The 56,240-nt window shown below is 61.3% G+C and carries 54 protein-coding genes and 2 pseudogenes (1 of these 56 running past the window's edge); 11 read left to right on the forward strand and 45 right to left on the reverse strand.

Translation table 11 applies throughout. The features are described 5' to 3' along the window. A partial coding sequence (locus tag QQK25_RS07745; protein ID WP_284187425.1) for a hypothetical protein occupies window positions 1–303 on the reverse strand: 303 nt, incomplete at its 3' end. A 126-nt stretch (window positions 304–429) separates the two neighbouring features. Between QQK25_RS07745 and QQK25_RS07750 the strand changes: the two genes are divergently transcribed. Continuing rightward, window positions 430–1,383: a VTT domain-containing protein gene (locus QQK25_RS07750; RefSeq protein WP_306664080.1), complete on the forward strand. Its 954-nt coding sequence runs from the start codon at window positions 430–432 to the stop codon at window positions 1,381–1,383. Here QQK25_RS07750 and QQK25_RS07755 read toward each other — a convergent pair. From QQK25_RS07755 to QQK25_RS07775, 5 genes are all read right to left on the reverse strand, one after another. Further along, window positions 1,380–2,258, reverse strand: a complete 879-nt coding sequence (locus QQK25_RS07755; RefSeq protein WP_284187426.1) for a pirin family protein — start codon at window positions 2,256–2,258, stop codon at window positions 1,380–1,382. The genes QQK25_RS07750 and QQK25_RS07755 overlap by 4 nt on opposite strands. A gap of 15 nt (window positions 2,259–2,273) precedes the next feature. Beyond that, the gene (locus tag QQK25_RS07760) at window positions 2,274–2,681 is read right to left on the reverse strand and encodes an OsmC family protein (RefSeq protein ID WP_284187427.1); all 408 of its coding nucleotides are present in this window, start codon (window positions 2,679–2,681) and stop codon (window positions 2,274–2,276) included. A gap of 72 nt (window positions 2,682–2,753) precedes the next feature. After that, window positions 2,754–3,395: a trimeric intracellular cation channel family protein gene (locus QQK25_RS07765; protein ID WP_284187428.1), complete on the reverse strand. Its 642-nt coding sequence runs from the start codon at window positions 3,393–3,395 to the stop codon at window positions 2,754–2,756. A 9-nt stretch (window positions 3,396–3,404) separates the two neighbouring features. Next, entirely contained in the window at window positions 3,405–4,892 is a 1,488-nt protein-coding gene (locus QQK25_RS07770) for a CHASE domain-containing protein (RefSeq protein ID WP_284187429.1), read from the reverse strand. Beyond that, window positions 4,889–5,710, reverse strand: a complete 822-nt coding sequence (locus QQK25_RS07775) for a substrate-binding periplasmic protein (protein ID WP_284187430.1) — start codon at window positions 5,708–5,710, stop codon at window positions 4,889–4,891. The genes QQK25_RS07770 and QQK25_RS07775 overlap by 4 nt, the downstream gene beginning before the upstream one ends. A 153-nt stretch (window positions 5,711–5,863) precedes the next feature. Here QQK25_RS07775 and QQK25_RS07780 point away from each other — a divergent pair, with 153 nt between their 5' ends. Both QQK25_RS07780 and QQK25_RS07785 read left to right on the forward strand, forming a co-directional pair. Beyond that, window positions 5,864–6,568 carry an AzlC family ABC transporter permease gene (locus QQK25_RS07780; RefSeq protein ID WP_284187431.1) on the forward strand — a complete coding sequence of 235 codons (705 nt, stop codon included), beginning with the start codon at window positions 5,864–5,866 and terminating at the stop codon, window positions 6,566–6,568. Then, window positions 6,565–6,888: an AzlD domain-containing protein gene (locus QQK25_RS07785; RefSeq protein ID WP_284187432.1), complete on the forward strand. Its 324-nt coding sequence runs from the start codon at window positions 6,565–6,567 to the stop codon at window positions 6,886–6,888. Before QQK25_RS07780 ends, QQK25_RS07785 begins: the two co-directional genes overlap by 4 nt. Before the next feature lie 6 nt (window positions 6,889–6,894). Here QQK25_RS07785 and lgt read toward each other — a convergent pair whose 3' ends face one another. The 4 genes from lgt to uvrA form a co-directional block, all read right to left on the reverse strand. Further along, on the reverse strand, window positions 6,895–7,680 hold the full coding sequence (lgt, locus tag QQK25_RS07790; protein WP_284187433.1) for a prolipoprotein diacylglyceryl transferase: 786 nt from the start codon (window positions 7,678–7,680) through the stop codon (window positions 6,895–6,897). A 77-nt stretch (window positions 7,681–7,757) separates the two neighbouring features. Continuing rightward, entirely contained in the window at window positions 7,758–8,432 is a 675-nt protein-coding gene (locus tag QQK25_RS07795) for a YceH family protein (RefSeq protein WP_284187434.1), read from the reverse strand. 81 nt (window positions 8,433–8,513) lie between these two features. After that, complete coding sequence (locus tag QQK25_RS07800; RefSeq protein WP_284187435.1) at window positions 8,514–9,422, reverse strand: DUF1186 domain-containing protein; 909 nt, start codon at window positions 9,420–9,422, stop codon at window positions 8,514–8,516. A gap of 9 nt (window positions 9,423–9,431) precedes the next feature. Next, a complete protein-coding gene (gene uvrA / locus QQK25_RS07805) occupies window positions 9,432–12,257 on the reverse strand; it encodes an excinuclease ABC subunit UvrA (protein WP_284187436.1) in 2,826 nt (941 codons plus the stop codon). A 90-nt stretch (window positions 12,258–12,347) separates the two neighbouring features. Between uvrA and QQK25_RS07810 the strand changes: the two genes are divergently transcribed. After that, on the forward strand, window positions 12,348–13,523 hold the full coding sequence (locus QQK25_RS07810; RefSeq protein WP_284187481.1) for an MFS transporter: 1,176 nt from the start codon (window positions 12,348–12,350) through the stop codon (window positions 13,521–13,523). 360 nt (window positions 13,524–13,883) lie between these two features. Here the strand turns inward: QQK25_RS07810 and QQK25_RS07815 are convergent, their stop codons facing one another. From QQK25_RS07815 to QQK25_RS07855, 9 genes are all read right to left on the reverse strand, one after another. Beyond that, on the reverse strand, window positions 13,884–14,327 hold the full coding sequence (locus QQK25_RS07815; RefSeq protein ID WP_368736549.1) for a Mov34/MPN/PAD-1 family protein: 444 nt from the start codon (window positions 14,325–14,327) through the stop codon (window positions 13,884–13,886). Between the two features lie 68 nt (window positions 14,328–14,395). Then, a complete protein-coding gene (locus QQK25_RS07820) occupies window positions 14,396–16,075 on the reverse strand; it encodes a ThiF family adenylyltransferase (RefSeq protein WP_284187438.1) in 1,680 nt (559 codons plus the stop codon). A gap of 9 nt (window positions 16,076–16,084) precedes the next feature. Then, window positions 16,085–17,368: a nucleotidyltransferase domain-containing protein gene (locus QQK25_RS07825; RefSeq protein ID WP_284187439.1), complete on the reverse strand. Its 1,284-nt coding sequence runs from the start codon at window positions 17,366–17,368 to the stop codon at window positions 16,085–16,087. A 13-nt stretch (window positions 17,369–17,381) separates the two neighbouring features. Continuing rightward, window positions 17,382–18,980 (reverse strand): SAVED domain-containing protein, encoded by a 1,599-nt coding sequence (locus QQK25_RS07830; RefSeq protein WP_284187440.1) that lies wholly within the window; start codon window positions 18,978–18,980, stop codon window positions 17,382–17,384. Between the two features lie 162 nt (window positions 18,981–19,142). Beyond that, window positions 19,143–19,424, reverse strand: coding sequence for a hypothetical protein (locus QQK25_RS07835; protein ID WP_284187441.1), 282 nt, complete (start codon window positions 19,422–19,424; stop codon window positions 19,143–19,145). Between the two features lie 12 nt (window positions 19,425–19,436). After that, on the reverse strand, window positions 19,437–19,796 hold the full coding sequence (locus QQK25_RS07840; RefSeq protein WP_284187442.1) for a metal-dependent hydrolase: 360 nt from the start codon (window positions 19,794–19,796) through the stop codon (window positions 19,437–19,439). After that, a complete protein-coding gene (locus tag QQK25_RS07845) occupies window positions 19,793–19,972 on the reverse strand; it encodes a hypothetical protein (RefSeq protein WP_284187443.1) in 180 nt (59 codons plus the stop codon). The genes QQK25_RS07840 and QQK25_RS07845 overlap by 4 nt, the downstream gene beginning before the upstream one ends. A gap of 17 nt (window positions 19,973–19,989) precedes the next feature. After that, window positions 19,990–20,268 (reverse strand): hypothetical protein, encoded by a 279-nt coding sequence (locus QQK25_RS07850; RefSeq protein WP_284187444.1) that lies wholly within the window; start codon window positions 20,266–20,268, stop codon window positions 19,990–19,992. A gap of 71 nt (window positions 20,269–20,339) precedes the next feature. Continuing rightward, window positions 20,340–21,332, reverse strand: coding sequence for a helix-turn-helix transcriptional regulator (locus QQK25_RS07855; RefSeq protein WP_284187445.1), 993 nt, complete (start codon window positions 21,330–21,332; stop codon window positions 20,340–20,342). 286 nt (window positions 21,333–21,618) lie between these two features. Here QQK25_RS07855 and QQK25_RS07860 point away from each other — a divergent pair, with 286 nt between their 5' ends. Next, window positions 21,619–23,829: a KAP family P-loop NTPase fold protein gene (locus tag QQK25_RS07860; protein WP_284187446.1), complete on the forward strand. Its 2,211-nt coding sequence runs from the start codon at window positions 21,619–21,621 to the stop codon at window positions 23,827–23,829. Window positions 23,830–24,235: 406 nt separating this feature from the next. Here the strand turns inward: QQK25_RS07860 and QQK25_RS07865 are convergent, their stop codons facing one another. From QQK25_RS07865 to QQK25_RS07940, 17 genes and pseudogenes are all read right to left on the reverse strand, one after another. Then, complete coding sequence (locus QQK25_RS07865; protein WP_284187447.1) at window positions 24,236–26,194, reverse strand: TnsD family Tn7-like transposition protein; 1,959 nt, start codon at window positions 26,192–26,194, stop codon at window positions 24,236–24,238. Then, entirely contained in the window at window positions 26,191–27,615 is a 1,425-nt protein-coding gene (locus QQK25_RS07870) for a TniB family NTP-binding protein (protein WP_284187448.1), read from the reverse strand. The genes QQK25_RS07865 and QQK25_RS07870 overlap by 4 nt, the downstream gene beginning before the upstream one ends. Continuing rightward, window positions 27,596–29,800 carry a TnsB C-terminal domain-containing protein gene (locus QQK25_RS07875; RefSeq protein ID WP_284187449.1) on the reverse strand — a complete coding sequence of 735 codons (2,205 nt, stop codon included), beginning with the start codon at window positions 29,798–29,800 and terminating at the stop codon, window positions 27,596–27,598. Before QQK25_RS07875 ends, QQK25_RS07870 begins: the two co-directional genes overlap by 20 nt. Beyond that, window positions 29,788–30,558 (reverse strand): TnsA endonuclease N-terminal domain-containing protein, encoded by a 771-nt coding sequence (locus QQK25_RS07880; protein ID WP_284187450.1) that lies wholly within the window; start codon window positions 30,556–30,558, stop codon window positions 29,788–29,790. The genes QQK25_RS07875 and QQK25_RS07880 overlap by 13 nt, the downstream gene beginning before the upstream one ends. A 97-nt stretch (window positions 30,559–30,655) precedes the next feature. Next, a pseudogene (locus tag QQK25_RS23605) lies at window positions 30,656–30,847 on the reverse strand (TSUP family transporter); the annotation flags it as partial. 108 nt (window positions 30,848–30,955) lie between these two features. Continuing rightward, window positions 30,956–31,918 carry a DMT family transporter gene (locus QQK25_RS07885; RefSeq protein ID WP_284187451.1) on the reverse strand — a complete coding sequence of 321 codons (963 nt, stop codon included), beginning with the start codon at window positions 31,916–31,918 and terminating at the stop codon, window positions 30,956–30,958. A gap of 401 nt (window positions 31,919–32,319) precedes the next feature. Then, window positions 32,320–32,826 carry a MarR family winged helix-turn-helix transcriptional regulator gene (locus QQK25_RS07890; RefSeq protein WP_284187452.1) on the reverse strand — a complete coding sequence of 169 codons (507 nt, stop codon included), beginning with the start codon at window positions 32,824–32,826 and terminating at the stop codon, window positions 32,320–32,322. Between the two features lie 30 nt (window positions 32,827–32,856). Further along, window positions 32,857–34,053 carry a Gfo/Idh/MocA family oxidoreductase gene (locus tag QQK25_RS07895; protein WP_284187453.1) on the reverse strand — a complete coding sequence of 399 codons (1,197 nt, stop codon included), beginning with the start codon at window positions 34,051–34,053 and terminating at the stop codon, window positions 32,857–32,859. Continuing rightward, window positions 34,050–35,021 (reverse strand): PDR/VanB family oxidoreductase, encoded by a 972-nt coding sequence (locus QQK25_RS07900; RefSeq protein WP_284187454.1) that lies wholly within the window; start codon window positions 35,019–35,021, stop codon window positions 34,050–34,052. The genes QQK25_RS07895 and QQK25_RS07900 overlap by 4 nt, the downstream gene beginning before the upstream one ends. Then, window positions 35,018–35,893 (reverse strand): carboxylating nicotinate-nucleotide diphosphorylase, encoded by an 876-nt coding sequence (gene nadC / locus QQK25_RS07905; protein ID WP_284187455.1) that lies wholly within the window; start codon window positions 35,891–35,893, stop codon window positions 35,018–35,020. Before nadC ends, QQK25_RS07900 begins: the two co-directional genes overlap by 4 nt. A 64-nt stretch (window positions 35,894–35,957) precedes the next feature. Continuing rightward, window positions 35,958–36,947, reverse strand: a complete 990-nt coding sequence (locus QQK25_RS07910) for a substrate-binding domain-containing protein (protein WP_284187456.1) — start codon at window positions 36,945–36,947, stop codon at window positions 35,958–35,960. 22 nt (window positions 36,948–36,969) lie between these two features. Next, entirely contained in the window at window positions 36,970–38,292 is a 1,323-nt protein-coding gene (locus QQK25_RS07915; RefSeq protein WP_284187457.1) for a Rieske 2Fe-2S domain-containing protein, read from the reverse strand. A 161-nt stretch (window positions 38,293–38,453) separates the two neighbouring features. After that, window positions 38,454–39,032, reverse strand: a complete 579-nt coding sequence (locus QQK25_RS07920; protein WP_284187458.1) for a hemerythrin domain-containing protein — start codon at window positions 39,030–39,032, stop codon at window positions 38,454–38,456. Then, on the reverse strand, window positions 39,029–39,853 hold the full coding sequence (locus QQK25_RS07925) for an ABC transporter ATP-binding protein (RefSeq protein WP_284187459.1): 825 nt from the start codon (window positions 39,851–39,853) through the stop codon (window positions 39,029–39,031). Before QQK25_RS07925 ends, QQK25_RS07920 begins: the two co-directional genes overlap by 4 nt. After that, window positions 39,847–40,626 (reverse strand): ABC transporter ATP-binding protein, encoded by a 780-nt coding sequence (locus tag QQK25_RS07930; RefSeq protein WP_284187460.1) that lies wholly within the window; start codon window positions 40,624–40,626, stop codon window positions 39,847–39,849. The genes QQK25_RS07925 and QQK25_RS07930 overlap by 7 nt, the downstream gene beginning before the upstream one ends. After that, entirely contained in the window at window positions 40,623–42,524 is a 1,902-nt protein-coding gene (locus tag QQK25_RS07935) for an ABC transporter permease (RefSeq protein ID WP_284187461.1), read from the reverse strand. The genes QQK25_RS07930 and QQK25_RS07935 overlap by 4 nt, the downstream gene beginning before the upstream one ends. A 15-nt stretch (window positions 42,525–42,539) precedes the next feature. After that, window positions 42,540–43,709 (reverse strand): ABC transporter substrate-binding protein, encoded by a 1,170-nt coding sequence (locus QQK25_RS07940; protein ID WP_284187462.1) that lies wholly within the window; start codon window positions 43,707–43,709, stop codon window positions 42,540–42,542. Between the two features lie 309 nt (window positions 43,710–44,018). Here QQK25_RS07940 and QQK25_RS07945 point away from each other — a divergent pair, with 309 nt between their 5' ends. Further along, a complete protein-coding gene (locus QQK25_RS07945) occupies window positions 44,019–44,498 on the forward strand; it encodes a bacteriohemerythrin (RefSeq protein WP_284187463.1) in 480 nt (159 codons plus the stop codon). A gap of 19 nt (window positions 44,499–44,517) precedes the next feature. On the opposite strand, the gene QQK25_RS07950 is transcribed toward QQK25_RS07945, so the two are convergent. From QQK25_RS07950 to QQK25_RS07990, 9 genes are read right to left on the reverse strand one after another with little or no spacing between them, the layout of a single operon-like run. After that, window positions 44,518–45,774 (reverse strand): MFS transporter, encoded by a 1,257-nt coding sequence (locus QQK25_RS07950; RefSeq protein ID WP_284187464.1) that lies wholly within the window; start codon window positions 45,772–45,774, stop codon window positions 44,518–44,520. Window positions 45,775–45,801: 27 nt separating this feature from the next. Next, complete coding sequence (locus QQK25_RS07955; protein ID WP_284187465.1) at window positions 45,802–46,818, reverse strand: aldo/keto reductase; 1,017 nt, start codon at window positions 46,816–46,818, stop codon at window positions 45,802–45,804. A gap of 10 nt (window positions 46,819–46,828) precedes the next feature. Further along, window positions 46,829–47,785: a Gfo/Idh/MocA family oxidoreductase gene (locus tag QQK25_RS07960; RefSeq protein ID WP_284187466.1), complete on the reverse strand. Its 957-nt coding sequence runs from the start codon at window positions 47,783–47,785 to the stop codon at window positions 46,829–46,831. After that, complete coding sequence (locus QQK25_RS07965) at window positions 47,782–48,639, reverse strand: class III extradiol dioxygenase subunit beta (protein ID WP_284187467.1); 858 nt, start codon at window positions 48,637–48,639, stop codon at window positions 47,782–47,784. Before QQK25_RS07965 ends, QQK25_RS07960 begins: the two co-directional genes overlap by 4 nt. Further along, entirely contained in the window at window positions 48,639–49,082 is a 444-nt protein-coding gene (gene ligA / locus QQK25_RS07970; RefSeq protein WP_284187468.1) for a protocatechuate 4,5-dioxygenase subunit alpha, read from the reverse strand. Before ligA ends, QQK25_RS07965 begins: the two co-directional genes overlap by 1 nt. A gap of 3 nt (window positions 49,083–49,085) precedes the next feature. Next, complete coding sequence (locus QQK25_RS07975) at window positions 49,086–50,000, reverse strand: amidohydrolase family protein (RefSeq protein WP_284187469.1); 915 nt, start codon at window positions 49,998–50,000, stop codon at window positions 49,086–49,088. A 30-nt stretch (window positions 50,001–50,030) separates the two neighbouring features. Beyond that, complete coding sequence (gene ligK / locus QQK25_RS07980) at window positions 50,031–50,720, reverse strand: 4-carboxy-4-hydroxy-2-oxoadipate aldolase/oxaloacetate decarboxylase (RefSeq protein WP_284187470.1); 690 nt, start codon at window positions 50,718–50,720, stop codon at window positions 50,031–50,033. Window positions 50,721–50,737: 17 nt separating this feature from the next. After that, on the reverse strand, window positions 50,738–51,763 hold the full coding sequence (locus QQK25_RS07985) for an amidohydrolase family protein (protein WP_284187471.1): 1,026 nt from the start codon (window positions 51,761–51,763) through the stop codon (window positions 50,738–50,740). Continuing rightward, entirely contained in the window at window positions 51,760–52,485 is a 726-nt protein-coding gene (locus QQK25_RS07990) for a substrate-binding domain-containing protein (protein ID WP_284187472.1), read from the reverse strand. The genes QQK25_RS07985 and QQK25_RS07990 overlap by 4 nt, the downstream gene beginning before the upstream one ends. A gap of 114 nt (window positions 52,486–52,599) precedes the next feature. Here QQK25_RS07990 and QQK25_RS07995 point away from each other — a divergent pair, with 114 nt between their 5' ends. The 5 genes and pseudogenes from QQK25_RS07995 to QQK25_RS08015 form a co-directional block, all read left to right on the forward strand. Beyond that, window positions 52,600–53,499 carry a LysR substrate-binding domain-containing protein gene (locus QQK25_RS07995; protein ID WP_284187473.1) on the forward strand — a complete coding sequence of 300 codons (900 nt, stop codon included), beginning with the start codon at window positions 52,600–52,602 and terminating at the stop codon, window positions 53,497–53,499. Between the two features lie 92 nt (window positions 53,500–53,591). After that, window positions 53,592–53,990 (forward strand): annotated as a pseudogene (locus QQK25_RS08000) (transposase); the annotation flags it as partial. A gap of 77 nt (window positions 53,991–54,067) precedes the next feature. Further along, on the forward strand, window positions 54,068–54,454 hold the full coding sequence (locus QQK25_RS08005) for a hypothetical protein (RefSeq protein WP_284187482.1): 387 nt from the start codon (window positions 54,068–54,070) through the stop codon (window positions 54,452–54,454). A gap of 793 nt (window positions 54,455–55,247) precedes the next feature. Further along, window positions 55,248–55,790 carry a single-stranded DNA-binding protein gene (ssb, locus tag QQK25_RS08010; RefSeq protein ID WP_153161959.1) on the forward strand — a complete coding sequence of 181 codons (543 nt, stop codon included), beginning with the start codon at window positions 55,248–55,250 and terminating at the stop codon, window positions 55,788–55,790. A 442-nt stretch (window positions 55,791–56,232) separates the two neighbouring features. Beyond that, a protein-coding gene (locus QQK25_RS08015) for a response regulator (RefSeq protein ID WP_153161960.1) crosses the window boundary here: on the forward strand, window positions 56,233–56,240 show its start. 616 nt of this gene lie beyond the right edge of the window; 8 of the gene's 624 nt are visible here — the first part of the coding sequence; the start codon lies at window positions 56,233–56,235; its stop codon lies off the right edge, out of view.

A 56,240-nucleotide genomic window follows, 5' to 3' on the forward strand; every position in this document is an offset into this window, starting at 1 on the left:
GCAACCGCAGGCAGCGGCTGTTTCTGTTTCTTCCTTGGCATAACCATTCCTTTCCGGGACTACGTTATGCCTCAAACACAAAAATTCGGACAGGCTCTCAGGTTGGAGATGAACACGTTCACCTTCGGGTTGATCCGGTTCAAGTCGGCGTGGAACTGCTTCATCTTTGACCTGAACCGGCCCCGCTAAAAGTTGAACCCGTTCAAGTCCGGGGGAGACGCGTTCTGCCTTGGGTTGAACTGCTTCATCTTCGACTTGAACGGGTTCAAGTGCGGGTTGAACCTGTTCAGGTTTACGTTCCACAGGTTCAAGTCTGGCGTGAACCTGCTCCGCCCGGCCGCGAACTGCTTCCCCCCACCCGTGAGCGGGTTCCGCCTTCACCCCAGCCAGCCCCGGGGCGCGGGTTTTCCGTAGCTGCGGCGGGTAGCCGTGGCGTGCGATGCTTGGGCCATGGACATCGCCCAGCTTCGCCAGACCCTCGAACACGATGCGGTCGCCCTCGTCTTCATGAACGTGCTGCTCCAGCAGATCGGCCTGCCGGTGCCGGCGGTGCCGACGCTGCTGGTGGCCGGCAGCCTGGCGGCCAGCCCGTGGGCGCTGGGCAGGGTGCTGGCGGCGGCGATCGTGGCGTCGGTGATCGCCGATGCGATCTGGTATGCGGCGGGGCGGCGCTTTGGCTACCGGGTGCTGGCCGGGCTGTGCCGGTTGTCGATCAATCCGGCCTCGTGCGTGAGCCAGACGGAGGCGCGCTTCGTGCGCTGGGGCCTGTCGTCGCTGGTGGTGGCGAAGTTCGTGCCGGGTTTTTCGACCGTCGCGCCGCCGATTGCCGGGGCGCTGCGCATGGCGCGCACGGGCTTCCTGCTGGCGGCGGCGGTGGGCGCGGGGCTGTGGGCTGGGCTCGCGCTGGGTGCCGGCTGGCTGATGAAGGAAACGGTGCAGGCCCTGATCGACGGGCTGGAGGCCAATGCGGGCCGCGCGGTGGGGGTGGCGCTGGGGCTGGCGGCGGTGTGGCTGGGCTGGAAGCTGTGGCAGAAATACCGCTTCCGCCGCCTGCAGGTGCCGATGGTGACGCCGGCGGACCTGCTGGCCCAGATCGACGCCGGGGTGAGTCCGCTGATCCTCGATCTGCGCGGTGCCTCGATGGTGGCCGAGCTGGGCCCCATCCCCGTCGCGCGGGTGGCCGAGCACGACAGGCTGGCGGATGCCCTGGGTGACTGGCCGAAGGACGCGCCCATCGTCACCCTGTGCGCCTGCCCCGAGGACGCCGGGGCGATCCAGGCGGCGCGGCGCCTGCTGGGTGACGGTTATCTGTCGGTGCGGGCGCTGGCCGGGGGCTATGAAGCCTGGCTGGCCGCCGGCGGGCTGGATCAGCCCGAACGCTAAACCGTCCAGGGCAGGGGCGGCGCGACGAGGCGTCGGTCTTCGCCCTCCTTCACCGGCCCGAAGCGGGCGTCTCCACTTTCCCAATCGCGCTGGGCCTGGGCGATGGCGGCCTTGTCGTGGCCGACGAAATTCCACCACATGGTCACCGGCTCGCCGAAGGGTTCGCCGCCCACCAGCAGGATGCGGCTGCCGGCGGTGAGATCGAGGGTGATCCGCTCGCGCCCCGGCGGGAGGTAGGCGAACTCGTCGGTGGCGAAGTGCTGGCCGGCGATGTCCATGCTGCCTTCCAGCGGCAGCAGGCCGTATTCAAAGCTCGGGTCGAGGGGCAGGGCAAGCTGCGCATCCTGGCTGGCGAGGAGGTCCATGCCCACCAGCGGGGTGTGGATGCGCGCGGGGGATTCGCGCCCGCCAAAGCGCCCGGCCAGCAGGGTGAGGGTGCAGCCGGCGTCGTTCCAGCGGGGCAGGTTTGGGTAGTGCTCGAAGGCCGGCGGGCAGTCGGCCAGCTCGGGCGGCAGGGCGATCCACAGCTGGGCGGCGTGGAGCCGGCGGGCGTCGGAGGCGCTGTCTTCGGTGTGCACGATGCCGTGGCCGGCGGTCATCAGGTTGACCTGGCCGGGGCGGATCCACTGCTCGTGGCCCAGGCTGTCCCGGTGCAGCACCTCCCCGTCGATGAGCCAGGTGAAGGTCTGCAGGCAGGTGTGGGGATGGGCGCCCACGTGCATGCCGCCGCCGGGGGCAAAATCCACCGGGCCGGCGTGGTCGAGAAAACACCAGGCGCCTACCATGCGGCGCTGGCGGGTGGGCAGGGCGCGGCGGACGATCATGCCTTCGCCCAGGTCGGCGGCGCGGGGGAGGATCAGTTCGATGGGGCTCATGACGGCGCTCCGGGTTCAGGCAAGGGTGGTCTGGACGCGCACTTCGCCGGTCAGCAGCTTGTGCATCGGGCAGGCGTTGGCGATCTTCAGCAGCTGGGCGCGCTGCTCGTCGGTGAGCTCGCCTTCAAGGAAGATCTGCCGGGCGATGTCGTTACCGGTTTCGGGCTTGCCGTCGGGGTTGAGGGCCAGCTCGACGCGTACGCCGGTGAGGGGAATCTGTTTGCGGGTGGCCACCATGCGCACGGTGATCGCAGTGCATGCGCCCAGCCCGGCGAGGATCAGGCGGTCGGGGGGCGGGGCGGTGTTGCCGCCGCCCACGTCGCTGGGCTCGTCGGCCTGCCAGGTGTGGCCGAGGTCGTCGGTGAAGCTGACAAGGTAGGGCGTGTCGTGGAGGACGGCGGTGACGGAGGGCTTTCCGGACATGATGGCTCCCAGGTTGGCAGCCCGCCGGATGGGGGGCCGTGTCCACTCCGACCGGCGGGGCCGGGCCGAGGTTCAGTCGGCGTCCAGCAGCGGGCGGGTGCGCCAGTCGAAGCGGATGGTGAGCATGCGGGCGACGAAGGCGACGCCGATGGTCGTCCAGGCGGCGACCTCGGCGGCCAGCCCGGCGGCGAGGGTGAGCCCCAGGAAGACGGCGCAGGCGAGCAGCACGATCAGCGCCGAGAACTGGCCCGGCTGCAGGATGAAGGGCACTTCGCGCACGATCATGTCGCGCAGCACGCCGCCGCCCACGCCACTCACCGCACCCACCAGCACCACGCCGGGCAGCGGGATGGCGGCGCCGAGGGCGAGCTGCATGCCGACCACCGCAAAGGCCGGCGTGCCGAAGGCGTCGATGGTGCCCACCAGGCGGTTCACCACCGGCAGGTGGGCGATGCGCCGGCGCAGCAGCGCCACCAGCAGGGTGGCGGTGAGGATCAGCGGCAGGTAGACCGGATCGGTGAGCACGGGGGGCGTGCGCTGCAGGAAGACGCCGTCGCGCAGGATGCTGCCGCCCATGGAGGTGAGCAGCGCCAGCACGAACACCCCGACGATGTCCTGGCGCTTGCGCAGGGCCACCACGGCGCCCGACAGTGCCCACGCAAAGGTGGCGAGGTAGTCGAAGTAGACCGGGATCTGGAAGGCGCTGGCGGGCATGGGGGTGGCTCAGTCGGCGAAGACGAGCTGGTCGCGGCCAATGTCCTTGGCCCTGTACATCGCGTCGTCGGCGCTCTTCATGAGGCTCACGTCGTCGGCGCCGTGCTCGGGGAAGATGCCGATGCCGATGGAGGCGGAGATGGAGAGCTCGCGGCCGTCGATGGCGAAGGGCTGGGCGAGGGCTGCGCGGATGCGGCCTGCCACCAGCTCGGCGTCTGTGCGGTCGTCGATGCGCGGCAGCAGCACCACGAACTCGTCGCCGCCGATGCGCGCCAGGGTGTCGGATTCGCGCAGACAGTCGCGCATCCGGGCCGAGGCGGCCACCAGCAGCTTGTCGCCCACGGCGTGGCCGCAGGCGTCATTGACGCCCTTGAAGTGGTCGAGATCGACGAACATCAGCCCGGCGCTGCCCCGGTCGCGCCGGGCGCGGGCGAGGGCGGCGCGCAGGCGGTCGGAGAACAGGGCGCGGTTGGGCAGCTGGGTGAGCGGGTCGTGCTGGGCCATGTGGCGCATCCGCTCCTCGCTCTCGCGCAGTTCGCGGGTCATGGCCTGGGCGCGGGCGTGGGCGCGGGCCCGCCCGGTGACCAGCAGCCAGGTGAACAGCCCGAGCAGCACGCTGCCACACCCCCCGGCCACCGCGATGATGTGCTCGGAGCGGCGGCTGTGGCGCTCCTCGAAGGTGGGCGTGGTGCGGATCTGCAGCGTCCAGCTGTGCTGGGGGAAGCTGATGTATTCGGTGGTGCTGAAGCGCGGCGGCGGTAGCTGGTCGGCGCCGGGGTGGGATTCGAAGAGGAGGTTGTCGGGGGTGGCAACGGCGCCGTCGTGGATGCGGATCGCCACCCCGGGGATGCCTTCGCCGTAGAGGCTGGCCATCAGGTCGCGGATTCGGAAGGCGGTGTGCACCCAGCCGCGCAGCGCGGCCTGGCGGGCGGCGGGGCTATCCACGGGCAGGTTGCGGTCGTACACGGCCAGGTAGATGACCACGGCGGCGGGGCCGTCGGGCTGGTCGGTGAGCAGCTTGACCCGGGGGGTGATGGCGATCTCGCCGGAATCCCGGGCCAGCAGCATGGCGGACCGGCGGGCCGGGTTGTCGAGGAGGTTGTAGCCGAGGGCCGGGAGGTTGTCGGCGCTGTCGGGGGCCACGTAGAGGATCGGTGCGGCCTTCCCCTCGCCCTGCCAGCGGGTGTACATGAAGGCCTGCAGGCCCGAGAACTCGGCGCCCTGGGTGAGGGAATCCACGAAGGCGCTGAAGTTGTCGCGGCTCACGTGGTCGGAAGCGTCGAACAGCCCGCGGGCGGCGCGCAGCATCTGCTCGTAGTTGGCGACGCGCTGCTCGATGCGGGTGCTGGCGAGGCGCACGCTGAAGTCGAAGTCGGCACGCAGGTTGGCGTCGAGGCTCTGCCGCTCGTGCCACCACAGCCAGCCGACCACCGTCAGGGTGAACAACCCGACGGCGATGGGCAGCAGCAGATCGCGGAGTTGGCCGAGGGTCTTCAAAATCGTGTCATCTCCCGGGCGAGCTCGGGTTTGAAGTACTGGGCGAAGATCCGCTCGACGGTGCCGTCCTCGCGCATCTGGTCGATCAGCGCGCGCCAGCGGGCCTGATCGGCAGCCGGCACGGCCAGGCGCGACATGATCAGGCCGTGGGGCACCGGCGGGTCGTCGAACTCGAGGATGGTGGTCTGCTCGCGCAGGCTGGCGCTCTCTACGGCGGGGTAGTCGAAGGGTTCGATGATCATGCCGTGGATCTGGCCGGCCAGCAGGTTCTCGTAGAGCGGGGCGAGCCCGGTGGCGTAGCTCACCCGCAGGCTGGCGTCGAGCGCGTCCACCAGCCGGTTGGCGCCGGGGTTGTAGCGGAAGCTGCGGATCGCGCCCAGGCGCAGCTGGGGGTTGCGGGGAAAGTCGGTGACCCGCTGGACGCCGGCGTCGCGACGCACCAGCAGGTAATACTTGTTGGAGAAATACCAGGCAAAGCCGGCAAAGCTGTCGCGGGCGGGATTGGTGATGCCCGACAGGCTGAAATCCAGCCCGCCGGATTCGATGAGCTGCCAGATGCGGGCGCGGGGCATCACCACCACGTTGATCCGGCAGCCGCTGCGGCGGGCGAGTTCGTCCGCGATGTCCTTGTCGATGCCCTTGCCGGTCTGGCGCGAATACAGCAGGCCGTGCTCGTGCAGGGCCAGCGTGTAGGCGCGGGAACAGTCGGGTCGGGTCGGTTCGCCGGCGAAGGCGTGCGGGCTGCTTGCCCCCGCCACGGCCAGCAAGGCCATCATGGCCAGCGGGGCAAAATGGCGCAGCAGGCTCTCGATTCTCACGGATCGCTCTCCGGGGGTGAGTTTTTATTATTGCGGTGCGCTTTTTCCGAATTCTAGGCGCGATTGGGGCCGTGCGTCCCTCCTTTGTCACAGGCAGGCCGAACGGATGGCCAGCGTGCTAAGTTCGGTGCTTTCCATGCACCAGGAGAGGGCATGTCTCCGAGTTTTCGCGCCGGGGCGCGGGTGGGTTTCCGGGCCTGTCTGCCGGTTTCGGTGGGGTTGGTCCCGTGGGCGCTGGTCACCGGGCTGGCGATGGTCGGCGCGGGGTTTTCCACCGTGCAGGCGATGGGCATGAGCCTGATCGTCTTTGGCGCCACCGCGCAGCTGGGCACCCTGCCGCTGATCGTGGCGGGCGCGCCCCTGTGGCTGATCGTGGCCACCGCGCTGGTGGTGAATCTGCGTTTCCTGATCTTCAGCGCGGCGATGGCCAGGCCGCTGGCGGGCGGTCGCCCGGGCCTGCGCTGGCTGTGCGGTTATCTGCTCACCGACGGGGTGTTCGCCACCATGCTGGAGCGCCTGCGGACGGAGCCCGATCCGGCGTGGCGGCTGGGCGCCTATCTGGCGCCGTCGCTGTGGTGCGCGCTGGTGTGGCAGACGTCCACCCTGGTGGGGGTGCTGGCGGCGGGGTCGATCCCGCGCAACTGGTCGCTGGAGTTCATGGCCAGCATCGCATTGCTGGTGCTTCTGGTGCCGATGGCCCGGATGCGCCCGATGCTGGTCTCGGCGGCCACCGGCGGCGTGCTGGCGGTGGTGCTGCGGGGCATGCCCCTGAAGCTGGGGGTGATGGTGGCGATCGTCGGCGGGATCGCGGCGGGGTTTGCGGCCGAGCACTGGCAGGAGCGGGAGGCGCAGCGATGAGCGACGACGCGGGCCTGTGGCTGATCTTCGTGCTGATCGGGCTGGCGACCACGCTGCCCCGGGCCAGCTTCATCGTGCTGGGCGAGCGGGCCAGCCTGCCCGACGTGGTGCAGCGGGCCCTGCGCTATGCGCCGGCGGCGGCGCTGACGGCCATCGTGGTGCCCGACGTGGTGCTGGTGGCGGGGGCGGTGGAGGTGTTCAACCCCAAGCTGGGCGCGGCGATTGCCGCGGTGCTGGCGGCGCGCGCCTCACGCAACCCGTGGCTGCCCTTCGTGGCGGGAATGGCGGTGCTGTGGGGGTTGCGTTGGGTGGCGGGCTGAGTGAACTCAGTCGGCCTTGCGCCGGCTGGCCCACACCGCCATGCCGATGCCGGCGAGGATCATCGGCAGCGACAGCCACTGGCCCATGGACATGCCGAAGGTGAGCAGGCCGAGGAAGTCGTCCGGCTCGCGGCCGAATTCGGCGATGAAGCGGAAGGCGCCGTAGCCGATCAGGAAGACCGCCGACACCAGCCCGCGGGGCCGCGGTTTGGCCGAGAACCACCAGAGGATGGCGAACAGGGCGAGCCCTTCGAGGGCGAACTGGTAGAGCTGGGACGGGTGGCGGGGAAGGCCGTCCACCTGGGGGAAGATCATCGCCCACGGCACGTCGGTGACGCGGCCGACCAACTCGCCGTTGATGAAGTTGCCCATCCGCCCGGCGGCCAGGCCCAGGGGCACCAGCGGGGCGATGAAATCCGTGACGGCCAGCCACGAGCGCCCGGTGCGCCGCCCGAACAGCCACATGGCCACCAGCACACCCAGGAAGCCCCCGTGGAAGGCCATGCCGCCTTGCCACACGGCGATGATCTCGGCCGGGTTGGCCAGGTAGTAGGCCGGCTTGTAGAACAGCACGTAGCCCAGCCGCCCGCCGAGGATCACCCCCAGCACGCCGTAGAACAGCAGGTCGTCGATCTGCTGGGGCGTCCAGCCGAGCTCCGGCCGCCGCTGGGCGTGGATGCGCCCGAGGACCACGAAGAGGATGAAGGCGAGCAGGTACATCAGGCCGTACCAGCGGACCGCGAGGGGGCCGATGGCAATGGCGATGGGATCGAACTGGGGATGGACGAACATGGGCTGGATCGGCTACGGGTTGGATCAGGCGGTGAGAGCGCGCTGCGGCGGCGGGGTTCCCGCCGCCGGGCCGGCAATCACTGGAACTGCTTGCGGAAGGCTTCGAACTCGTTGGTGAGCCATTCGAGCTGCTGGCGCAGGCGGCGGACTTCCTCTTCGAGTTCGCCCACCCGGCCGCCCCGGGGCGCCGCGCCGCCGGTGTCGGCGTCGAAGGCGTGCTGGGGGATCGCCGCTTCGCCCGACAGCAGGTGGGCGTAGCGGGCTTCCTTGGTGCCCGGGGCCTTGGGCAGCTGCATGGCGAGCTGCTTGTCGTCCAGGCGTTCGAGCACGTCTTCGACATCGGCCGGGCTGCCGAAGGCGTGCATGCGCTCGCAGCGGGCGCGGATCTCGCCGACGGTCTGGGGGCCGCGCAGCATCAGGATGGCCAGCACCGCCTGCATCGGCGGGGTGAGCGAGTGGCGCAGGCGGATCTGGTGTTCCCACTTGGGAACACGGGCGCCGGCCTGGTGGCGCTGGCTGACGAGGCCGCGCTCGGTGAGGCGGTCGAGGGCGGCGAGCACGGCGGATTCGGAGAGGCTCATCACCGGTTCGCGGCCGGTGAGCTGGTTGCACCCGGTGACCAGCGCATTGACCGACAGGGGGTAGGTGTCGGGGGTGACGAAGGCCTTTTCGATGAGCACGGCGAGGACGCGGACTTCAAAGTCGTCGAGGTCGAAGCCGGCGGGGGTGTCGGAGGGGGCAGTGTCGGTCATGGCGAGCTTCCGGGGGCGGACGAGGGCGCAATCATAGCCGACCTGGGTGGTCGGCCCGATGACAGCGGCCCGGGGTGGGAATCAGGTGGCGCCGTGGCATTTCTTGTACTTGCGGCCGCTGCCGCAGGGGCAGGGGTCGTTGCGGCCGACCTTGGCTTCCTCGCGGCGCACCGGTTCGCGGATGGCGCCCAGCGGAATGGGGCGCAGGGCGACGGGCGGCAGGTGGAAGATGTCCGGCCAGTCGGCGATCTCGTGGGCCACGTCGTCGATCAGCCCGTGGCCGACGCGGCGCAGGGCGGCGATGCGCTCGGCGGCGGGACGGTGGATGTCGGCTTCGATGTCGGCGGGGTCGGCGAAGGTTTCGTCCACCAGCCCGGCGGCGAACCATTCGTGGATGGCCGGCAGGTAGTCGGTGGCGCCCAGGTCGGCCAGGTGGGTGACGACCAGGTCGAGCAGCTGGATGTCGGCGCTGGTGTCCTGATTGCCGCGCAGGGCTTCGGCCTGGCGGGCGCCGAAATCGGCGAGGAAGTCGGCCACCGGCGCGGCGGGGGCGCGGTGCTCGACGGCGGCGAGGGTGAGCGCCTCGAGCGCCGCCGAGCGGGCCCAGGCGCTGGCGTCGGCGTCGTCGGCCAGGGCGGTGAGCGGGGCGATGTCGCCGTCGCAGGTGGAGGCGAGCGCCCGGCCGTAGCTGGCGTGGCCGAGCTGGCCGAACACGGCGTCGATGGCGGCTTCGTCCAGGTGGCCGAGTTCAGTCAGCGGGGCGTAGGCGCGGCTGTCGCGCCAGCGGGCGAGGAGCAGCATCGCGTAAAGATGCAGCACGTAGCCGTCGGCTTCGGCGGCAGTGGGGTCGGCGGCGATGCGCTGGAGCTCGGCCACCAGCTGCGGGGCGAGTTCATCCCGGTGGGTGTCGGCCTCGGCGAGGGCGGCGAGCGGCAGGCTGCCGGTGAAGGTTTCGAGCTGCGGGCGGAGGGCGGACCAGATGTCGGACATGACGGACTTTCAGGGCTTCGCCAGGAGCTTGGCGAGGTAGCGGCCGGTGTGGCTCGCGGGGTTGGCGGCGAGGGTTTCGGGCGTGCCGGTGCCGACCACCGTGCCGCCGCCGTTGCCGCCTTCCGGGCCCATGTCGATGAGCCAGTCGGCTGTCTTGATGACGTCGAGGTTGTGCTCGATGACCACCACGGTGTTGCCGTGGTCGCGCAGGCGGTGGAGGACGGTGAGCAGCATCTCGATGTCGGCGAAGTGCAGGCCGGTGGTGGGCTCGTCGAGGATGTAGAGGGTTCGGCCGGTGTCGCGCTTGGAGAGCTCGAGCGCCAGCTTGACCCGCTGGGCCTCGCCGCCGGAGAGCGTGGTGGCGCTCTGGCCGAGGCGGATGTAGCCGAGGCCGACCTGCATCAGGGTGTCGAGCTTGCGGGCGACGATGGGCACGGCGCTGAAGAAGTCCAGCGCCTGCTCGACGGTCATCTCGAGCACCTCGTAGATGGTCTTGCCCTTGTAGCGGATCTCCAGGGTTTCGCGGTTGTAGCGCTTGCCGTGGCAGATGTCGCAGGGCACGTACATGTCGGGCAGGAAGTGCATCTCCACCTTGATCATGCCGTCGCCCTGGCAGGCCTCGCAGCGGCCACCCTTGACGTTGAAGCTGAAGCGCCCCGGGCCGTAGCCGCGGGCCTTGGCTTCGGGCACGCCGGAGAACAGGTCGCGGATCGGGGTGAGCAGGCCGGTGTAGGTGGCCGGGTTGGAGCGGGGCGTGCGGCCGATGGGGCTTTGATCGACGTTGATGATCTTGTCGAAGTGGTCGAGCCCCTCGATGCCGGCGCAGGGTGCGGCCTCGACGTTGCTGCCGTTGAGGTGGCGCGCCACGTGGGCGTAGAGGGTGTCGTTGATCAGCGTGCTCTTGCCCGAGCCGGAGACGCCGGTGACGCAGGTGAACAGCCCCACCGGGATGTCGACGCTGACTTCCTTCAGGTTGTTGCCGGTGGCGCCCTCGATGCGCAGCACGCGCTCCGGGTCGGCCGGGTGGCGGGTGGCGGGCACGGCGATGGAGCGGGTGCCCGAGAGATATGCGCCGGTGAGGGAATCCGGATGCGCGGCCACGTCTTCGGGCTTGCCCTCGGCGATCACCTGGCCGCCATGCACGCCGGCGCCGGGGCCCATGTCCACCACGTAGTCGGCCATCCGGATGGCGTCCTCGTCGTGTTCGACGACGATCACGGTGTTGCCCATGTCGCGCAGGCGGCGCAGGGTTTCGAGGAGGCGGTCGTTGTCGCGCTGGTGCAGGCCGATGGAGGGCTCGTCGAGCACGTACATCACGCCGGTGAGGCCGGAGCCGATCTGGCTGGCGAGGCGGATGCGCTGGGCTTCGCCGCCCGAAAGGGTGTCGGCGGAGCGGTCGAGCGACAGGTAATCCAGCCCCACGTTGATGAGGAACTGCAGCCGGCTGGAGATCTCGCTGACGATCTTCTCGGCCACCTGGGCGCGCTGGCCGGTCATGTTGAGGCCATCGAAGAAGGCCTTGCAGTGGGCCAGCGGCAGGCGGCTGACTTCCGACAGGTTGCGCTCGCCGATCAGCACGAAGCGCGCCTCGGTGCGCAGGCGGGTGCCGTGGCAGCTGGGGCAGGGGCAGTTGGCCCGGTACTTGGCGAGCTCCTCGCGCACGGCGAGGGAGTCGGTCTCGCGGTAGCGGCGTTCGAGGTTGGGGATGATGCCCTCGAAGGCGTGCTCCTTGAGCACCGCCTTGCCGCCGTCGGCGAGATAGCGGAAGGCGATCTTGTCGCGGCCCGAGCCGTGCAGCACCACGTGGCGGATCTGCGCCGGCAGCGCTTCGAAGGGCGTGTCGATGTCGAAGCTGTAGTGGTCGGCGAGGCTGGCGAGGAGCTGGAAGTAGAACTGGTTGCGGCGGTCCCAGCCGCGGATGGCGCCGGAGGCCAGCGACAGGTCCGGGTGGATCACGACGCGATCCGGATCGAAGAACTCCACCTGCCCGAGACCGTCGCAGCGGGGGCAGGCGCCCATCGGGTTGTTGAAGGAGAACAGCCGCGGTTCGAGTTCGGCCAGCGCAAAGCTGCACACCGGGCAGGCGAACTTGGCGGAGAACAGGTGCTCGGTGCCGGTGTCCATCTCCACGGCGATGGCGCGGCCCTCGGCGTGGGTGAGGGCGGTCTCGAAGGATTCGGCGATGCGCCCGCGCAGGTCCTGGCGCACCTTGAGGCGGTCGACGACCACCTCCACGTTGTGGCGGCGGTTTTTGTCGAGGGGCGGCAGGGCGTCGATCTCGTGCACCACGCCATCGACGCGCACCCGCACGAAGCCCTGGGCGCGCAGCTCGGAGAACAGGTCGGCCTGCTCGCCTTTGCGGCCCGAGATGACCGGCGCGACGATCATCAGCTTGGTTTCTTCGGGCAGCGCCAGCACGGCGTCGACCATCTGGGAGACGCTCTGGGCTTCCAGCGCGTGCTCGGGGTGGTCCGGACAGTGGGGCGTGCCGGCGCGGGCGTAGAGCAGGCGCAGGTAGTCGTGGATCTCGGTGACGGTGCCGACGGTGGAGCGCGGGTTGTGGCTGGTGGCCTTCTGCTCGATGGAGATCGCCGGCGACAGGCCTTCGATCAGATCCACGTCGGGCTTTTCCATCAGCTGCAGGAACTGCCGGGCGTAGGCCGAAAGCGACTCGACATAGCGGCGCTGGCCCTCGGCGTAGAGGGTGTCGAAGGCCAGGGAGCTCTTGCCCGACCCGGACAGGCCGGTGATCACCGTGAGCTGGTTGCGCGGGATGTCGAGGGCGATGTTCTTGAGGTTGTGGGTGCGGGCACCGCGGATTCGGATGGCGTCCATGGGGCGTTCGGGGTTTGGGCAACCTGTTAATATACGCCTCTTGCCCCTCCCCACGCAGCACGTTTCATGGCTTCCTCTGACAACGACAAGATGAGCCCGGCCGAACGCCGCGCCGGCCTTTCGCTGGCCGCGATCTTCGCGCTGCGCATGCTCGGCCTGTTCCTGATCCTGCCGGTGTTCGCGGTCCACGCCCACGGCATGCCCGGCGGCGACAACACCGCGATGGTCGGCATGGCCATCGGCGCCTACGGTCTCACCCAGGCCTTCCTGCAGATTCCCTTCGGCGCCGCGTCCGACCGCTTCGGCCGCAAGCCGGTGATCGTCGTCGGCCTGCTGCTGTTCGTGATCGGCAGCGTGGTCGCCGCCATGGCCCAGGATGTGCAGACGGTGGTCGTCGGCCGCGTGCTCCAGGGCGCCGGCGCCATCTCGGCGGCCGTCACCGCGCTCGCCGCCGACCTCACCCGCGACCAGCACCGCACCAAGGTGATGGCGATGATCGGTTCGTCGATCGGGCTGGTGTTTGCGGTGTCGATGGTGGCCGCGCCGCTGCTCTACGCGGTGATCGGCATGAGCGGGCTGTTCTGGCTTACCGCCGCGCTGGCCGTGGGGGCCATCTTCACCATCGTCTTCATCGTGCCCGCCGCGCCGCCGGTGCCGCGGGCCGTGGGGCGCTTCAGCGAGGTGCTCGCCAATGGGCAGCTGATGCGCCTCAACTTCGGCGTGTTCGCCCTGCACCTGATGCAGACCGCCATGTGGGTGCTGGTGCCGGCCGGGCTGGTGGCCGCCGGGCTGCCCATCGCCGAGCACTGGAAGGTCTATCTGCCCGCGGTGCTGCTGTCCTTCGTGGTGATGGTGCCGGCGATCATCGTGGCCGAGAAGCGCGGCAAGATGAAACCGATTTTCAACGCCGCGATCGGCCTGCTGCTGGTGGTCCAGATCGGGCTTTACGTGGAAGGCAGCGCCGGGATGTGGCCGCTGGCGATCCTTTTGACGCTGTTCTTCGTGGCATTCAATGTGCTGGAGGCCACCCAGCCGTCGTGGATTTCCAAGATCGCCCCGGCCCACGCCAAGGGCACGGCGCTGGGGGTGTACAACACGCTGCAGTCCGTCGGGCTGTTCGTCGGCGGCGCCCTGGGCGGCTGGCTGGCCCAGCACGTCGGGCCCGGCGCGGTGTCGCTGCTGGGCTGCGGGCTGGCCGTGGCGTGGCTGATCCTCGCCAGCGGCATGGCGCCGCCCCCGGCCCGTCGCGTGGCCGCCGCGGCCTGACCGCCCCAACCGAATTTTTGCCAGTAGACAATAACTAATGTCAGTCTGGCCCTAAACAAATCAACCTGTTAGAAAATGGTTGTAGACAATATTTTTTGTCAGTTTGCTTGAAGGATGGTGCTTCTTAATTTCCGTGGACATTATTTTTGTCAATCGCGGGACGAAAGCACCATTGGCTACCTTTCTCGGCATTGCTGTCCATTGTCGTAAAAACAGCAATTGCCGTTTTGGGCAGCGATTTACAGCAATATATTATTTTTATATCGATCCGAGCTCGAGTCATTCTCCGGCTGTATCCCATGCACAGAAAGAACCTGTGCACTGAACTATCGTGAATAAGTATCGTCTCGGGTGTGGGTTCTAGGCGAATCGCGCAAATGTGCTTGATACGGTAGTTTCTACCATTTCTATCCAAGGGCTTTGGGGCGCGTAGCTGGCGGCCCATACCGCCATGTTTGGCGGGTTGCCCCTATTGCCGAGAGTAACCATTAGGTATTTTTTTCTTTCTCCATGGAACGCCTCAAGGTAGTCTTGGGTCGTTCTCCGGTCTCGACCAGAGGGAGATGGAACTGGTTCAGGATGGGTATGCCACAAGCCTACAGCATGTCGACCGTACATATACTGCTTCTGACGGTCTCGGTCGGCTGCTGATGTATCCGGATTCCATGAGCATCGGCTACGGCGATCATCTGGATTTGGGCCGGTGGCAGCGGCGATCACCAGACCGGATGCATCGGGGTCGTAGGCGAATAGCTCTCCTCCTGCCTCCTTTTGCCATAGTCTACGCTGGGTGTGGGCGTACATGTAGGCTAGCGCATCGGAGGTAAAGAGGACGTAGTGGGTGAAAGCGTTATCAAAGAAAATTCGGATCGTCACGGGAAAGGGCGTTCCATTGTAAGGCCATCGTGTGGAGCTGCGTCTTTGGCCCACGTCCGGAGTACTAAGCCGGGCCAGTGTTTGTCCAGGAACCGCTGACCACGAACCCAGCTCACAATTCTTGAAGGTGAGTCACCACTGTTGCCATCGATGAGTTGCAGTGCATTCTCCACAATCAGCGCTACTGCGTGGGCGGCTGCTGCTGCAGTGTAACTCTGGAATCTGCTGCTACAACCAGGCTCCTGTCGCATAATCTCATCTGGCCAGGTGATTGCCTCGAGGTCCTTCATCAAATCCGATGAGCCTTGTATCCATGGGGTTTCCGAAGGCAGCATGCAGGCGTGTGCTGCTGCCACGTAGGGCTCCATCCAACCGATGAGTAACGGACATGGAGAGCTGGTCCGAGCGTGATCAATATGCCAACGAACATCCGGCTCTCCTGTCAGATCAAGGATGACGTCCACTCCACTCAAGGAATTTTTGGCTAGCCATTGTTCGGCGTTGGTTGCAACGGGTGTAACAACCGAAGCGGGGTATCCGAGATTGACGCGCTGAGCAAGTGCGACAGCCTTTTTTATGCCGATAGAATCCGCCCCAAGTAAATGCCGTCCGATGTTTGCAGGGACAAGAATTTCCGGATCAACCAGCGTAATGAAGCCAATTCCAGCCTTCGCTAGATGGTCTACTACAGGGCTTCCCAGCGCTCCTGCTCCAAAGACCAGGACGTGTTTGCCTTGGCGTTCGGAGACTTCTGGATGCTGGTCCCTACCGACAGTCCAAGAAGGGTCAAGACGCGAAACATCGAGGGGCAAAGGGGTTTTATGGGGAGGATAGGTCTTCTTACTGATACCGAGATCAACTACTGTGGCGGGGCCGCCCGGTAGCAAGTAGGCAAAAGCGCCCTCAGAATTACGTAACAAGACAATACGATGGATGCTGCGGCCACGCCGGCTGAGAGGATGCCGGAACTGCTGTCGTTGAGTGGGGCGAAGTCGTCCGTTGAGCAGTCTATCCAAATCGGATGCCGTCTGTGGCCAAGTCGAAGGCGTCAGTGTATGGGCAATCGGTATGTCGGCAATCAGTACTCGAATACGTTGGCTTGCGCGCTTGCCCATGGTCTGAACAAGCCGTCCGGTAATAGGAAGATCTTCATCGGCGGCAATAACAATGCGTTCTGGAACCAACAGAACGCCCTCCCGCACTGTGGCGCGGGAGGGACATTGATCAACGGCCCAGACGGCGCGCACTGGATCACGATGTGAACGGGTCCTGGCGACCTTGATAAACCAATAGTTCAAGGCTTCGCCAGCAAAATGATCATCTAGAGCACCCATAAGCCATGGCTCTAGAAACTGTTCTTGGTAGGCCTGCAGGAGCAGCAAGATACGCTCTTCGGATGAGTGGCCTTGCGCTGGGCCAGGATCTCCTTGGGTGCAAAGAACACCTGCGCTGTCCAAATGCGGTATCCGCAGAACTGCATCGGGGGAAAGAACGATTTGGGCTCGCTGATGCTGCGGAAAGCCTTTGGGTAAACGCAATTCCGCCCATTCGAACTCCCGGCCTGACTTAAACGGTGGAAGCTGGAGCCGATAAGCGGTGGCGCCTCCTCCACGACTTAAAGGGGTCTGGTCAAGGTCGGGGAAATCCTGGTGGACGCGGTGCAGATCCAAACCCACCAGGGAACCTTATGCCAGACCTGGCGTACGTGCAACTGCAGGAGGCGGCCGGCGACTGATTACCGAGAGGCCTGTATCGTCAGATTCTGCTCGTGCGGGGGGAATCCCGAATGCTTCCCTGACACGCTTCGAAATCTGCTGATGATCCGTGGATTCAAGGATCAGCTTTAGATCGGCCGCAAGAGTCTCACACCAAGTTACGAAGGCCTCGTAGCGCTCCCCGTCATCCTGATTCCAACGTTCCGCGAAGTTCTCACCTTCGACGGTCGGATTGTCTACGCGGTAGTCGCCATTCAGCTTCAAGATCAAGTGGGGCATGAGTGAGGCGAGTTCGGTTAACACCTCCACAGGATGCTCGAACGAGCGGCCGAGTTCGGCGAGGCCGCGGTAGCACGTAGTGAGAAGCGTGACGATGATGATCGAGATCGGCTTGAATTCGGCCTCAATAATGCCGCGGCGCACGCAGATGTCCCGGTGGCGCTTGAAAAGTCGGATGGCGACCCGCAGCGTATCGGTGATTTCTACTTCCTGCCCCGGGACCGGTGCAATGTCGGCAGCCGCCTTTGTAAAAGCGGCCTCCATTACCACCTGACGGATGAGTGGCAACTTGGCCGTGTCATCGAGCCACTTCGTGATGCCTTCAGGATTCGAAGTTTTCCATTTCTCAGTCGGGCAATCGACCACGGCGAGAGCGGTGCTACGATATTCCGGCGCAGCACGGTACCTAGGGGCCATCACATCTAGAGTCTGCGGGGGCACCGTATCTAGTGGGACCGAGGGGGTGAATTCAAGATAAAAGGGCCTCTTGATGAAAGGAATGTTCCAGCAGCGCTTCTTGGCCGTTGCCTCAAGTTCTTCCAGCGCCTCGCCGATTGTCTGAAAGAATCCCATGGGGTCCCGGGCCGCGACACGGGAAATATCTACCCGGCACACGGCATCAATGTCGAACTTCTCATTAGCATTTGGGGAGCGGATTAGCGTCTGAGTACTTGCCGACCCCTGCGGCAGAATCTTGATCGCCTGATCTGGCCAGTGCAGCTTTTCAACCAGATGCTTGGCCACCTCGTTATAGGCATCCGCGGCTTCGGCGATTTCCTCTGGGCGTACGGTGATATGGAGGTTGGCCTCGTTTAATGCCCTGGCCCATGGGCTGTACGCAAGCAGAACCTCAGCCCCGGAATCCATGGCGAGTCCTTTCCGCAATGCGGTCAAAGACGCGACGGATTCGGCGAAGCGCACCGGGCGGTTGCGTTCGGCATGTTGTACCAAAGCTGCACTTTTCGTGAGGGTCATTGTGTCGCGCTCCTTACCGGATGGAGATGGTGATAGGCCGTCCGTCGTCGCAGCTTGCAGACACGTCATGACCAGTTATCGAAAATGCCGGGACGAACTTATCGTTTCGGCCAGCTCGGTCGTAAATAATGTATTCAGGGTGATGGCCGGCTTGGAGCATCTGGCCGAAACGGAAAACAGTACTTGGTGGGCTGATTGCGATCAGGTGTGCCTTTCGTGCCCGCATCACGTCTTGAACATGATTGATTGTCTTCCTGGCTACATGAGAGAACTGATCGAGGTCGGCGGGGTGACTTATGCAATCGAAGCGGGGACTCTGAAGCGTAATACGTAGCCAGGGTAGGCTGCCCCCAGCAATTTTTGGCGCCAGTTCGGCAGGCATTGCTTCGTCATCGATTCGAGCCGTCAGCTCAAGGGTGATGAGAACTTCGTCGCTCCGATTGGTCGGCAACGCATTGACACTGAACGTATTGGCGGGAAGAGGGCTAGTGTTCGGGTCCCAGGCCCAGGTGGCTCGTTGACGGTGGTACTGGAATACTTGAATAGCACGTGCCTCACCCATAATGCGGCCGGCCAGGACCATTGTTGCAATGTGGTGAAGCGGGAAGACCGCGAACTCCTCCGCTCCAGATATACCAGGATCGTTGAAGCTACTCACCAATTGCCGGATATGGCTTTCGTGCTCCCGGAGATAATTAGCCCAAAATCCGGGGGTATTTCGCTCATCCCGTTGTGTGGTGCGGCGTATGTAATGAAGCACGCCGGGTTGCATGGCGCGCCCCGTTGCCAGGATGGCCTCGATAAATTCGGATTCTTGAAAATAAGTTGGAACCTGGGCCAGGTTAGCGTGTAATGTAAGCGCTTTGGCGCGAGGAAAGGCGAGAGAGTCCAGATAGCTGCGGACTAAATCCCGGTGGGATTGACGCATGGCGTAGAGCATATCGGCCGGGTACTGGTCGGGCGCGAATGAGTCAATCAAGCGGTGATGCTCGTCGCACAATAACATTACGTTATCCGGGTCATTGGAGCGCTGATGGGACTCCGTTGCCGAGCCCCGAGGACCGCGTGGATCAGATGCGATGATGTGGGCGAGGTACCCAACACGAGCCGACCCCTTGTAAAACGGCACATGCGACAAATCCCTTGCGCAGCCCTCAAACATGCACCGTGCGCCGGCATCTGACCAGACTCGCTGGGCTGTTTGGGGCGTGATATCTTGTCCTCGTCCTGCGATGCGCCCTAGAAGCTCCTGGCGCATATCAACTAAGCCGTTTACCGCAATAGGAGAATCCACCGGAAACAATATCCAGGAAGGATCGATAGTGCGCGCATGTGCCAGGGTGGTTTGGGGCAATTCGAGATGCTGCAGGAGGCTACGGGTCACCAGCTTCTTGAGAACCTTTTTTGTTTCATTTTCCGGATCAGCAGGATGAAGGGTTAGGTTCGGGTCGGACAGATCTGCGACCTTGCAGAGATAAGAACCGTGCAGATAACCCACTCGGCGGTTCGCCCTCCAGCAGGCGTCAAGCCAAGTGGCAAGTTCTTGATCTGCTAGGTTGTCCGGCGCGGGGGTTGGATTTACTTGAATTGCTGGCAGTAGAGCGTTCGTCATGTTGTTATTCGTTCTCTTTGCGACCGCTACTAGCTGGAAACAACCCACATGTGGTCGGGTGATGTGATTTCAATAGCTGGTTATCTGTTTTTTTTCATTTGGCATTGGATTCCGATGGCACTCTGGGGTGCCAGAACTCCTGTCGATTTATTGAGCGATCATTCAAAAGCGAAGGAGCCGCTTCCGGTCTTTTTTGTAGCATTTGACGGCGAGAAGAAGAAAACCAGCCAAGCTGGCCAACGCAGCTTTGTCATATCTATGGGCAATTTTTTCGCGAACCACATCGGTTAGCGGGGCCAGTATCCCGTGTATCTCCAGATGGCTGGTGAAATAGTCTCCCGCTACCATTGTGCCCACAAAAAATGCCAGTCCGAAGATCACAGCAAGCTGGGTCTTGGTTGAGTAGGCCAGCACAACCAGAAATTCATTCAAGGCTTCACGCATCGTTGTGGCCCTCTATCCAATCAGCGGAAGGGACTTGGCTGTCGTAAAGTCAAGCGCGAGGTGAATCAGGTATGCCAATACGGCAAGCATGCCTACACCCTTCAGCAGCGATTCCAACTCAGTCTCGGTTTGCCATTGGTTTAGTTGGTACAAGCAGGTACCAAGGAGTGCGGCGAATGCGAGGCTATGGAAAATTGCACGATGATTCGGGGAGGTCGCTGGCTCAAGAATATCTGGAAGATTCGTGAAGAACGCGGCAGCTGCGCTTCCCAGTAGTGGTTTGATCGTGGTGGTGCCAGTTGCAGTCTCGCGTTTTGCCAAATAAATGCCGGCCGCAGCGCCAGCGATGAGCTGGTGAGTTGTACGGTTCACTTTTTGTGCTCCTTACGAATCCCTTTGAAGGGATCACAATCTTCTTGCTGGTCCATGAACTGACCAGTCCCCGCATTTCGCTTGATCCAGGTTTGGGTGACTGGGTTGAAAACCTGCGAGCGATCACGAACAGCGCCACGGCGGGCGTTGTCACCGATAGGAGGATTTTTGGCCATTTAGAATTCGTTCCTGATTAGGCGTCAATGGTGTGTGTCCAGCCGGGAAGGCCGTTGTTAGATAGGTACTCCACCAACGGTGGGCTGCCAAAGAATTGAATTCGGCTGCCTGACATAAATGCTAGGGCTGACTGATCAACCTGCAAATTCGCACCTCTTGCTTTCGCCGTCAGTTGGGCGAGCAAACTGGCGTTGTCGTCTGATGAGCCGGATGATGAGCGAGCATCGAAGACTGCAAAGTTGATCCAGCCACCACTTTGGGCACGCTCTCTAAGGTGTGCAAGATTAATCCTCATTCATTTCTCCTTGTCAGAAACAATTCCGAATGTGAGGACATTGTTGCGGGGGTACTAGCTCAAGGAGTGACCTACTGAGGGGTGGGAAGAAAATTTTTTTCCAATGCTGCGTTTAGCATGGCACGTAGCTTTTTTCTCAGTTCCGGTGGAGAAATTACCTCGACCTCAGGGCAGTGGCGAAGCAAATCCATAATCAACTCTTGATCGTTGGAGTAAGGAATCTCCAGTAGGTAGCTACCATCTTCAGTGTGTTCACTCCGCTGATTGTGATGCCACGTTTCCTTGCTCACCCATTGAGCGCGTTCTGGGGTGAATTTCAACTGGGCTTGTTTCGTGGCTGTGCCGGCAAAAATGCCGTAGCCACTACGGAAGTGATCCTCCATTTCTTGGCCGCTTATTTCGACGGCGGGCTCATCGAGTACTTTTACAGACAGCATCGCGTCGAGCGAAAACGAACGAAGCGCATTTCTGTGGTGGCACCAAGCGTCAAGAAACCAATTCTCCCGATAGTGCACGAGCTGCTGGGGGGAAATCGTCCGATCCGAGCTTTCTTTTCGCTCCCGATTCCAATATTTCAATTGCAGGCGTTTGCCTTCGACCAGTCCGCTGGAGACTTGTTGGAAATGCTTGGTCTCAACTCTGCGCGGTGCAAAATGAATTAATCGGATTTTGTTCTCGATTGGGCGAGCTGATGACGTTCCTTCGGCCAGCATGCTTCGAAGTCTGGATTTAAGTGGGGCAATATGGTCCTCCAATAATCCTGGTTGGACGCCTTCTACGAGGTGAAGCATAGTTAGGAGCGCAACCACTTCCGAAGAGTCAAACCAGACTCCAGGTAGCTCAAATTTTCCCCCAACCGCTAATTCGTCATTAATGACCCAACCGCGCTTCGATCTATCCCATTCAAGAGGACATCCAAGGCGATCTTGAAGAAATGCGAAGTCCCGCTTGAGTGTCGCTTCGGACACCTCCAAGTTCTCCTTGAGGAATGCCATGGAAGCTGACCCTCTCTGGCGAATGAAGCGAACAATCTTCGTAATACGCTCAATACTCACCTTGGACATTACCAATGCCTCTTTCTGGATGAAGGATGGTTCTCACGATTTTATTATGTTGAAGTAATAATGTGATTGTTGTTTTCTGGCCTGTTTGAGCCTTGGTAGTAGGGTGATGCCAAATGCTCGGCGTGCTATTCCTTTAATCCGACTTTGGCCATGAATTCCGCTTCGGCAGGATCGTGGGTGTTACCGGCAAACGCCTAGTAGTGGCCAGCAACTCTCAGCTACTCTTGTTACCATCCCGGGGTACTTATTCATCATTCTCCACGGCCTGCCTGAGGAGCGACCTGCCATGAGCAAGATCGAACACAACCTTGAGCCAACTATCGGGATTCATTCCGATATTCCGTTATGCGATCCTGTCGCAGATGAATTCGGCTATGTCGGCTTTGCCAAGCAGGTCGCTACTGCAGTCGTGAAAACGCCAAGCCCTCAAGGCCTCGTTATGGCCATCCACGGACCTTGGGGCACGGGGAAATCCACCCTCCTTAACTTCGTGAAGCACTATCTGCAGGAGGAGAAAGGTGGCTCGAAGCCGCTGGTCATCGACTTCAATCCCTGGTGGTTTGACGATAAAAACCAGCTGGCAGGACAGTTCTTGGCGCAGTTATCCACCAAGCTCAAGCTTGGCCCCTCCAATGTCCAGAAAGCTGGCGACCTGATGGCCGAATACTCGGGGGCGCTAGGCAAGGCGGTGGCTCTCAGCACTGGGCATGTATGGGTCGATGTGCCAATTGGCATCCTGCTCAAATTCTTCAAGCTGAAACCGAAGGACGTTCCCAAACTTAAGACGGAAATCACGACAGCGCTGCGTGAAGGCAATCATCGAGTCGTATGCATCATCGACGACATCGACCGGCTGACTCCTACCGAGATTCGCGAGGTGTTCAAGGTCGTGAAGGCCTTGGCCGATTTCCCGAATCTTGTCTATCTCCTCTCCTTTGATCGTAAGGTGGTTGCCAATGCCTTGGCCGGGGCGATGGATCTAAACGGGGAGGCGGGAGGCGAAGCCTACCTGGAGAAAATCATCCAAGTGCCCTTCCATCTGCCAGCGGTCGACCGCGTAAAACTTCAACATAAATTGTTCAGTGAGTTGAATAGGCTGTTGGTAGGGGCGGATATGCAACTCTTCGACCAGGCATACTGGGGCAACATTTTCTTGGAGGGGATGGCGCCCCAGTTGACCAAGCCCCGGGACATTGTGCGGTACGTCAATGCACTAGCCGTAACCTTCCCGGTACTGCGCGATGAGGTGAACATCACCGACTTTTTTGCTCTGGAGTTCCTCCGGATCAACCAGCCTGATCTGTATGAAACCATCCGGGACAATGTTCAATGGTTTGCCGGCCGCGATCAACGCGGACTCACGGCACATGAGCGGACAGAGGAACGGGAATTCCACCAAGCATGGGCGGCGAAACTGGATGAGTCGGTCCGGTCAGGTATCCAAGCGATGATGGAGAGGCTTTTTCCTCGCTTGGACGATATGGGGAGAGGAGCTGAGGTCGAGTCGGAATGGCGAAAAATGCGGCGTGCTGCCGCTCCCGAAATGTTCCCCAATTACTTCCAATTCGCTGTAGGTGCTGACAGGCTGAGTCGCAATACGATGATTTCCTTTATCGATGGCCTCGCAGACCAGGACAGGACAGAGGCGACATTGCTCGATGCAGTGAAGATGAAGCGATCTGACGGCTCCTCAAAAGCACGCGATTACCTCGAATACTTCCGCGACTACACAAGCGAGATCGATTCGGCCCGGGCCATCAATATGCTCCGCGTGCTGGCGAAGATCGGTGACAAGCTAATCGTAAAGGGCGACGAATCCTACGTTGGCGTTTCGCTCCCAAGCTCAGTCCGGCTAGGGTGGGTGATGCAACATGCACTCTCGCGAGTTCCTGAGGACAAGAGAGATACGGAACTGATCTCCTCCTTCAAGGATGGCGAGGCCGTGACCTATCTGTGTGAGGCGATCTCCATGATAGAAGCATGCCACCAGAAGCCGGTTACCTACGGTCCGGCTGCTACGCTAACAGCCATCAAACCGGAAACGCTGGTCGAGCTGAAAGGAATTGCGCTCAATTGGATCGAACTGGCGGCTACCAGGGGGCAACTTCTGGCAGCCCCCGAAATGGTTAGTTTGCTCGTCCGGTGGCGTGACTGGCGCTCGATCGAAGCCCCTCGGAAGTGGATTGACAATTACATCATGCCGGATCGGAAGAATCTGCTAGCCTTCCTGGAGCACTTCCTGCAGTCATCGACTACCACAACGTTTGGCGATCGAGTCGGTAGGGTTTCTTATTCCCTCGGTTTGAAATTTTTATCCGACTTGATTGACCTGGCAGAGGTAGATGGTCGCCTAGTACCGTCAGTCCAAGGTGAGCGACAAACCGATACTCAGGAGTTGGTAATCGCAATTTTCCAGAAGCAGTACAAGCTATTCAATAAGGGAAAGGATCCCGATGCCTTTATGTTGCGCATGGGGATTGACGACGATGAGGGATGAGAATGCCCTGCATGTGATGCTGCCGCGTCAGCGCCTTTGTCGTTCATTGCTGTAAAAACAGCAATCGCTGTTTTGAGCCTCAATTTACGGCAATGCCGTGTTCGAATTTTGGTAGATGTCAGTGTTATTGTTGATGTGCCGGATGGATGGTAGTCATCCCTGATGCTCTCAGAACATGAGGAGGTAAAGTCAAAATGACGATGCGTACATATCGCCACTTCGTCTGTCCCAACGGGCACCGAGGAGAAGAAAAGACTTCAGAAAACGATCAACCCTACTCTAAGCACTGGGAGCAAGTCACGCTCACAGGCATGCGGGCCGCTACATCGATCCAAAACGGGGAGGGGGAGCGTTTTGTGTGTCTGCAGTGCGGAGCCGATATGATCCCTGCAGCGAGCAGTAGTGGCTAAGGAGAGCTTGTCGAGCACTCGATAATTGAATGTAATATTGATTTTTCCGAAACGCGTGCACCTTGCTCAAGGAGCACGCGGCGAACCATGCTGCTATGTCGCTTCAAACGGATATCGGAGATAGCTGTTTCCCGCCTTAGAGTATCCATCGATATTTCCATTCCAGAACTGATCAAACGTCGAACGCCCCAAGTCACTTTACGCTCCAGAAATTGATCTGGCGTTTCGGCAAGTTCCTCGAGTGCCCTCGTGGTTATTGGAAAGCGTTCCGGCTCAGCGTGGTATTTCTGGAGTGCTCGATGACGGCTCAGCAGCATCGATTTGGTGATGCGTATCGGTCGCTCTGCACTGTTTTGCATGTCCATGGCAGCTTTTTGGACAGCCTCGGCTAGCGATATGTCGATTGCCGACCAGTCGTTGCGTTGCGGGCGCTCGCTGCCAGAAGTCCGGGAGGCTTGAGGTACATTCTCAAAAAACCACTCCCGATCCTTACTCAACATGAAGTCGTAGGCACCAGCTAGCTCGTTGCTAATCGTCTGCCGGGTGGTACTCGGATGATCCTGTAGAAAATCCTGAATACGTTTCCGGTGGAAGTCTCGCCGATTGATCTCTGTGGCATTGCGGTGATGAACAGCGAGGTTCAGGTCATCTAGTTCAATAAGCTGCAATGTCCAGGCACCGATTTCCTGGCTGCGGAGAATTTGGTCTTTCTCCACGCCTTGCCGCAGTAGTTCCCGGGTTTTGTCGAGACGATCTTTTCCGATCCGAACTATGGCCGCCGGCGAGAGTGGAATAGTGATTCCTTGATTGCGGGCCTCGATGGCTACTTTTGAACTCGATAGATTTAGATGTTCGGCACACGCTGAAATCCGATGGTCGTGTTTAATCAGCAATTCCCGGAGACCCAAAGCCCATTGAGGTGTCGATGCGGTAGGCGTTGGCGATGTTATTGTTTCAAGGCTGCGCGGGTTGTCTGAGATATGGTTGTTTTCAAATGCCTCGACGGAGTCGAAGGCGGCCCCCAAAATCAGTAGACCAACAATCGTTGGGAGGCGCTTTCCGTCAGGATTGATTGGTAGGCTGCGTCGGATCCAGGCGGACGGTTTGCCGCTGGGGTCTCTGGCTGGATGATTGATACTTCCCAGAAATTCGTTCCCAAAACGCAGCTCGATTCCTTTTGCCAAAAGATCGTAATCAACGAGCGAGCCGCGGCAGAAGCCTGCGCGGAGAACGCCGTCACGCAGCCGGTTACGTCGGTCAAATGAAGTGTCTGCGGCATTCAGCAAATATTCACTTTCGTGGGCCAGCCAATACGCTGAATCGGTGGATGCAATGGCATTCTGAAGATTGGATGCCGCAAAAGATTTGCAAAGGCATTGCCCCGGCATCGTCAGTTTCTTCCCTCTAAGAGGATAGTGCCCACAGGTGACGCAGCCGTCTGATAGGAGTTCTTGGTGTTTCCAACAATGGGTAACTCCAGGGAGCTGGTGTACCACCTGGAAATAGGAATGCCCTGGCTGGAGATACTGTTCTTGCAGACAACTTAAGCAGAAGCGCGCGGAAGGAGCCGGCACAGGAATTCTGTATGTCGATAGCCCGAGGCTGAGCAATATCGGCTGAGTATTGTCTGCTGCAGCAAGCAGTTTGGCGCTTAAGAGGCGTTGATCTTCAGTATGAAAGTAAGTGAAGTAGGGCAGCGCCGTGTGGCTTCTGACCAGCTCGTGAACGTCGTTCCAGGGGTGCCCATGCGGCATTGCTCGGGAGATACTTTCGAGATACCCCGGCAAGGCCGAAAACAAGGTTTTAGTCAGGCGCTGACCGGTGAGTATGGGCAGCAAATGCTGATTTGCGATCCCAAGGCGTTCGATACATCGCCCTACAACGGAGAAGACCGTTTCCCCCGGTGCTGGCACCGGGAAGAAGGGCATCCGGACGTTATGGATCATGTCGCTCATTGCAGTGCTTGAGGCAGTCCTGTGTCAGGTGCTGTTACTGCTTGAAGCAGCGTGGCAGCATCAAGCTTTTCTTTTCGTTCTTTGACCACGGCTTTCTCGACCGCGTCCATGATGCCGAGAGAACGCTCTTGATTCGCAGCCATCTGAGCATGGATTTCCTCAATACGGCTTAGTAATGGATCGACTTTCAGTCCATCAAATGCCTTGGGGTAGAGGTCGTCGTATTGGGAGATGATCGATTGTTTTCCTGTGCGCAGGGCATCAATAATCGAATGGAGGGGTTTGAACCGCTGGTCATAGACTTGCTTAATCAAGTCCTTCGTCAGTTCCTCTTTACCACTGTCAATAGCTTCGATTTGAGCAGCGATGAACAGAGTGATCATGACTCCGGTGATTCCTTGGCTCAGATCGTAAAGTAGGTCTCTCATGGGCTCGCTGAAATCCGTGGGTTTTGTGACCCACTGGTAGCTCCAAAGAATTTCGCACAACGCCGAGAAGTCTGGATCATCTGGCGACTCAGGACGTTTCAGTTCGTGGTAGCCCCCTTCAACGATTCGACGTGATGTACTGACGTCGGATTTGAGAATCTCGGCGGCGCGAGGTGTGCCCACCAGAATGATGGGCACACGTAACTCATCGCGCATGTTGATCAGCATGGCGATGAATTCACTAACATCTTTTGGAGAACCTAGTAGTAAGTGCTCAACGCAGTCCAAAATCAGTGCGCCGACGTGGTGAGAGACGACTATTCTGCGCAATTCGCTGAGATAGTGAGTTCTCGTCATGGATTTGTCGGCGAAGAATTTTGCATAGAGCGGCATGCCGAGCAATGCGTCGGTGTAATCCCCATATGCCTTGCAAAACGCCTTGGCTGAACACTGATCAGGCACATTTCTCATTAGGTAGAGAATTTGGGTTTCAGGGAATGCCTGACCTCGATAGGAACTGTGGCGAATAACGGGTTTCCCAAGCATGCTCATGCATCCCCGAATAAGTGTGGATTTGCCAATCCCAGGGATGCCGCACACCATCGAAATGGTCGATAGCCTACCCGTGCCGGGGTCGATCACGGGGACAAAATAGGACTGAGTGGCTGCATGATGGAGGTATTGTTGGCCAGCCGCATTCATGGGATTTCGGGTCGAATACCCATCGAATACCTGAATGGCGAGGTGGTTCAGAAAACGAACATGCTGGGTTGTCGGAAACAGAAATCGTGAAAGACGAGCCGGCAAGAACATCCGCATAGCTGCCGGCAAATTCCGCTCGCCCTCATCGAAAATTGGCAGGGATGATAGCCGCATGATGGCGTCGTCCTGGTTATACGGAAGTTGCGCCAATGCTTCGATTAAGGGGTTACCTGAAAACTCAGGCAGGGGGTATGACGTGTACGTTGGTTGGTTATTTATCCAAGGGTGCATTTTTCTTCTTCAAGAGTTCGAGGGCGCGCTGCCCTACTGATTTGGCCGGTTGGGCAGAAGAGGCGGAGGAAGTTTGTACGAGGTGCGGTGCCGGCTGGGTAGCCTTTACCGCCAATGCAGTTGCCAAGCTTTTCTGCTCCGCCAGGAGCCGTTTTGAGCGGTCTGCGGCAATCTCGACGGCAGTGTTCTGGTTGATGGCCTGCTTGGAGTTGCTTTGCTTGGTGGTGGCCTTTGCAACTTTTGCGCGGGTAACGGCGGCCCTAGCCCTCTTGTTGATGGCTGATGCTTTCTCGTGTTTGTTGGAGATATTGTTTTCCTCGGCCTTGCTATGCAGGTCTTCAGCCTTGAAAAGCTGCTGTTCAATTTCCCAGAATGAGGTGTGAAGTCTTAGGACGTCAGGGTTGTTGTTGAGGGCATCTGCCCAGTCCTGCTTGAGTGGGTCGAGGTACCGTATACGATCGCCAACCAGATCGTCATATCGGATATCGATGGGGAAATTCCCCTGAGTTGTAGCTTTCGCCAGCAGGCCGGATTCGAGAAGATCGTTGGAAACGTAAGTCTGCTTTTGATATCGAATTCCTTCTGGAGTGACAGTTGCCTGAGCGCGAAGCATCAATTCGTTCTCCGCAACCTTGTCAGGAAGCACGCGGGTAAAGCCGGTCCGATTCTTTAGGCCCCAAGCGAATAGGCCACCGTAAGTAATTGCTTCTACACCTGCTTTGACAGCGTCTGCAGGTATATTCTCGACAGGGACAGGGTCGTTGTTCAGGTCGAGAATGATCTCGACGATCAACTGCTCCAACTCCATTAACGTGTAAGCTGCTTCCTTCTTTCCATCTTTCTCACGACGCTGCGGGTTCTTTTTGTGTTTTCCCGGTTTGAGATAGAAGTTGTCGCCATGCTTCACCTTTTCGAACTTTCCTTCTACCGATCCCTTTCGCTCTGGGCACATGGGCGGCATGATTTCGACTTCAATCCCAATTTCGGGAACTACGCCTGCCTTGTCGCTGACGAACTCTCCACGATCGGCCGCCAACCTAGTTGGCAGATGCTGCGATACCCAGTCCTCGTCGCCATAAGGGAGCTCAAGGCGTTTGAAGACCTTTGATTTCGGTGTGAAGCAGTTGTAAAGGGCTTTGGCCGCCAGAAACCAGCTCGGGGGCTCTAGGGATAGGGCATACCCGACGATGGATCCCGACCAGACATCGATGATGATGTACAGCGTCGCTTCTCGCATGAGTTGAGCGGGGTTGTACCGCGAGACAAGCCGAATCTGAATACGGGTCGCATCAATCTCATATCTATAACCCGGTCCGGGAACGCCATCTCTGGCACGGCCGCGCCGAACTGTACGTTTCCTGCGGGGCTTCGCGTCTCTAGGCTTTGTCTCTCGATCTCCTTCGGTTTCGCGCAGCAGTGTGATGATGTAGTGGAATTGCCGTCGAGATGGAAGCTCGCTTGGAGGAAGCAGCAAATCATCGAGCTCGACTTTCTTGCCCGATACTCGAGTCGCCTTTTTCCCGTTGGAAAAGAACTTTTTCTTGGTGAGGACAAAGGCCTCTGCTTCGGTGTACGCACCGTTCAAATAGAATTTCTTTGCGCCTTTTATCAGTTGCTCTCGGACCTGGCTGAGTGGCGCTGAGCCCCGGTCTTCCTTTTCAGTATTGCGGGGTTTAGGGCCTCGTTTCTGGGTTCCAGGGTTTTGCGGCGTTACGGCAGGTCTCTGCGCTTTTTTGGGGCCGAGAAAGGCCATTTCGACCATTCCGCCCCAAAGGTAATCGTAAAATTGGCGCTGAATCGTCCGGACGCTGACCGAGTCACGCTTGGCAATGCGCTCAAACTCCCTGTTCCGGTAACCCGCGTCCATGACCATGTTCAAATCAGCCATGGTCGATTGCATCTGCTTACTGACAGCCTTCAGACGTTCCTTTTTTTTGTCGGAGAGCTTGTCTTTAGATAACGGAAGATTGGTGTCGAACTTAGTGACTCGGATGATCCCGTTGTCGTCCTCATCTGGATCAATCGACGCCAGCGGGAGGAGATACGGAGCCTTGAGCGGCCAGACGTCAAGCTGAATTAGCCCAACGGTCTTTCCGTCATGAGAAATGCCGACAACACGGACGATGCCGTCGATGGATGTCGTCCGGTCCGGCGCGGGCATGAGGACTTCGTTTAGCTGAAGCATGGCACCTCCTGGGCCTCCAATGCCTTCAGGAGAGGAAGTCGGTACTCATGACCAAATTTGCCGCTGTCTAGGTCGACTGGCAGAGATTTGGTCCAGATTGAGCGGCCGAGCAGGCAGAAGCACTCATCGCCGGTTAGGTCGAGCTGAAACGATGCAGTGAGCAAAAAATCGTTGAGCGAAATGCAATCGCTCCAAATGGCGAGGGCTGTTTGAACAAAATCCGCCATCCTTCCGTTCAAATAGTCTCGTTCACGGGAAACCATGCAGCCGCGGAAGAACACCAGATTGTGAACCTTGTTCTCCGGGAGTATTTTGTCGGTGACCAGTCGCCACTCGGCATTTCGGGCTTCCCAGTAAACCTTTTCCAGTAGGACTTTCTCAAGGGTGCGGGTCGCCTCCGGATTTGAGGGATCGACGTCGCTTGCAACCTTGCAGCACAACACGACCAGAACGATTTCATCCCCTCGCCTCACCGAAAGTACGAGATCTGAGGTGAGAACCCGTTGTGCGCCGGTTGCGGAATAAATTGGATGATCGATTCCTAGCTTCACCGCAATGTGCCGGGTTTCTTCGCAGGGGAGGAGTGCAAATTGCTCTCGAATTTCGATCACGAGGTCCGAGTATTCGGCTAGTAGATGGTAGTGATACTCGACATCCGAAAAGTAATGATGTGTCCTGGGGATTTTGAGACCCTCCAGCGCCGTGGATCTTCCATCGGAGGGAACGTCGCGGATGTAGAAGAACGGCTTGTAGGCCAATCCCCATCCTTGGCCGTATCCTTGTTTTATCCAGCGAAGGACTGCTTTTTCTGTTGGGTTTCGACTTTTCATGCGGTGCTAGGTAATAGCCTTGGTTTCAAGTCGCCTGGATAATTTTGATGGCAGCTGAGAACAGAACCACCGAAAGTGATATCTGTAGCCATCGCCCCGTTGTGCTTTGTGCGACGCTTGCTCCAAGCAGTACGCCAGGGATGGAGCCAAGCAACAAGGTTGCTAGCATCTCCCAGTCGACAAGGCCCGCAAATAAATAGCCTAGGCTGGCCACAAAGGCGAGTGGTACGTATCGACCGAATCAACGAGGAAGTGTGAGGAAACGGTGCAATTAACTGTATTTATTGGCAAGCGCTATATCTGTATATGACTAATACAAAATTCTTCATATATCGCTCCAAATTACAGCCGCAGCACCGCAAAGCGAAAGTGTCGCGCCAAGCACTGACTTGATCGTTATACCCTCCTTGTTTTGCAAAAACCAATAGCTTGCAGGCAATACCAAAATCGGGGAGCAGAGTGTGATTAAAGCTGACACTGCCGCTGGAATGAAGGCCATTGACGAAATAGCGAAAATTTGACCGGCGCTCGTTAGTACGCCGCTAAGGAGATAGAGACCAATTCCCCTTTTGTCGGACGCCTTCAGCGCCCCCATTAGGTTACGCATTTCGCTACTCGTAACTACATGTAGCGCCAGTCCGCTTGACGCGCCTAATAGCGCACCCAGTATTGGTTCGTTCCAATTATGTATTGCAGACGCCCTCATAACGTTGCTAACCGCATAGGCAATTGACCCTCCAAATCCAAGAAATACGCCTGATTGCGCAAGGGTTTGAAGGCGCATACGTAGCGAACTGTTTGGAGGTGTTGTTACCTTCATGGCTTCAGTGGGACTTACCATGTGAGGAGCCTTGCCTTGGCCAACCAAATAAATTCCATACAAGGTAACTACCATTCCCACAATGGTATTACTTTTAAGCTCTTCGCCAATCATTATCCAGCCTATGGTTGCGGCGAACAAAGGGCTGCTTAACTGGAAAACGCTCGCGCGTGTCGGACCCAATCGATGTATTGATTCAAAGAAGAAAAATCGGCCAAGGTAGGTTGAAAATATACCGGCAACCAAGAACATCGTGAGCCCAGGTAAGTTCCATTTTAAGGGCTCTGAACGTAACGTGAGGTGCAAGTAGAGTGCCAAGGCACATATAAGAACGTTCGCCATTACGGTGACGACGAAGCCTATAGCAAGCGTAAGCCTAGCTGTTGCAAGCTTCGTGACGACGACATTCGACGCAAACATACACAGCGCAACACCAGCGAGGATGTGCCCAATATGGGAACTACCCATTGAAATACTTCCTGAGATAATCACTTTGCGGCACTGTGAAACTAAGTCTCGTGCCTGCAAACGCAGCAGTACGACTTTTCTTCAAAATAATATGCCCCACGTCGTCTTAGAAAATCCACTGTGCTGCCTCATGAGCTACTTCACGCCGAAGAGTGGAGATAGATGCTCGATGCCATATCTGCTGGCAATTTTCCGTATCCTTGCTAGGTCACGACTGACCAACGAAACGACCTCAATACCGCTTATATTCTTGATGACATCAAAAATTGCTTGGAGCGCCGAAACCACTATTGCGAGCAAGGGAAGCCTCAGAGGGCACCTTTACTAAGTCACCGGACTACCCGGTCAGTGAGGTAATCCATACCATTAACAAAACCACGTCGGTCCCAGTCTTGCCACTTTTAAAGCACAGCTCCTGCATCCTGTGCCAGATTGCTGATCATCACAATCAACGCACGGCGTACGGTCGCCACGTCGGCTGACGACAAGCCATCGAGGGCAATGGCATTGACCTCCTCGGCCAACGGAATCAGCACGCTTTTAAGGTTCTTGCCACGCGGCGTCAGGTAGACGAACAAATTTTTTCGATTGTCAGGCAGCTGCACGAGAGAAACGTAGCCAAGTTTTTCCATGGCCCTCAGCGCAGTAAAGGTCGTGGGTTCCATCACCCCCGCTTCGATCGTGAGCTCCCGTTGCGTCAGGCCGTCGCGTTCCCACAGAATACGCAGGAAACTCCAGTGTCCGAGTTGAACATCGTGCTGGGCCAATCGTCCCTGAAGGGCTCGCAGGAATCCCCGCGATGCGTCCTTGACGAGGTGTGCCATACGATCGTTGGGTACCGCTTCGTGCCAGTGACGCAATACGCGCTCGGCAATTTCTTGGTCGCGCTTATTAGAATTTCCTGCCACATGAGTAATCCGTAAATTGATGATTGAAAATTATCGCACGGTTGTTTCTCGGCCAAAGACCTCTACATCGCGCCGTTCGCAAGCCGATTGAAGCATCGCCAAACAGATTTCCAGCGTGGCCCGTGCCCAGTGGCCATCGTGCAGTGGAGTCCGCCCCTGCTCGACGGCCGCAACCAGTTCGTCGATCACCTCGAAACGCGGGACGCTCGGCGAAGCCAGGGGTACCTGCCGGCGTTCGTTGTCGCCATAGACCCAGACTGCGTCCGGCTGGGGCCGTACATCGCCCCGCTCGCACGAAACGATCAACGGCCCGAAATGCTGATGGGCCGGAGTCGGCCCGCCAAGCATTGGGGGCTTGTACGCTGGCCCGCCATAAGTCGCCTCGGCCTTGAGCCGTGCTTCGTCGGCCAGCCAGCGGGGGTCGCGCAGACGGCGTCTGGCCTGGCCGTAGTCCGCCGGATTCTTGGCGTTGCCCATCTCGCCGATCCAACCGCACCATTCGTCCGAATCGAAGTGGCCGTAACCGCTGTAGGTCAGCGCGGCGCAGGCACCGTTCTCGAACCACAGCAGCGCAGTGTAGGCGCCCTCGGTCGGCCGGGCCGGGTCCCATTGGCCTAGGACTGCGCGCACCCGGACCGCCCGGCTGCCGGCAAGCAGGCGGACCACGTCGACCTGGTGGGCGGCCTGGCTGAAGACGACGCCACCTCCCTCTTCGGTGCGAAGCTCTTCCGGCCGGCGTGGGCGATACAGGAAGTCCGTGTAGTTCATCGACTGGATCATGCGAACGTCGCCGAGCTCGCCGCTGTCTATGATCCGCCGCGCCGCCAGATAAGGCGTATCGAAACTGTGGCAATGCCCGACAATCAGGGAGACCTCGGCCTGCTCGCAGGCCTCGATCATTTCGTCGCACTCCTGCAGCGTCAGGGCCATGGGCTTTTCGACCAGTACGTGCTTGCCGTGGCGGGCCGCGAGTTTCGTGTGCTCGGCGTGGAACTGATGCGGACTGGCCAGGTACAGGGCCTGCACTGACGGGTCGGCGGCCAGGGCTTCGACGCTGTCATAGACCGGCGCGGCGAAGTCCCGGACGAATTGCGCCCGCGCCGCTTCGCGCGGATCGCAGGCGGCGACCAGGCGGATGCGCCGGTCCTGCAGGAAGGTCGGCAGCATCAGCGTGAAGGCGCGGCCGAGTCCGGCGACGCCGATGTGCAGGGGTTCGCGATCCGTCATAGGTCGAGCACCAGTTCGTCCGACTTGGCCCGGGAAACACAGATCATGATCTGGCCCGCCAGCTCTTCCGGCAACAGCACCATGTCCCGGTGATCAGCCTCGCCGGCCAGCAGCTTCGTACGGCAGGTGCCGCAGGTGCCGCTTTCGCAGGACGAAGGCGTATTGCCACCGTGCTCGCGCAGCATCTCAAGAATCGTCTTCCCCACCGGCACCTCGAAACGGAGTCCCGAGCGGGCCAGGGTGACGTTGAAGGGCTTGTCCTCGGGGCGTTGCTGCCCGCCTTCAGCGAAGCTTTCGAAGTGGATCAGCTGCGGCGACCAGTGACCGGTCATATCCCGCACTTCGTCCATCAGCCGGCGCGAACCGCAGCAGTAGACATGGGTACCTGGTAACGGGCGCTCGAGGACCGACCATAAATCGAAGGCATTGGCCGGATCGCCGTGGGTATGGTGGATCCGCACTTGCTTCTTCAATTCCGGCGCACTCAGCTGCTCGCGAAAGGCCGTCGACTCGGGGGTGCGCGTGAGGTAGACGAGTTTCCACGGCGCAGGTGGCAATTCGCCGAAACTGCGGATCATCGACAGGATCGGAGTGATGCCGATGCCGCCGGCGATGAACAGGTAGCCCTTGGCATTGTCGACCAGCGGGAAGGCGTTATCGGGCAGCGAAGTCGGCAGGACGTCGCCTGCGCCGGCCTCGTCGAACAGACTGATCGAGCCGCCGCGGCCATCTCCGTCCCGTTTAACGGTAATGACGTACTGATGCCGTTGGGCCGGGTCGTTGCACAGGGAATACTTCCTGAGCATGCCGTTCGGCACTTGCACCTTGACGTGCGCACCCGGCGTGAAGGGGGGCAGTTCGGTACCGTCAGGCTGCTCCAGGTAGAAGGAACGGATACCTTCCGCCTCGTCGTGAATGCGTACTATGCGCAGCGGCATCTGGGTGTCGGCATGGACTTGAATGTTCATTGGGCTTCCCCTTGAGGATCGATGCGCAGCGACAGGTCGACCGCACGCACGTCCTTGGTCAGTTTTCCGACCGAGATTCGATCCACCCCGGTTGCCGCGATAGCCGCGATCGTCCGCAGGTCGACGCCGCCGGAAACTTCGAGTAGCGCCCGGCCCTGGTTGCGGGCCACGGCCCGGTGCATGTCTTCGAGCCTGAAATCGTCAAGCAGCACGCTTTTGGCGCCCGCCGCCAGGGCTTCATCGAGTTCTTCCAGGGTCTCGACCTCGATCTGAATCCCGACTCCGGCCTGCAAGGCCTGGGCCGCCACTAGGGCGGCGCCGATCGAGCCGGCGGCGGCGATGTGGTTCTCCTTGATCAGGATGCCATCCCACAGGGCCATGCGATGGTTGTGGCCACCACCGATGCGCACTGCGTATTTCTGGGCCTGGCGCAGGCCAGGCATCGTCTTGCGCGTATCCAGCACGGCGCAGCCGCGGGGATTGGGCGAGTGGCCGGCGACGGCGTCGAGGTACTGCCTGGTCAGCGTCGCGACCGCCGAGAGAGTCTGCAGGAAGTTCAGCGCCGTGCGCTCCGCGCTCAGCAATGCACGGGCATCGGCTTTGATGCTGCACACTGCGGTGCCCGACTCGACCCGCTGCCCTTCGTCCACATGCCAGGTCACCGCGGCCTGCGGATCGAGCGCCATGACGCAGGCATCGAACCACGGCTGACCACAGATCACCGCGGCCTCCTTGGCGGTCACCCGGCCGCGGGCACGCTGTCCGGCCGGGATCAGCTGCGCCGTCCAGTCACATCGGCCGATGTCCTCGCTCAGGGCATCCCGGACGTTACGGCGCAGCGCGACTTCGAATGTTTCGTTGAATTCGTACATTAATTCCCCTGGTATTTAGAAAGGCAGGATCGGGACAAGCCCGGCCTTGCGGCCGGGCGCACGCTCATATGCTGTAGGCTTCATAAGTGGACGGATGGAAAATCTCGTCTACCGACATCAAGCGAGCCGACAACCCTTGGGAGTGGTGATGACGGACGAACGTCTCCAAGGTACGGCGGGCCGCACCAACACCGTAGGACCAGTAGTCTTCCCCCATGCTATCCCGCGCCGACTTAAGCTGTTCCTCGACGAATGGCAGCGTGACCTTGGTCGCTGAGGTGTCCGCCAACAGATCAAGTGCAGCTGCCTTCGACTGCGTGAAGGATTTCAATACCGCACCCGGGAGCCAAGCATGGCGTTCAACCAACTCTCGGCGAATTCCCACTACGTGCATAATGGGAAATACACCGGTGCGGTTGTAGTAGTCCTTTGCCACCAAAGTCGGATCGTCGAACAGCCAGCCGATGTTCGGATTGCGCAAGGCAACCCGATTTGGCGGGCGTGGACCGATAAAACCGTCGATCTCCCCCTGGTCGAGGAGTTCGGAGATGGTCGTGCCCGGCGGGGCGTCCTCGACGTGAACGCCCGGTGGGAGTTGCAGCTTGATCTTTTCCGGACGTCCAGGCGTATCAATCCCCCCACGAACCCAGGTGATTTCCTCGGGCCGAACGCCGTAATCATCTTGAAGAATTGCGCGCGCCCAAACGTTGGCGGTCAACTGATACTCGGGCAGACCGACACGTTTACCTTTCAGGTCTTCGGGGCATTTGATCCGATCTTTGCGCACGTATATCGACGTGTGGCGAAAGGCTCTGGACAGGAAAGCGGGTATGGCGACATAAGGGCTTTCTCCTTTGGATAACTTGACCAGATAGCTCGAGAACGAGAGCTCGGTGATGTCGAAGTCCTGGCTGCGCATGGCGCGGAAGAACATCTCTTCAGGGTTAAGCAACATGAACACCGGATCGACACCGTCGATCTGAACGCGCCCATCGAACAAGGCCCGAGTTCTGTCGTAGTCACCCATGGCGACAGACAATTGCAGTTTTGACATGGAAGTTTCCGTTGCGAAAGGTTCAGCGGCTTGTCACGTTGTATGACGGTTCGAGTTCGGAGCCGTCGTTGTCTTGGTTCCACACGTAGCTCGCTGTATAGCTGCGCCAGTCGATCGTATTCGGGACAACTGCCTGGAACGAGCAGACCGACTTGCCGACCGTGCTGTCGCCGGTGCCGATGGCCTGGCCGTTCCCCTGGAACTCCTTGAGGGCATCGAGCATCCGCTTGCGGAATTCGACGATGGCGAGATCGCTGGCGCCCAGGCACTCGTTGGTACGGTCGGCGATCGGCCCCATGGTGACCCACATGGCCACGTCCTGGTTCGGAAAGCCCGAGATGCCAGTGAAGTTTCCGGCCTTCATCGCGTTGCGGTCCTGCCAGAATCGATTCTCGAAGTTACGCAATGGGCGAAAATAGGAATCGAGGTCAATGCCCACCCTCTGGTGGAGGTATTTACGCCACGTTTCTGTCTCTGGAGTCGTCGCCGGATTTCCCCAAGCGATAAAGTAAAAAGCCGTATTGGTGTCGTCCATCGGCACATTGACGTTGGCCACGTTGTAGACATTATTTGGCGGTATCAATACAGTACTTGGTGCAACAAAAACGGTGGAGCGGACGTAATCGTGGGTCGCCGCATCCTTGATCGGTCGGCGCAGCGCTGCATAACGGAAACCATAGGAAGTACGCTCAACCTGCAAACGTGGTGCTTTGTCAGTGGACGGCCGCAGCCAAATGCTTCCCGTTGCCTTCGCGCCATCTACACGAGCCGGCACCATGTCCGAAGAGTGCAGACTAGAGCTATGAGCACTGTCGATCGCCCCCTCCAAAATCTGTGCCCAATTGCATGGTAGAACTACCTTGGCAATCGTCACACGGGTTTCAGCGTTGGGCGCCCATTGCGGCGGCGTAAATTCGGGCATCTGTTCAACTGGCCCCAAATAAGTCCAGACCATGCCGCCCCACTCTTTGGACGGATAGGCTTTGTGCTTAGTCTTCGAGGCTAGTCCACTCGCAGCGGGTTCCGAAGCCATATCAAGAACATTACCATCCACATCCATCTTCCAGCCGTGGTAAAGACACCGAAGTCCACCTTCCTCATTTCGACCGAAGACCAGCGAGGCCAGGCGATGCGGGCAGTATTCGTCGAGCACACCGATGCGGCCATCACTATCGCGAAAAACGACCAGGTTCTCGCCAAACAATTGCGCTTTGACCGGTGTTCCATCGGGCTCAGCGACCTCCTCAATTAAGCACACCGGCATCCAATGACGGCGCATCAGTTGTCCCATCGGCGCATCGCCCTCGACACGGCACAATAATTGGTTTTCTTCATGAGTCAGCATTTCAAGTCTCCTTCTCCGTTTAGTTTTGGCACGTCTGTACCGGAAACAATACTTAGTTTCCTAAGTATCAATTAAAAATAGCCTTTTTCTGGCCTGTGCTGCTTCTGTGTTACCGAACTGGCAGGAGCCTTGGCTCCTGCCAGGGATGAATCCCCCCGGAGTTAACCGCCGAGGCCAAGTGGTGGAGGCGTCATATTCACGATTTGCCGGAATAATTGCCGGAAATGGTCGCTCCGGGTGCTGCCAAACATTGGATCGTTGTTGTCCCGGAAGGCGGCGGCAACCTCCTCCCAGTCGATGTCGAGCAAGTAGCGTTCGGCTAAGGGGATCAACTCCTTTTCCTCGACAGTCATGTGGCGCCAGCTGAGTTCAGTGAATGCTGTCAAGGTATTCGCAAAAGAATCGAGCGCACCGTCCCCTTCAACCTCGAAACGGGCCAGTGCTAGATGTAATTCGCGTACCCGCATCTCGCCAGAGCGGTGCTGCGCTTCAAGCTCATCTAATAAGGAATCCGCGGCCCGAGTGCGCTGCCGAAGGCGTGCAAAGAGGAAGCGATCTTCTTTGGGGTGGTGCAACGTCTCCGGGAATGTGTCGATATAGTTGAGAAGAGCCCCGAGCAGTTGGAAGTCAGGCTTAATCCGCTTGGCGCGAATTTCACCAATCAAATAGTCCGCGGATTCTAGTACAGCGCTAAGAGAGCGGTGTTCGGCCTTGATAATTTCGATTGCTTCCTTGCTCATGATTGGAGGCCTCTGGGATTAGATGATTTGGTTTCAGCTCCGATGCAGGCGCGCAGGCTCTTGGCTATGCGCATGCTTTCTTCCCGCGAGAAACGGGTCGCCGCGCCGACGCCGAGATAGCGCTCGGCGATCTCCCGTGAGTCAAGCAGGTCAGCCGCTTTGCCTGACAGGGTTACGCGGCCGTTCTCGATTACATAGCCGCGGTCGGCGATAGCCAGCGCGGCCCGGGCGTTCTGCTCGGAGAGCAAGATCGAATGTCCGCGCTCGCGCAGCTGGGTGACCAGGTTCAGCACTTCCTGCACCATCAGCGGCGACAGGCCGAGCGACGGCTCGTCGAGCATGATCAGGCGCGGGTTAGACATCAGCCCGCGGGCGATGGCCAGCATCTGTTGCTGCCCGCCGGAGAAGTTGCCGACGACGTCGTTGATGCGTTCGTGCAGGAAGGGATACTGGTCGCACAGCTCGCGCATGCGTTCCGAACGCAAGTCGGCAGCCGCCCGGGAGGTTTGCGTGTGGGCCCCGAGGCTGAGGTTTTCGGCGACGGTCATGCCGGCGAATACCTGCCGTCCTTCCGGCACGTGGGCAATGCCCATGCGCACCCGGTCGGCCGGCGACAGCTGGTCGATGCGCTTGCCGTCGAAGTGGATTTCGCCGGCCATGGGACGCAGCAAGCCGGAGATGGTATTGACCAGCGTGGACTTGCCGGCGCCGTTGGCGCCCACAAGGGTCACGATCTCACCCTCGCCGATGCTGATGTCAATATTTTCGAGCACCGGCGAGCCATTGTAGCCCGCCGTGATACTACGGCATTCGATCAGCATGGCGATACCTCCTCACCGAGATAGGCGCGGATGACGCGCGGGTTGCGCTGGATCTCGTCGGGTGTTCCCTCGGCGATCACCGCGCCGGCTTCGAGCACGACGATCTGGTCGGCGATGCCCATGACCAGGGACATGTTGTGCTCGACGACCAGGATCGTGATGCCGGTTTCCCGAATGGCCAGCAGGAGCGCAGCGAGTTCCGCCGTTTCCGTGTCGTTGAGGCCGGCCGCCGGTTCATCGAGGAGCAGGACGCTGGGCTGGGCCATCAGCGCGCGTAGCACCTCGACCAGCTTCTTGGCACCCATCGGCAGGTCCGCGGCATGGGTGTCGCGGTAGCGCGAGAGGCCGACCAGATCGAGCAGCGCTTCGGCGCGCTCGCGCAGGCTGGCTTCCTCGCGCTGCGCCGACGGCAGCCACAGCATCTGCTGCAGCAACCCCTGGCGCACCTTGTGGTGCCGGCCAACGAGCAGGTTCTCGAGGACCGTCATGCCGGGAAACACGCGCGCCGTCTGGAAGGTGCGGATCAGCCCGAGTTCCGCGATCTCGACCGGGGAAAGTCCGTCGATGCGGGTGCCGTGGAAATCGACCTCGCCCGAATCGGCGGGGAACAGGTTGGTGATGAGATTGAAGACGGTCGTTTTCCCGGCGCCGTTGGGACCGATCAGTGCGGTCACGGTGCCTTGCTGGATGGAGAACGAGACGTTGGCAGTCGCGCGCAGGCCGCCGAACGAGCGGTTCAGTCCGCGCACGTCGATAGCAGGGATAGAGTTCATGCGTGACGCACCACAGAAGAGGAAGAGATCGTCGTCGGCTTGTTGAAACGAGCCGCGACCCAGCGTGCGAAGCTGCCGAAGATGCCTTCGGGCATGTACAGGAAGGACAGCACCAGCAGACCGCCGCTGGCAAAGGTCTTCCACTGCGCGAGCGGCTGGAAGACGGTCGGCAGCATCGTTAGCAGGACGGCACCGAACAATGCGCCGACCAGGGTGCCTTCACCGCCGATGACCAGCATTGCCACCAGTTCCAGGGACCGCGAGGTGCCGACCATGTCCGGCGACAGGAAGTGGAAGAAGAAGGCGTAGAGGCTGCCGGCCAGCGATGCCAAGACCGCGCTGATGGACAGGGCGATCAGCTTGCAGCGGACGACGTTGATGCCGAGTGCCGCCGCCGCCATCTGGTCGGTACGGATCGCCTGCAGGGCGCGGCCGAAGCTCGAACGGATTAGCCCGCCGAGCAGCAGCAGGAGGGCGACGATGATGCCGAGCACCAGGAAGTACATGGCGACCGGCGAATCGAACTCGAACGAGCCGATGCTGAAGGAGGGAATCCCCACTAGCCCGGACGGTCCCCCCGTGATGTCGGCCAGGCCGACGGCGCAGGAGTCCATCAACAGGCCGAAGGCGAGGGTCGCCAGGGCCAGGTACAGGCCGCGCAGGCGCAGCGTGATAAAGGACAGGATCAGTGCGGCGACCAGCGAGAAGCCCATGCCGGCCAGTGTCCCCCAGACGGGGGCCACCTCGTACTGCGTTGCCAGGTAGCCGGCGGTGTAGCCGCCGATGGCCATGAACCCGGCCTGGCCGAGGTTGACCTGGCCGGCGTAGCCCATGACCACGTCGAGTCCGATCAGCGCGATGAAGAGGATGCCGGCGATGACCAGGCTGCTCATGATCCCACCTTGCGGCACGACGAACGGCAGGGCGATGGCGATCGCCAGGCCGATCAGCGCCATCACCGTCCGCACCCGGGGCTGCAGGCGGGTGACGTGCTTCCAGACCCGCGGTTCGTCACGTACATCCTGGCGCCGCTGGGCACCGGCGCGAATCAGGCCGTTCGGCCGCCAGATCAGCACCACGAGCAGCAGCACGAGGGCGATGGCACCGCTGAACAGCGACGAGACGTAGGCCGTGGCCAGTTGGGTGACGACGCCCAGCAGCAGGCCGCCGGCGATGGCACCGGGAAACGAGCTGATGCCCCCGATGGCGACGGCGATGAAGCCGGAGATGGTGAACAGGCGTCCGGTGTCGAACTGGATCGAGGTCGTCGGCGCCGTCACGACGCCGGCGATGGCGCCAATCATGGCCGCCAGCGCGATGCTGAACACCTGCATGCGCGACACGTTGATGCCCATCAGGGTGGCTGCCGCCGGGTTCTCGGCGCAGGCGCGTAGCGCCTTGCCGAAAGTCGTGCGGGAGAGCAGGTACCACAGCACCGTGATGATGGCGCCGGTGGTGCCGATGATCCAGAAGCCCTGGGTCGGAATCGAGACGCCGAAGATGTGCACCGGCTCCATGCCCATGAACGGCGGCAGGGCATAAGGCTGGCTGCCCCAGACGACGAGCATCAGCCCTTCCAGCAGCGTCAGCATACCCGCCGTCATCATCAGCATGTTGGCGTTCGACAGCCGCGACAGTCCGGGCACGAGGGCGCCGGCGCCGAGCAGCAGGCCGAGCACGGTGACGGCCACGATGGAGACGCCCGCCGCGGCGGGCAGCCCCCAGCCGTACTCGACTTCCAGCTGGTAGGAGCACAGGGCGCCGAGGATGCAGAAGGCGCCCTGGGTCAGATTGATGACGTTGGTGACCCGATAGACGAGGGAGAAGCCGAGCGCGATCAAGGCATAGATCGCGCCGACCAGCACCCCGCCGACGGTGATTTGAATGAACTCGGTCATGACTGGCTCCGCCTGTTACTGCAGTGGCACACCGCGCGACTGGCTGACCACGACCCAGGTCTTCTGGCTCGCATCCCAGCGGGTCACGTACACGCTGGAGTCGTTGACGCCGCGCTGCGGGGTTTTCTTGAAATCGTAGACCCCATTGATGCCGCCAAAGCCCTGCAGGTTCGCCAGATAGTCCCGAATCTGCTGCGCCGTGGCGTTGGGGCCCAGCTTGCGCAGCGCCGACACCACGAGCATGGCCGGATCCCAGGCAAAGGACGAGGCTGCATCGGGCTTCTCGGCACTGCCGGCGAAAGCCGCGTAGAAGGCGTTCTTGGCCTCGATCTGCGCCTGCGGAGCGTCCTTCGGCGCGTTCGGCAGCCATTCGGGCGACGGGATGTAGAGTTCCTTCGGCAGAAAATCCCCGTACTGCGTCATCTGTGCGTAGGTCATGTTGCCGTCGGTCGTCGCCACCGGAATCGCTAGACCCGCTTCGGCGATGGCCTTGAACACCGTGCCGACGGCCGAACCCGTGCTCCAGGCGATCAGCGCCTGCGGCTTGGCGCCCTTGATGCGCTGGATCTGGCTGCTGGCGCTGACGTCGGTCGGATTGAAGGTGACGTTGGAAACGAGCTCGATGTCCTTGTATTCCGGGTTGGCGAGCACTTCCTTGATATTCTTGGCGGCATCCTGGCCGGAGGCGTCGGTGCTGGTGATTACCGCCACCTTCTTCCAGCCCTTCATCTGGAAATAGCGTAGCTGCGCCGAGATCAGGTCACGGGTCGCGACGCTCGACGAGAAGGCGAAGGCGCCCTCCGCCGGATAGAAGCCGGGCGAGAAGCAGTACAGGACCGGCCCCTTGCGCATCAGCGGGGCCATCGCGTTGCACATGGCAACCACGGCGGAACCCAGCACCACCGGGGCTTTCGAGGCGACGATCTGGGAGGCGAGCTGGACGGCGACCTGCGGGCTCGACTGATCGTCGTGCAGGACGAACTTGATCGGCCGGCCGCCGATGCCGTCGGTCTTGGCCAGGCTGGCTTCCGCGCGCTGCAGCGCAACCTGCTCGGCCTTGCCGAGGAAGGCCGCCGGGCCGGTCAGCGGCAGCACGACGTCGATGTTGAAGGGCTCCGCTGCAAAGGCAAGGGACGAACAGGCGAGCATGGTCGTTGCCAGCCAAGACAGTTTTCCAGATTTCATTTGTCTCCTCAGGGGGGAATAGGGCCTTTGGGGCTCATTAATTTATGCACATGTGACGGCCGAGAAGGCCCGTCCTATTTGATTGTTTGCCAACGACTCTGCGTACTGCGGTTGAAACTTTACTGCGCCCGGGTTGAACCGGCGCCCCCCCAGTCTGCAAGCCTTGGTGCATTCTTTCGCTGGCATCGGAATGTACCGGCACTTGCAAACTTAGTAGGCTAAGTTAAGATTACACATAGTGCAATGGATGTCAACAATCTTTGCCCCCATCATTCGATGACCGCCCCAGACCAAACAAAGGAGACGCAAATGCCGGCCAGTTCGCACTTAATCGAAGCCCCTGCCCATGAGTTGACATGGTCCGATTCCCTGCTCCTCGGCTTCGGCCCGATGGACGACACGCACCGCGAATTCGTCAGCCTGATCGCCGCCCTGCAGACGGCAGCGGCCGACGAGCTGCCGGCCCTGCTCGAAGCCCTGATCGTCCATGTGCAGGCGCATTTCGCCCTGGAAGACGAGTGGATGGCGAAGACCGACTTCCCCGCCCGGGAGTGCCACATGAACGAACATGCGGCAGTGCTCCAGTCGGTGCTCAAGACCCGGCCACTGCTGGCGGCCGGCGATGTCGCACGCTGCCGCCGACTGGCCGACGAGCTGGCCGATTGGTTCCCCGCCCACGCCGACTATCTCGACTCGGCGCTCGCGCACTGGTTGTGCAAGCGCCAGTTCGGCGGCAAGCCCGTTGTCCTGCGCCGAAACAATCAGCCGGCCCACGCTCCCGGGGCATGATGCGTGCCGCCGCAGCGGCTCAGGCAAGCTGGCGGTGCAGATTCCTCAGCCTGGGCGCCAGCCAGATCAGGGCCGCCGCCAGCACGCCCGCCTCGGTCACGACCGCCGCCAGCGGGCCGAGGTGCTGGGCCAGCACGCCGGCCAGCAGCCCACCGGCGGCATCCATGCCGAAACGCGAGGCGGCGAAGAGCGAGATCACCCGGCCACGCAGGCGGTCGGGCGCCATCCCCTGGAGCAGGGAATTGGTCGAGACATTGGTGGCGGCGAGGCCGGCCCCCAGCACGAAGAGGAAAGGCATGGCCAGGCCGGCCTCGCGGATGGCGCCCAGTCCGCCCAGCCCCAGTCCGCAGCACAGCCAGCCGATCCCGACGGTGCGCGCCACGCCCCGGCGGCTCATGGAGCTGGCGAGCAGGACCGTGGCCGAAACGGCCCCGGCGCCGGCGGCCCCCAGCAGCCAGCCCAGGGTGTGGCTGTCGCCGCGGAAGACTTCGGCGGCATAGATCGGCATCAGGACGATGGCCGAGGCGGCGGTGGCATTGAGGATGGCGACCGAGGCCAGCGCGGTGCGGATCGCCGGCGTCGACCAGGCGTAGTGAAAGCCCTCGCGCAGGGCGCCGGCCAGGGAAATCCGGCCGGGCGGCGCAGCCGGCGGGTCGGCCACCCCATCGCCGCGGAGGGCGGCGATCAGGAAGGGATAGGACAAGGCATTGGCCAGGAAACAGAGCGCTTCGGAACTGACGCCGAGCAGCAGGCCGGCCAAGGGCGGGCCGAGAAAGCGGCCGGAGGTGAATACCGAGGCATTGAGGGCGATGGCGCTGGGCAAGTCGCGACGGTCATCGACCAGGTGGGCCAACAGGGACTGGCGCAGGGGCGCATCCAAACTGTTGAGCAGGCCCTGCACCGCCGCCAGGGCCACCAGTTGCCAGTCCTGGGGGCTGCCGAGAAAGGCCAGCAGCGCCAGGGCCAGGGCCTGGGACATCTGCAGGCCCTGCACCGCGAAGAACAGGCGACGCCGGTCGTAGCGGTCGATCCAGACGCCCGCCAGGGGGGCGACGACGAGTTGCGGTGCCTGCGCCAGGAAGGCGGTGATGCCGAGCAGCGCGGCCGAGCCGGTCAGGCGGTACACCAGCCAGCTCAGCGCCACGGTCTGGATCCAGCTGCCCAGCACCGATACCGCCTGGCCGGCGAAATAGCGGCGGAAGCGGCGGTGGCGCAGGGCCGGGGCGCGGCGTGCCCAGCCCGTGGGTTGAGCAGCCGGCCCGCCGTCAGGCGGCACCGCCGGCTTTCATGATGTATTCGCGGCTCACGCTTCTTGCCCAGGTTCCCGATCGGGGAAGCGCTCGGTGTCGATCTCCGGCCGGCTGGCGGCGTTGTAGCGGTCGCCGGCGACCGTCCTTTCGTTGATCAGGGCGTCGATCCGGCGGATGAGACCATCGTCAAGGCGCACGGCGGCGGCCGCCAGGTCTTCTTCCAGGTGCTCGATGCGGGTGGTCCCGGGAATCGGGATGATGTCGTCGCCCTTGGCCAGCAGCCAAGCCAGGGCGAGTTGGGAGGGAGTGCAGCCGGCCTCCCGGGCGAGCGCCCGGTACGGCGGCAGCAGGCCCAGGTTGCGGCCGAAGCACGCCGGCTGGAAACGGGGCATGGCGAGCCGGATGTCCTTGGCCACGAAGTTCGGCTCGCTGAGCTTCCCGGTCAGGAAGCCCCGGGCCAGGGGGCTGAAGGCGACGAAGGCCACGCCGAGACGCCGGCACTCCGCGAGCAGCGCGATCTCCGGCTCGCGCGTCCATAGCGAGTACTCGTTCTGCACGGCGGTGATTGGTTGTACGGCGTGGGCGCGGCGCAAGGTGGCGGCGGAGACTTCGGACAAGCCGATGGCCCTGATCTTGCCGGAGCTCACCAGCTCGCCCAGGGCGCCGACGCTGTCTTCGACGGGAACCTGCGGATCCAGGCGGTGCAGGTAATAGAGGTCGATGACCTCGGTCTGCAGCCGCTGCAAGGCCTCCTCACAGGTGCGCCTGAGGGTCGCCGGACGGCCGTCGATGACGCGCTTGCCATCCACGCCGGTCATGCCGCACTTGCTGGCCAGCGTGATGCGGGCACGGTACGGCTTCAGCACGCGCCCGACCATCGACTCGTTGGCACCGAAGCCATACAGCGCCGCGGTGTCGAACAGCGTCACCCCGAGGTCCAGCGCGCGCCGCAGCAGCGCCTCGGCAGCCGCGGCCGGCGGCGGTTCGCCGTAGGCGTGGCTGAGGTTCATGCAGCCCAGGCCGAGGGCGGAGACTGCGAAGGGACCGAGGCGGCGCCTGGGCAGTGGCATGTCCGGCCCCTTACTCGGCGAGTTGTCGTTCGAGCTGCTGCAGCACCTGGTAGCAGGGCAGCACCTGGGCCACGCTGGCGTTCGGCTCGCGGCCTTCGCGGATGGCGGCGAAGAACTCGCGGTCCTGCAGCTCGATGCCGTTCATGGACACATCGACTTGGGAGACGTCGATCTTCTCTTCCTTGCCATTGACCAGATCGTCGTAGCGAGCGATGTAGGTGCCGCGGTCGCCGATGTAGCGGAAGAAGGTGCCCAGCGGACCGTCGTTGTTGAACGACAGCGACAGCGTGCAGATCGCGCCGTTGGCGGCCTTCAACTGGATGCTCATGTCCATGGCGATGCCCAGCGCCGGATGGATCGGCCCCTGGACGGCGTTGGCCTTCACGATCGGGCTGCCGGCCTGGTAGGCGAACAGATCAACGGTGTGCGCAGCGTGGTGCCACAGCAGGTGGTCGGTCCATGAGCGCGGCTGGCCCAGGGCGTTCATGTTGGTGCGGCGGAAAAAGTAGGTCTGCACATCCATCTGCTGGATGTTGAACTCGCCCGCGGCGATCTTCTGGTGCACATACTGATGGCTGGGGTTGAAGCGGCGGGTGTGGCCGCACATGGCCACCAGACCGCTCTTCTGCTGCAGGGCGACGATTTCCTCGCCGGCGGCCAGGTTGTCGCACAGCGGGATTTCCACCTGCACGTGCTTGCCGGCCTGCAGGCAGGCCTTGGCCTGGGCAGCGTGCATCTGCGTCGGGGTGCACAGGATGACGGCGTCTACTTGAGGCAGGGCGAGGCTCTCTGCCAGTTCGGTGGTGACATGGCCGATGCCGTAGCGGGCGGCCACTTCCTTCGTCTTGTCCAGATCGCGGCTGATCAGCGAGACGACCTCGACGCCGTCGATGTTCTTGATGCCGTCCAGATGCTTGATGCCGAAGGCGCCGGCACCGGCCAGGGCGACCTTGATGGTCTTGCTCATGCTTGGTTCTCCAGAATCAGGTGACCGACGGCGGTGTTGCTGGCGGGCACGTGGTAAAAGCGTTGCCTGACGATGGGGCTGGGGCCGCCTGCCACATCGGCCATGGCGCCGCGGGCGATCAGCCACATGACCAGTTCGATGCCCTCGCTGCCCGCCTCGCGCACATAGTCGATGTGGGGCATCTGCGCGAGACCGGCGGGATCCTCGATCAGGCGGTCGAGGAAACGGTTGTCCCATTCGCAGTTGATCAGGCCGGCGCGCGCCCCCTGCAACTGGTGGCTCATGCCGCCGGTGCTCCAGATCTGGACCTTGAGATCCGCGTCGAAGGATTCGACGGCCTTGCGGATGGCCTGGCCGATCTTGAAACAACGGCGGCCGGACGGCGCCGGGTACTGCACGACATTGACCGCGAACGGGATGACCCGGCAGGGCCAGGCTTCGGGCTGGCCGAACATCAGGGACAGCGGCACGGTCAGGCCGTGGTCGACGTCCATCTTGTTGACCAGGGTCAGGTCGAAATCGTCCTGGATCACCGACTGCGCGATATGCGCCGCCAGTTCCGGGTGGCCGACCACGGTGGGCACCGGGCGCGGCCCCCAGCCTTCGTCGGCGGGCTTGAACTCGGCACCGGTGCCGAGGGCAAAAGTCGGGATCAGGTCCAGCGAAAAAGCCGTCGCATGGTCGTTATAGACCAGGAAAACCACGTCGGGCTTGTCGTCATTGATCCACTGCTTGGCGAAGTCGTAGCCGGCGAATACCGGTTGCCAGTAGGGCTCGCCGCTCTTGCCCTGGTCGAGCGCCGCGCCGATGGCCGGCACGTGCGAGGTATAAACGGAGGCGGTGATGCGGGCCATTATTGTTGTCCTTTCGATCCGGTCTTGCCTTGCGGTTGGCGATGGGGCTGGGCGTCACCGTCCTCGCCCAGGTAGCGGTTGCCTTCCGGCGAGCGGCCGCCCTTGAGCATCATGTCGCGGTACTCCTCCTCGCTCATGCCGGTCATCGAGCCGGCCATCTGCTGGAAGCTCATGCCGTCGGTGGCGCCGATCTTGGCCAGGAAGTAGATATTGCCGCCAGTGCGCATACACCAGTTGAGGTCGCGGGCCAGCACGGCCTGCTTCTGCTCCTCGGTCATCGCCCACTCGTCGAGGTAGGCGCGCTCGTCGGCCTTGAAGCGGGCGCGGTTCTCGGCCTGCATCAGCGACATGCAGAACTGGTTCAGCCAGTAGCCTTTGCGTGACTGCTCGGCGTCGAAAATGATAGTGCCGGGCACGTCCTTGTACGGTTTTTCAAGAGCCATCGCTCAAATCTCCTCGGGCCAGTATAGGCGCATCGGGTTGCTCACCAGCAGCTTGTGCTGCAGTTCGGCCGTCGGCGCGATATGCGGAATGAAATCGACCAGCAGGCCGTCGTCCGGCATGTGGTCCTTCAGATTCGGGTGTGGCCAGTCCGTTCCCCACAGCACGCGGTCGGAGAATTCCTCGACGACGCGGCGGGCGAAAGGCACGACATCGGCATAGGCGCCCTGCTCGCCGTTAAGCGCCTTCGGACCAGTCACCGATAGCCGTTCCGGGCAGCTGACCTTGCTCCAGACATTCGGATTGTCGCGCATGAACTTCAGGAACAGCTCGAACTCCGGGCCGTCGACCGGCTTCGACACATCCGGGCGGCCCATGTGGTCCACGACCACGGTGGTCGGCAGCGCCGTGAAGAAATCCCACAGCTCGGGCAGGTCGACCGCCTCGAAGTAGATCACGACATGCCAGCCCCACTTGGCGATGCGGCCGGCGATTTCCAGCAGTTCATCCTTGGGCGTGAAATCGACCAGGCGCTTAACGAAATTGAAGCGCACCCCGCGCACGCCGGCGTCGTGCATGGCCTGCAATTCCGCGTCGCCGACGCTGCGGCGTACGGTCGCGACGCCGCGCGCCTGGCCGCCGCTATGGACCAGCGCGTCGAGCATCGCCCGGTTGTCGGCGCCGTGGCAGGTGGCCTGGACGACGACGTTGCGGGCGAAACCGAGGTGATCGCGCAGGGCATAGAGCTGGGCCTTGGACGCGTCGCACGGCGTGTACTTGCGTTCCGGCGCATAGGGGAACTCGGCGCCGGGGCCGAAGACGTGGCAGTGCGCGTCCACCGCGCCGGCCGGCAGCTTGAAGCGCGGCTTGGCTGGACCGCAGTACCAGTCCAGCCAGCCGGGGGTCTTGGTGAATGCCATGGTTTCTCTGGGGGTCGGGGCGTTCATTTTTTAGTCGATGTACTTCAGGCCGGCCTTGGCCAGCGGTTCGCGCAAGCTGTACATGTCGAGGCCCAGTTCGCCGGCAGCGAAGCGGGCGCGCTTGGCGGTCTCGTTGTTCTCGCGGGCTTCGGCGGCGTCGGCGACCTGGGCGGCCAGCGCGGCCGGCACGACGACGACGCCGTCGTCGTCGGCGATCACGACGTCGCCGGGATTGACGATCGCCCCGGCGCAGACCACCGGGATGTTCACCGAGCCCAGCGTCGCCCGCGTGCAGCCCTTGGCGTGGATGGCCCGGCTGAAGACCGGGAAGCCCATCGTGGTCAGGTCCTTCACGTCGCGGACGCCGCCGTCGATGACCAGGCCGGCGGCGCCGCGCGACTTGTACGAGGTCGCCAAGAGGTCGCCGAAGAAGCCGTCGGTGCTGTCGGCGGTGCAGGCGGCGACGCAGACGTCGCCCGGCTGCAACTGCTCGGCAGCGACGTGCAGCATCCAGTTGTCGCCCGGTTGCAGCAGCACGGTGACGGCGGTGCCGCAGACATGGGCACCGGCGTAGATCGGACGGATGTTCGGCTTCATCAGGCCGACCCGGCCCATCGCCTCATGGACGGTGGCGACGCCGAAGCGCGACAGCTTGTCGACGGCGGCGCGCTCGGCGCGCTCGATGTTGCGCTTGACGATGCCGAGGTTGTTCAGGCTCATGGCTATTTTCCTTTCGCTTATTTCCCGTGTGCTTTGAGGGCCGCATCGAGGCGCGGATAGACGCGGCGGGCGTTGCCTTCGTAGATCTGGTAGCGCTCGTCGGCGCTCAGGTCGGCGGCCTCGATGTAGCGCTTGGTGTCGTCGTAGTAGTGGCCGGTCTGCGGGTCGATGCCGCGCACGGCGCCGATCATCTCGGAGGCGAACAGCACGTTCTTGACTGGGATCACGCGGGTCAGCAGGTCGATGCCCGGCTGGTGATAGACGCAGGTGTCGAAGAAGATGTTGTTCAGCAGGTGCTCGTCGAGCAGCGGCTTTTTCAGCTCCTGGGCAAGGCCGCGGTAACGCCCCCAGTGGTAGGGCGCGGCGCCGCCGCCGTGCGGAATCACGAACTTCAGGCTCGGGAAGTCCTTGAACAGGTCGCCCTGGATCAGCTGCATTACCGCCGTCGTGTCGGCATTGATGTAATGGGCGCCGGTGGTGTGGAAGCAGGCGTTGCAGCTGGTCGAGACGTGGATCATTGCCGGGATGTCGTGTTCGACCATCTTCTCGTAGATCGGGTACCAGTGGCGGTCGGTCAGGGGCGGGCTGCTCCAGTGGCCGCCCGAGGGATCGGGATTCAAATTGATGCCGACAAAGCCGTAGTCCTTGACGCACTTTTCCAGCTCGGCGACGCAGGTCTGCGGATCGACGCCCGGCGACTGCGGCAGCATCGCGGCGCCGGCGAAATGCTCGGGAAACAGCTGGGCGACGCGATAGCACAGCTCGTTGCAGATCGCCGCCCAGGTCGCCGAGGTTTCGAAATTGCCGACGTGGTGGGCCATGAAGCTGGCGCGCGGGCTGAAGATGGTGAGGTCGGCGCCGCGCGCCTGCATCAGCTTCAGCTGGTTCTGCTCGATGGTCTCGCGCAGTTCGTCGTCGGAAATCTTCAGCTCGGATGCCTTGGGGGCCAGGGCCGGGTCCTTGAGGCTGGCGACCTGGCGGTTGCGCCATTCTTCGAGCGATTTCGGCGCCGTCGTGTAATGGCCGTGGATGTCGATGATCATTGGATGTATCCCTGGTTGGCGGTAGTGAGACAGGACTCCATGCCGTGCTGGCGGATGGTTTCCGTACTGGCCGGCAAGGCCATGAAGCCGAGCAGGCGGCGGATGCCTTCGCCCTGCGTCGAGCCGGCGCCGATGCCGGCCGAAAAGGTGGTGACGATCTGGATCGTGGGCGGCAGCGGGCCGAGCACGGTAATGCCGGGCAGCCCCATCAGTTCGCTGAGCTGCTGGAAGCCGAGTTCGACTTCGCCGGCCGCGACCAGGGAGCCCACGGGCACGCCGGGCGGCGCCTGGACGATGCGCTCGGCAAGCTGCTCGGTGATGCCCCAGCGCTCGAACAGCCGGGCCAGCTGGACGCCGCTCGGGCCGGTCGAATAGCCGACGCTGCGCGCCGCGAGCACGGCCTCGCGCAGTGCCGCTTCCGAACTGATGTCCGGGCGCGGGGCATCCGCGCGCACCGCGACGGAGACGCCTGAGCGCGCCAGATCGAAGCGGCTGCCGGCCAGGAGGTGCCCACCGGCGATCAGCTTGTCGATGGCGTCGGCGGCCAGCACCACGAGATCGAAGTCCTCCCCGGCCTGCACGCGCCGGGCGGCCTCCACCCCGCCGACCGATTCGATCGACATGACCTGTCCGCAACGCTGCGCGAAGGCAGCGGCAAGCTCGGCCAGGAGCGCGCGGGTTGCCATGGAGGAAATGCCTTTAATCTGGGACGTCGTTTTCATGTCCGCATAGTGGCCCCAACGGCAGATGGCAAATAGGATGGCAGCGCTCTAGCAGATATATAATTTTGCGATAACTAATCGCCAGCTATCCGGTTTGCCAACTACAATAATCGAATGGATATCAAACAACTGGAGTACTTCGCCCGCGTCGCCGAACTGGGCAGCTTCACGCGCGCCTCGATTGCCTTGGACATCGCGCAGCCGGCCCTGAGCCGGCAGGTGCGCCTGCTGGAAGTCGAACTGCGCCAGAACCTGCTGGTGCGCAACGGGCGCGGCGTGGCCACCACCGATGCGGGCAAGGTACTGCTCGAGCACGCGCGCGGCATTCTGTATCAAGTCGACCGGGCCCGCGAGGAGATGGCGCACCTGCGCGGCGCTCCGGTAGGACGGGTAGCCCTGGGCCTGCCGCCCAGTCTCTCGAAGGTGCTGACGGTACCGCTGACGCGGGCTTTCCGCGCCCGCCTGCCCGACGCCTCCCTGTCGATCAGCGAGGGCCTGTCGGTTACCATGCAGCATGCGCTGATCACGGGCGGACTGGACGTCGCACTGATCTACAACGCCACGCCCTCCCCGGAGCTGGACACCACGCCCCTGCTCGAGGAAGACCTGTACCTGGTGGAGCGCGCACCGGAGGCCGCCACGGATACGCCCATTGCCCTGGGCGAGGTAGCCGAGAAGGCGCTGGTAATCCCGCGGCGACCCAATGCCATCCGGATGCTGGTGGAAACGGAATTGGCGAATATCGGTCGGCATCCGCGCATCGCGCTCGAGATCGACGGCATTCCGGCCATTCTCGACCTGGTGGCCGACGGCGTGGGCTGCGCGATTTTGTCGAAATACGCGGTGACCACCTCGGAGAAGGCCGCTACGCTTTCCCTGCGGCCAATCGCCGCCCCCCCCATCCGCAGCCGGCTGTCGCTGGTGGTCAGTTCCAGGCGCCCAGCCACGTTGACCCAGCGTGCCATGATTGAACTGGTCCGGGAGACCATTAGGAAGTTGCTGAAGGCTCGATGAGGAAATCCGAGACGCTTCGCGATCCGTGCAACCCCCCGGTTTGAGCGTGTAAAAATTTTTGTGTAAACGGTCACACTGCAGGAAACTGCCCCATTGCCAGGAGCGATGATGACCGTAGGAAAAAAGCAGTACCCAAGGAGTTGTTGGACAGCCTGTTGGCTGATTACCGGAAACCGGAAGACCTGATTGGCGAGAACGGGTTGCTCAAGCAACTGACCAAGCTGCTAGTCGAGAAGGCGCTGGAAGCGGAGATAGCCGATCACCTTGGCCATGGCAAGAATGAGCCGGTGGAGAATCCTGCCGGCAACACCCGCAACGGCAAGAGCAAGAAGACCTTGAAGGGCGAGTTTGGCGAACTCCCCATCGAAATCCCGCGAGACCGGCACGGCACCTTCGAGCCACAACTGATTCCGAAGCACCAGACGCGTTGGAGCGGCTTTGACGACAAGATTCTGTCGCTCTACGCCCGAGGAATGACCGTTCGTGAGATCTAGTCCCGTGGCTCATTTCCGAGTGACGAGGCTCTGCTGAAACTGTTCTATCTGGCGCTGCGCAACATCAGCCGGAAATGGACGATGCCAATTCGGGATTGGAAGGCTGCGCTGACTCGCTTTACTATCCAGTTCGAAGACCGGATGAACAACCTTTAACCCAAACCCATTTACACAAAATTCCGGACACGCTCCGCAAAAGCGTAGCGCAGGGTATAAAGTATATGAGTTCCAGCGGAAATTCACATCCCGAATTTTTCTTGCCGCTACACCTGATCTCCTCTAAGGCGGAGGGTTTGGCTCATCTATTTCATGTGATGGAATGGAGTCGTCTGGAAGAACATAGCGACTCTTCAACACGAACTATCGAAGCCAGGTATGCTCTGGCTAAGTTGCGATTTGCCTTGTCCGGCGCTGGATACTTAGCAATGCCAAGTGGTAAAGGGAGTGCCTCTTCAGCTTAAAGGTAGTGGCGCGATAGCGCGGGGCTTCATTCTGGCGCTCTTGCGTCATAGAGGGGTGAAAATTATCCGCCGAGGTGGATTGTTACCTTTTGGTGGGGACTTTGTACTGCAATATCCTCCCACAATTCTCGGGGAGTGATGATTGGAACAAAAGAGCGTTTTGGCCTATTTGACAGTGGGCTTAAGGAGTGGTAGCTTCTTGTAAGCGCTTACGGGTTCGCGCGTGCGTTACCGAACCTGCTATTTGGCGGTCTCCCCGCTGACTTCCCCGCATGTTATCCGGGGGCAATCTGTCTGAAGCATCTATTAAGAGCCAGACGCCAGGTATCTGGTTGCTTACGAGCAGGAAGGTAATTCGGCTGCTATTCGATGTAGGGAGACGCTCGCCTGTAGTAAATGGTCGATATAAGCCCACTGGCGTAGCGAGTTGCTATCTCCCAGCTTCCTCGCGTTAACCACGGAGCCCCCTTCCCGGTGACTTGTTCGACACCGTTTATAGCCGAGGCCAGCTGGTTTCGTAAATACCATTGGCATGATCCGGGAGGAAAAGCTGTCTTGAAGCTCTCCTCAATGTATACTCGCAAGCATCTGGTAAGACTCGTGGTGCCATTAATTCTGTATTTGCGCGCGAGCAAATTGACACATCCCTGCGACACTACATGATTGAGTAGGGGCTTTATTTTTAACTAATTGATTATTAAAGGCGCGTGCTGACACAGTTTTTTGTCTACTGACACGTTTTATTGTCTACTGACAAAAAATATTGTCTACGCGCATTTTTCAGGAGAGACATATGGCTTCGGTCAACAAGGTGATTCTTATCGGCAACCTGGGCAAGGATCCCGAAACCCGCTACGCCCCGAGTGGCGACGCGATCTGCAACATCACGCTGGCCACCACCGACAACTGGCGCGACAAGGCTACCGGCGAGAAGCGCGAGGCCACCGAATGGCATCGCGTGGTGTTCTTTGGCAAGCTCGCCGAGATCGCCGGCCAGTACCTGCGCAAGGGCAGCCAGGTGTACGTGGAAGGTTCGCTGCGCACCCGCAAGTGGCAGGACAAGGACGGCCAGGATCGTTACACCACCGAGATCCGCGCCGACGAGATGAAGATGCTCGGCAGCCGTCAGGGCATGGGCGGCGGCGACGCGCCGGCCCGCAATGAAGGCAGCTACGGCGGCGGTGGCGGTGGCAGCCGCGATGCGGGTGGTTATGGCGGTGGCGGCGGTGGTGGTGGTTACGGTGGCGGGGCGCCCGCGCCGAGCGCACCCCCGGCCCCGAAGAAGCCGGCTGGCGGTGGCGGATTCGGCGATTTCGACGACGACATTCCGTTCTGATCCGGCACCTGCCAGGCCGGTTTTCCCGACAGCGTGGCATTGTCTGCCACGCTGTCTTGTTTTGGGCGTCGGCGTGCAGCGCCCTGCCGGCGCCTAGCGCTCATGCGGTTCTTGCCGTGTCGCCGGGCCAAGCTGCTACACTTTAGTTATAGATCAACCGTTGCCGACAGGTTTTGCCTGCAGCGGGGGGCGTTAGGTTTTATTGTTTTGTCTGGCGAACAATCTGGCTTGTAAAAGCGTTTTTGTTTGCTGTTGTTGTCCAATCCGGGGTGTCGATTTAGTGTAATTACTGATTTTGATAAAGAAGAGTGTTTGTTTACACTCTTCGGGTCTCGTCAGCTGTCTGCCAGAATGCCCCTTCGGGGTAGATCCGGTAGCGAGCCCCGAATGACAGAACCGTTACCATCCCTTGAATCGTTTGTTCTTTTCTCCCGATTGACTCATGGCCGT

The sequence above is a fragment of the Zoogloea oryzae genome, assembly GCF_030161255.1.
Classification (GTDB): Bacteria; Pseudomonadota; Gammaproteobacteria; order Burkholderiales; family Rhodocyclaceae; genus Zoogloea; species Zoogloea oryzae.

What these genes read in the sequence shown, in the direction of transcription:
- QQK25_RS07755 (WP_284187426.1), bottom strand. Translation starts at nt 2,258, where the DNA reads ATGAGCCCCATCGAACTGATCCTCCCCCGCGCCGCCGACCTGGGCGAA.
- QQK25_RS07760 (WP_284187427.1), bottom strand. Translation starts at nt 2,681, where the DNA reads ATGTCCGGAAAGCCCTCCGTCACCGCCGTCCTCCACGACACGCCCTAC.
- QQK25_RS07765 (WP_284187428.1), bottom strand. Translation starts at nt 3,395, where the DNA reads ATGCCCGCCAGCGCCTTCCAGATCCCGGTCTACTTCGACTACCTCGCC.
- QQK25_RS07780 (WP_284187431.1), top strand. Translation starts at nt 5,864, where the DNA reads ATGTCTCCGAGTTTTCGCGCCGGGGCGCGGGTGGGTTTCCGGGCCTGT.
- QQK25_RS07785 (WP_284187432.1), top strand. Translation starts at nt 6,565, where the DNA reads ATGAGCGACGACGCGGGCCTGTGGCTGATCTTCGTGCTGATCGGGCTG.
- lgt (WP_284187433.1), bottom strand. Translation starts at nt 7,680, where the DNA reads ATGTTCGTCCATCCCCAGTTCGATCCCATCGCCATTGCCATCGGCCCC.
- QQK25_RS07795 (WP_284187434.1), bottom strand. Translation starts at nt 8,432, where the DNA reads ATGACCGACACTGCCCCCTCCGACACCCCCGCCGGCTTCGACCTCGAC.
- QQK25_RS07800 (WP_284187435.1), bottom strand. Translation starts at nt 9,422, where the DNA reads ATGTCCGACATCTGGTCCGCCCTCCGCCCGCAGCTCGAAACCTTCACC.
- uvrA (WP_284187436.1), bottom strand. Translation starts at nt 12,257, where the DNA reads ATGGACGCCATCCGAATCCGCGGTGCCCGCACCCACAACCTCAAGAAC.
- QQK25_RS07810 (WP_284187481.1), top strand. Translation starts at nt 12,348, where the DNA reads ATGAGCCCGGCCGAACGCCGCGCCGGCCTTTCGCTGGCCGCGATCTTC.
- QQK25_RS07815 (WP_368736549.1), bottom strand. Translation starts at nt 14,327, where the DNA reads ATGTACGCCCACACCCAGCGTAGACTATGGCAAAAGGAGGCAGGAGGA.
- QQK25_RS07825 (WP_284187439.1), bottom strand. Translation starts at nt 17,368, where the DNA reads ATGACCCTCACGAAAAGTGCAGCTTTGGTACAACATGCCGAACGCAAC.
- QQK25_RS07830 (WP_284187440.1), bottom strand. Translation starts at nt 18,980, where the DNA reads ATGACGAACGCTCTACTGCCAGCAATTCAAGTAAATCCAACCCCCGCG.
- QQK25_RS07835 (WP_284187441.1), bottom strand. Translation starts at nt 19,424, where the DNA reads ATGCGTGAAGCCTTGAATGAATTTCTGGTTGTGCTGGCCTACTCAACC.
- QQK25_RS07845 (WP_284187443.1), bottom strand. Translation starts at nt 19,972, where the DNA reads ATGGCCAAAAATCCTCCTATCGGTGACAACGCCCGCCGTGGCGCTGTT.
- QQK25_RS07850 (WP_284187444.1), bottom strand. Translation starts at nt 20,268, where the DNA reads ATGAGGATTAATCTTGCACACCTTAGAGAGCGTGCCCAAAGTGGTGGC.
- QQK25_RS07855 (WP_284187445.1), bottom strand. Translation starts at nt 21,332, where the DNA reads ATGTCCAAGGTGAGTATTGAGCGTATTACGAAGATTGTTCGCTTCATT.
- QQK25_RS07860 (WP_284187446.1), top strand. Translation starts at nt 21,619, where the DNA reads ATGAGCAAGATCGAACACAACCTTGAGCCAACTATCGGGATTCATTCC.
- QQK25_RS07865 (WP_284187447.1), bottom strand. Translation starts at nt 26,194, where the DNA reads ATGAGCGACATGATCCATAACGTCCGGATGCCCTTCTTCCCGGTGCCA.
- QQK25_RS07870 (WP_284187448.1), bottom strand. Translation starts at nt 27,615, where the DNA reads ATGCACCCTTGGATAAATAACCAACCAACGTACACGTCATACCCCCTG.
- QQK25_RS07875 (WP_284187449.1), bottom strand. Translation starts at nt 29,800, where the DNA reads ATGCTTCAGCTAAACGAAGTCCTCATGCCCGCGCCGGACCGGACGACA.
- QQK25_RS07885 (WP_284187451.1), bottom strand. Translation starts at nt 31,918, where the DNA reads ATGGGTAGTTCCCATATTGGGCACATCCTCGCTGGTGTTGCGCTGTGT.
- QQK25_RS07895 (WP_284187453.1), bottom strand. Translation starts at nt 34,053, where the DNA reads ATGACGGATCGCGAACCCCTGCACATCGGCGTCGCCGGACTCGGCCGC.
- QQK25_RS07900 (WP_284187454.1), bottom strand. Translation starts at nt 35,021, where the DNA reads ATGAACATTCAAGTCCATGCCGACACCCAGATGCCGCTGCGCATAGTA.
- nadC (WP_284187455.1), bottom strand. Translation starts at nt 35,893, where the DNA reads ATGTACGAATTCAACGAAACATTCGAAGTCGCGCTGCGCCGTAACGTC.
- QQK25_RS07910 (WP_284187456.1), bottom strand. Translation starts at nt 36,947, where the DNA reads ATGTCAAAACTGCAATTGTCTGTCGCCATGGGTGACTACGACAGAACT.
- QQK25_RS07915 (WP_284187457.1), bottom strand. Translation starts at nt 38,292, where the DNA reads ATGCTGACTCATGAAGAAAACCAATTATTGTGCCGTGTCGAGGGCGAT.
- QQK25_RS07920 (WP_284187458.1), bottom strand. Translation starts at nt 39,032, where the DNA reads ATGAGCAAGGAAGCAATCGAAATTATCAAGGCCGAACACCGCTCTCTT.
- QQK25_RS07925 (WP_284187459.1), bottom strand. Translation starts at nt 39,853, where the DNA reads ATGCTGATCGAATGCCGTAGTATCACGGCGGGCTACAATGGCTCGCCG.
- QQK25_RS07930 (WP_284187460.1), bottom strand. Translation starts at nt 40,626, where the DNA reads ATGAACTCTATCCCTGCTATCGACGTGCGCGGACTGAACCGCTCGTTC.
- QQK25_RS07935 (WP_284187461.1), bottom strand. Translation starts at nt 42,524, where the DNA reads ATGACCGAGTTCATTCAAATCACCGTCGGCGGGGTGCTGGTCGGCGCG.
- QQK25_RS07940 (WP_284187462.1), bottom strand. Translation starts at nt 43,709, where the DNA reads ATGAAATCTGGAAAACTGTCTTGGCTGGCAACGACCATGCTCGCCTGT.
- QQK25_RS07945 (WP_284187463.1), top strand. Translation starts at nt 44,019, where the DNA reads ATGCCGGCCAGTTCGCACTTAATCGAAGCCCCTGCCCATGAGTTGACA.
- QQK25_RS07955 (WP_284187465.1), bottom strand. Translation starts at nt 46,818, where the DNA reads ATGCCACTGCCCAGGCGCCGCCTCGGTCCCTTCGCAGTCTCCGCCCTC.
- QQK25_RS07960 (WP_284187466.1), bottom strand. Translation starts at nt 47,785, where the DNA reads ATGAGCAAGACCATCAAGGTCGCCCTGGCCGGTGCCGGCGCCTTCGGC.
- QQK25_RS07965 (WP_284187467.1), bottom strand. Translation starts at nt 48,639, where the DNA reads ATGGCCCGCATCACCGCCTCCGTTTATACCTCGCACGTGCCGGCCATC.
- ligA (WP_284187468.1), bottom strand. Translation starts at nt 49,082, where the DNA reads ATGGCTCTTGAAAAACCGTACAAGGACGTGCCCGGCACTATCATTTTC.
- QQK25_RS07975 (WP_284187469.1), bottom strand. Translation starts at nt 50,000, where the DNA reads ATGGCATTCACCAAGACCCCCGGCTGGCTGGACTGGTACTGCGGTCCA.
- ligK (WP_284187470.1), bottom strand. Translation starts at nt 50,720, where the DNA reads ATGAGCCTGAACAACCTCGGCATCGTCAAGCGCAACATCGAGCGCGCC.
- QQK25_RS07985 (WP_284187471.1), bottom strand. Translation starts at nt 51,763, where the DNA reads ATGATCATCGACATCCACGGCCATTACACGACGGCGCCGAAATCGCTC.
- QQK25_RS07990 (WP_284187472.1), bottom strand. Translation starts at nt 52,485, where the DNA reads ATGAAAACGACGTCCCAGATTAAAGGCATTTCCTCCATGGCAACCCGC.
- QQK25_RS07995 (WP_284187473.1), top strand. Translation starts at nt 52,600, where the DNA reads ATGGATATCAAACAACTGGAGTACTTCGCCCGCGTCGCCGAACTGGGC.
- QQK25_RS08005 (WP_284187482.1), top strand. Translation starts at nt 54,068, where the DNA reads ATGGACGATGCCAATTCGGGATTGGAAGGCTGCGCTGACTCGCTTTAC.
- ssb (WP_153161959.1), top strand. Translation starts at nt 55,248, where the DNA reads ATGGCTTCGGTCAACAAGGTGATTCTTATCGGCAACCTGGGCAAGGAT.